Source organism: Microbacterium horticulturae (genome assembly GCF_029094505.1).
Lineage (GTDB): Bacteria > Actinomycetota > Actinomycetes > Actinomycetales > Microbacteriaceae > Microbacterium > Microbacterium horticulturae.
The window spans coordinates 57,672-113,896 of the sequence record NZ_CP119108.1 but is presented as its reverse complement, the minus strand read 5'-3'; the positions used below and the strand labels follow the sequence as shown (position 1 = coordinate 113,896).

The 56,225-nt window shown below is 68.8% G+C and carries 56 protein-coding genes (1 of these 56 only partly in view); 21 read left to right on the top strand and 35 right to left on the bottom strand.

Features of this window, described 5'->3' with window-relative positions; translation table 11 throughout:
* Nucleotides 1-293: 293 nt before the first annotated feature.
* Complete coding sequence (locus tag PU630_RS00555; RefSeq protein WP_275278409.1) at nt 294-1,139, top strand: siderophore-interacting protein; 846 nt, start codon at nt 294-296, stop codon at nt 1,137-1,139.
* Between the two features lie 406 nt (nt 1,140-1,545).
* Here the strand turns inward: PU630_RS00555 and PU630_RS00550 are convergent, their stop codons facing one another.
* From PU630_RS00550 to PU630_RS00540, 3 genes are all read right to left on the bottom strand, one after another.
* Nucleotides 1,546-2,862 (bottom strand): integrase core domain-containing protein, encoded by a 1,317-nt coding sequence (locus tag PU630_RS00550; RefSeq protein ID WP_428981970.1) that lies wholly within the window; start codon nt 2,860-2,862, stop codon nt 1,546-1,548.
* A 253-nt stretch (nt 2,863-3,115) separates the two neighbouring features.
* Nucleotides 3,116-4,555, bottom strand: coding sequence for a DHA2 family efflux MFS transporter permease subunit (locus PU630_RS00545; protein ID WP_275280142.1), 1,440 nt, complete (start codon nt 4,553-4,555; stop codon nt 3,116-3,118).
* Between the two features lie 83 nt (nt 4,556-4,638).
* Nucleotides 4,639-5,259, bottom strand: a complete 621-nt coding sequence (locus PU630_RS00540; protein WP_275278408.1) for a PadR family transcriptional regulator — start codon at nt 5,257-5,259, stop codon at nt 4,639-4,641.
* A gap of 59 nt (nt 5,260-5,318) precedes the next feature.
* On the opposite strand from PU630_RS00540, the gene PU630_RS00535 reads away from it, so the two are divergent.
* Nucleotides 5,319-6,215 (top strand): phosphoribosylaminoimidazolesuccinocarboxamide synthase, encoded by an 897-nt coding sequence (locus tag PU630_RS00535; protein WP_275278407.1) that lies wholly within the window; start codon nt 5,319-5,321, stop codon nt 6,213-6,215.
* An 18-nt stretch (nt 6,216-6,233) separates the two neighbouring features.
* Here the strand turns inward: PU630_RS00535 and PU630_RS00530 are convergent, their stop codons facing one another.
* Both PU630_RS00530 and PU630_RS00525 read right to left on the bottom strand, forming a co-directional pair.
* Nucleotides 6,234-7,829, bottom strand: a complete 1,596-nt coding sequence (locus tag PU630_RS00530) for an ABC transporter permease (RefSeq protein WP_275278406.1) — start codon at nt 7,827-7,829, stop codon at nt 6,234-6,236.
* Nucleotides 7,826-8,737: an ABC transporter ATP-binding protein gene (locus tag PU630_RS00525; RefSeq protein ID WP_275278405.1), complete on the bottom strand. Its 912-nt coding sequence runs from the start codon at nt 8,735-8,737 to the stop codon at nt 7,826-7,828. The genes PU630_RS00530 and PU630_RS00525 overlap by 4 nt, the downstream gene beginning before the upstream one ends.
* A 101-nt stretch (nt 8,738-8,838) precedes the next feature.
* Between PU630_RS00525 and PU630_RS00520 the strand changes: the two genes are divergently transcribed.
* The 3 genes from PU630_RS00520 to PU630_RS00510 all read left to right on the top strand — a co-directional run bounded on the left by PU630_RS00520 (nt 8,839) and on the right by PU630_RS00510 (nt 12,225).
* Nucleotides 8,839-9,456, top strand: a complete 618-nt coding sequence (locus PU630_RS00520; protein WP_275278404.1) for a TetR/AcrR family transcriptional regulator — start codon at nt 8,839-8,841, stop codon at nt 9,454-9,456.
* 196 nt (nt 9,457-9,652) lie between these two features.
* Nucleotides 9,653-11,473 carry a ribonucleoside triphosphate reductase gene (locus PU630_RS00515; RefSeq protein ID WP_275278403.1) on the top strand — a complete coding sequence of 607 codons (1,821 nt, stop codon included), beginning with the start codon at nt 9,653-9,655 and terminating at the stop codon, nt 11,471-11,473.
* Nucleotides 11,470-12,225 carry an anaerobic ribonucleoside-triphosphate reductase activating protein gene (locus tag PU630_RS00510; RefSeq protein WP_275278402.1) on the top strand — a complete coding sequence of 252 codons (756 nt, stop codon included), beginning with the start codon at nt 11,470-11,472 and terminating at the stop codon, nt 12,223-12,225. Before PU630_RS00515 ends, PU630_RS00510 begins: the two co-directional genes overlap by 4 nt.
* A 49-nt stretch (nt 12,226-12,274) precedes the next feature.
* On the opposite strand, the gene PU630_RS00505 is transcribed toward PU630_RS00510, so the two are convergent.
* Nucleotides 12,275-12,514, bottom strand: a complete 240-nt coding sequence (locus PU630_RS00505; protein WP_275278401.1) for a DUF2249 domain-containing protein — start codon at nt 12,512-12,514, stop codon at nt 12,275-12,277.
* Between the two features lie 201 nt (nt 12,515-12,715).
* Between PU630_RS00505 and PU630_RS00500 the strand changes: the two genes are divergently transcribed.
* Entirely contained in the window at nt 12,716-14,071 is a 1,356-nt protein-coding gene (locus PU630_RS00500) for a uracil-xanthine permease family protein (RefSeq protein ID WP_275278400.1), read from the top strand.
* 242 nt (nt 14,072-14,313) lie between these two features.
* On the opposite strand, the gene PU630_RS00495 is transcribed toward PU630_RS00500, so the two are convergent.
* Nucleotides 14,314-14,709 carry a DUF1801 domain-containing protein gene (locus tag PU630_RS00495; RefSeq protein WP_275278399.1) on the bottom strand — a complete coding sequence of 132 codons (396 nt, stop codon included), beginning with the start codon at nt 14,707-14,709 and terminating at the stop codon, nt 14,314-14,316.
* A 23-nt stretch (nt 14,710-14,732) separates the two neighbouring features.
* On the bottom strand, nt 14,733-14,921 hold the full coding sequence (locus tag PU630_RS00490; RefSeq protein WP_275278398.1) for a hypothetical protein: 189 nt from the start codon (nt 14,919-14,921) through the stop codon (nt 14,733-14,735).
* Between PU630_RS00490 and PU630_RS00485 the strand changes: the two genes are divergently transcribed.
* Nucleotides 14,906-15,358, top strand: a complete 453-nt coding sequence (locus tag PU630_RS00485) for a DUF1801 domain-containing protein (RefSeq protein ID WP_275278397.1) — start codon at nt 14,906-14,908, stop codon at nt 15,356-15,358. The genes PU630_RS00490 and PU630_RS00485 overlap by 16 nt on opposite strands.
* 167 nt (nt 15,359-15,525) lie before the next feature.
* Here PU630_RS00485 and PU630_RS00480 read toward each other — a convergent pair whose 3' ends face one another.
* The 5 genes from PU630_RS00480 to PU630_RS00460 all read right to left on the bottom strand — a co-directional run bounded on the left by PU630_RS00480 (nt 15,526) and on the right by PU630_RS00460 (nt 21,454).
* The gene (locus PU630_RS00480) at nt 15,526-16,527 is read right to left on the bottom strand and encodes a LacI family DNA-binding transcriptional regulator (protein ID WP_275280141.1); all 1,002 of its coding nucleotides are present in this window, start codon (nt 16,525-16,527) and stop codon (nt 15,526-15,528) included.
* Between the two features lie 22 nt (nt 16,528-16,549).
* Nucleotides 16,550-18,004 (bottom strand): GH1 family beta-glucosidase, encoded by a 1,455-nt coding sequence (locus PU630_RS00475; protein ID WP_275278396.1) that lies wholly within the window; start codon nt 18,002-18,004, stop codon nt 16,550-16,552.
* 48 nt (nt 18,005-18,052) lie between these two features.
* Entirely contained in the window at nt 18,053-18,958 is a 906-nt protein-coding gene (locus PU630_RS00470) for a carbohydrate ABC transporter permease (RefSeq protein WP_428981969.1), read from the bottom strand.
* Entirely contained in the window at nt 18,955-20,043 is a 1,089-nt protein-coding gene (locus PU630_RS00465; RefSeq protein ID WP_275278395.1) for a carbohydrate ABC transporter permease, read from the bottom strand. Before PU630_RS00465 ends, PU630_RS00470 begins: the two co-directional genes overlap by 4 nt.
* A 79-nt stretch (nt 20,044-20,122) precedes the next feature.
* Entirely contained in the window at nt 20,123-21,454 is a 1,332-nt protein-coding gene (locus tag PU630_RS00460; protein ID WP_275278394.1) for an ABC transporter substrate-binding protein, read from the bottom strand.
* A gap of 344 nt (nt 21,455-21,798) precedes the next feature.
* Here PU630_RS00460 and purS point away from each other — a divergent pair, with 344 nt between their 5' ends.
* The 4 genes from purS (at nt 21,799) to PU630_RS00440 (ending at nt 24,206) form a co-directional block, all read left to right on the top strand.
* The gene (gene purS / locus PU630_RS00455) at nt 21,799-22,047 is read left to right on the top strand and encodes a phosphoribosylformylglycinamidine synthase subunit PurS (RefSeq protein ID WP_275278393.1); all 249 of its coding nucleotides are present in this window, start codon (nt 21,799-21,801) and stop codon (nt 22,045-22,047) included.
* Nucleotides 22,044-22,751, top strand: coding sequence for a phosphoribosylformylglycinamidine synthase subunit PurQ (purQ, locus tag PU630_RS00450; protein ID WP_275278392.1), 708 nt, complete (start codon nt 22,044-22,046; stop codon nt 22,749-22,751). The genes purS and purQ overlap by 4 nt, the downstream gene beginning before the upstream one ends.
* 179 nt (nt 22,752-22,930) lie before the next feature.
* Nucleotides 22,931-23,266, top strand: coding sequence for a cupin domain-containing protein (locus PU630_RS00445; RefSeq protein WP_275278391.1), 336 nt, complete (start codon nt 22,931-22,933; stop codon nt 23,264-23,266).
* Between the two features lie 16 nt (nt 23,267-23,282).
* A complete protein-coding gene (locus PU630_RS00440; protein WP_275278390.1) occupies nt 23,283-24,206 on the top strand; it encodes a 2-hydroxyacid dehydrogenase in 924 nt (307 codons plus the stop codon).
* Between the two features lie 144 nt (nt 24,207-24,350).
* Here the strand turns inward: PU630_RS00440 and PU630_RS00435 are convergent, their stop codons facing one another.
* On the bottom strand, nt 24,351-24,869 hold the full coding sequence (locus tag PU630_RS00435) for an adenine phosphoribosyltransferase (protein ID WP_275278389.1): 519 nt from the start codon (nt 24,867-24,869) through the stop codon (nt 24,351-24,353).
* 81 nt (nt 24,870-24,950) lie between these two features.
* On the opposite strand from PU630_RS00435, the gene PU630_RS00430 reads away from it, so the two are divergent.
* Both PU630_RS00430 and PU630_RS00425 read left to right on the top strand, forming a co-directional pair.
* Nucleotides 24,951-26,630 carry a glycoside hydrolase family 13 protein gene (locus PU630_RS00430; RefSeq protein ID WP_275278388.1) on the top strand — a complete coding sequence of 560 codons (1,680 nt, stop codon included), beginning with the start codon at nt 24,951-24,953 and terminating at the stop codon, nt 26,628-26,630.
* Nucleotides 26,631-26,654: 24 nt separating this feature from the next.
* The gene (locus tag PU630_RS00425; RefSeq protein ID WP_275278387.1) at nt 26,655-27,665 is read left to right on the top strand and encodes a LacI family DNA-binding transcriptional regulator; all 1,011 of its coding nucleotides are present in this window, start codon (nt 26,655-26,657) and stop codon (nt 27,663-27,665) included.
* Between the two features lie 36 nt (nt 27,666-27,701).
* Here the strand turns inward: PU630_RS00425 and PU630_RS00420 are convergent, their stop codons facing one another.
* Nucleotides 27,702-28,616 (bottom strand): LysR family transcriptional regulator, encoded by a 915-nt coding sequence (locus PU630_RS00420; RefSeq protein WP_275278386.1) that lies wholly within the window; start codon nt 28,614-28,616, stop codon nt 27,702-27,704.
* Between the two features lie 55 nt (nt 28,617-28,671).
* Complete coding sequence (locus PU630_RS00415) at nt 28,672-29,958, bottom strand: MFS transporter (RefSeq protein ID WP_275278385.1); 1,287 nt, start codon at nt 29,956-29,958, stop codon at nt 28,672-28,674.
* Nucleotides 29,959-30,110: 152 nt separating this feature from the next.
* On the opposite strand from PU630_RS00415, the gene PU630_RS00410 reads away from it, so the two are divergent.
* Nucleotides 30,111-30,587 (top strand): DUF3237 domain-containing protein, encoded by a 477-nt coding sequence (locus PU630_RS00410; RefSeq protein WP_275278384.1) that lies wholly within the window; start codon nt 30,111-30,113, stop codon nt 30,585-30,587.
* Here PU630_RS00410 and PU630_RS00405 read toward each other — a convergent pair.
* On the bottom strand, nt 30,565-30,981 hold the full coding sequence (locus PU630_RS00405) for a winged helix-turn-helix transcriptional regulator (protein ID WP_275278383.1): 417 nt from the start codon (nt 30,979-30,981) through the stop codon (nt 30,565-30,567). The genes PU630_RS00410 and PU630_RS00405 overlap by 23 nt on opposite strands.
* Nucleotides 30,982-31,093: 112 nt before the next feature.
* Between PU630_RS00405 and PU630_RS00400 the strand changes: the two genes are divergently transcribed.
* Nucleotides 31,094-32,050, top strand: a complete 957-nt coding sequence (locus tag PU630_RS00400) for an NADP-dependent oxidoreductase (RefSeq protein WP_275278382.1) — start codon at nt 31,094-31,096, stop codon at nt 32,048-32,050.
* Nucleotides 32,051-32,172: 122 nt separating this feature from the next.
* Here PU630_RS00400 and PU630_RS00395 read toward each other — a convergent pair whose 3' ends face one another.
* The gene (locus tag PU630_RS00395; RefSeq protein ID WP_275278381.1) at nt 32,173-33,243 is read right to left on the bottom strand and encodes a VanZ family protein; all 1,071 of its coding nucleotides are present in this window, start codon (nt 33,241-33,243) and stop codon (nt 32,173-32,175) included.
* 68 nt (nt 33,244-33,311) lie between these two features.
* Between PU630_RS00395 and PU630_RS00390 the strand changes: the two genes are divergently transcribed.
* Entirely contained in the window at nt 33,312-34,511 is a 1,200-nt protein-coding gene (locus PU630_RS00390) for a mechanosensitive ion channel family protein (protein WP_275278380.1), read from the top strand.
* Nucleotides 34,512-34,516: 5 nt separating this feature from the next.
* On the opposite strand, the gene PU630_RS00385 is transcribed toward PU630_RS00390, so the two are convergent.
* The 11 genes from PU630_RS00385 to PU630_RS00335 form a co-directional block, all read right to left on the bottom strand.
* Nucleotides 34,517-36,346 (bottom strand): glycerophosphoryl diester phosphodiesterase membrane domain-containing protein, encoded by a 1,830-nt coding sequence (locus tag PU630_RS00385; RefSeq protein WP_275278379.1) that lies wholly within the window; start codon nt 36,344-36,346, stop codon nt 34,517-34,519.
* 178 nt (nt 36,347-36,524) lie between these two features.
* Nucleotides 36,525-37,397, bottom strand: coding sequence for an alpha/beta fold hydrolase (locus tag PU630_RS00380; RefSeq protein ID WP_275278378.1), 873 nt, complete (start codon nt 37,395-37,397; stop codon nt 36,525-36,527).
* Nucleotides 37,398-37,467: 70 nt separating this feature from the next.
* The gene (locus PU630_RS00375; RefSeq protein WP_275278377.1) at nt 37,468-38,022 is read right to left on the bottom strand and encodes a dihydrofolate reductase family protein; all 555 of its coding nucleotides are present in this window, start codon (nt 38,020-38,022) and stop codon (nt 37,468-37,470) included.
* 15 nt (nt 38,023-38,037) lie between these two features.
* Nucleotides 38,038-39,009, bottom strand: coding sequence for an SRPBCC family protein (locus PU630_RS00370; RefSeq protein ID WP_275278376.1), 972 nt, complete (start codon nt 39,007-39,009; stop codon nt 38,038-38,040).
* A gap of 13 nt (nt 39,010-39,022) precedes the next feature.
* A complete protein-coding gene (locus PU630_RS00365) occupies nt 39,023-39,370 on the bottom strand; it encodes an ArsR/SmtB family transcription factor (RefSeq protein ID WP_275278375.1) in 348 nt (115 codons plus the stop codon).
* A gap of 530 nt (nt 39,371-39,900) precedes the next feature.
* The gene (locus PU630_RS00360) at nt 39,901-41,412 is read right to left on the bottom strand and encodes an HNH endonuclease signature motif containing protein (protein WP_275278374.1); all 1,512 of its coding nucleotides are present in this window, start codon (nt 41,410-41,412) and stop codon (nt 39,901-39,903) included.
* Between the two features lie 335 nt (nt 41,413-41,747).
* Nucleotides 41,748-42,290, bottom strand: a complete 543-nt coding sequence (locus PU630_RS00355) for an RNA 2'-phosphotransferase (RefSeq protein ID WP_275278373.1) — start codon at nt 42,288-42,290, stop codon at nt 41,748-41,750.
* Entirely contained in the window at nt 42,283-42,717 is a 435-nt protein-coding gene (locus tag PU630_RS00350) for a hypothetical protein (protein ID WP_275278372.1), read from the bottom strand. The genes PU630_RS00355 and PU630_RS00350 overlap by 8 nt, the downstream gene beginning before the upstream one ends.
* Entirely contained in the window at nt 42,704-44,035 is a 1,332-nt protein-coding gene (locus PU630_RS00345; protein ID WP_275278371.1) for a hypothetical protein, read from the bottom strand. Before PU630_RS00345 ends, PU630_RS00350 begins: the two co-directional genes overlap by 14 nt.
* A complete protein-coding gene (locus PU630_RS00340; protein WP_275278370.1) occupies nt 44,032-44,346 on the bottom strand; it encodes a hypothetical protein in 315 nt (104 codons plus the stop codon). Before PU630_RS00340 ends, PU630_RS00345 begins: the two co-directional genes overlap by 4 nt.
* Nucleotides 44,343-44,705 carry a YbaB/EbfC family nucleoid-associated protein gene (locus PU630_RS00335; protein ID WP_275278369.1) on the bottom strand — a complete coding sequence of 121 codons (363 nt, stop codon included), beginning with the start codon at nt 44,703-44,705 and terminating at the stop codon, nt 44,343-44,345. Before PU630_RS00335 ends, PU630_RS00340 begins: the two co-directional genes overlap by 4 nt.
* 164 nt (nt 44,706-44,869) lie before the next feature.
* On the opposite strand from PU630_RS00335, the gene PU630_RS00330 reads away from it, so the two are divergent.
* Both PU630_RS00330 and sufU read left to right on the top strand, forming a co-directional pair.
* Nucleotides 44,870-46,138 carry a SufS family cysteine desulfurase gene (locus PU630_RS00330; protein ID WP_275278368.1) on the top strand — a complete coding sequence of 423 codons (1,269 nt, stop codon included), beginning with the start codon at nt 44,870-44,872 and terminating at the stop codon, nt 46,136-46,138.
* The gene (gene sufU, locus PU630_RS00325) at nt 46,135-46,581 is read left to right on the top strand and encodes a Fe-S cluster assembly sulfur transfer protein SufU (RefSeq protein ID WP_275278367.1); all 447 of its coding nucleotides are present in this window, start codon (nt 46,135-46,137) and stop codon (nt 46,579-46,581) included. Before PU630_RS00330 ends, sufU begins: the two co-directional genes overlap by 4 nt.
* Before the next feature lie 3 nt (nt 46,582-46,584).
* On the opposite strand, the gene PU630_RS00320 is transcribed toward sufU, so the two are convergent.
* Together PU630_RS00320 and PU630_RS00315 are read right to left on the bottom strand one after the other, a co-directional pair.
* A complete protein-coding gene (locus PU630_RS00320; protein ID WP_275278366.1) occupies nt 46,585-47,571 on the bottom strand; it encodes an alpha/beta hydrolase in 987 nt (328 codons plus the stop codon).
* 235 nt (nt 47,572-47,806) lie between these two features.
* On the bottom strand, nt 47,807-48,364 hold the full coding sequence (locus PU630_RS00315; RefSeq protein ID WP_275278365.1) for a hypothetical protein: 558 nt from the start codon (nt 48,362-48,364) through the stop codon (nt 47,807-47,809).
* 220 nt (nt 48,365-48,584) lie between these two features.
* Between PU630_RS00315 and purL the strand changes: the two genes are divergently transcribed.
* Genes purL through PU630_RS00300 form a run of 3 tightly spaced genes read left to right on the top strand, consistent with a single transcriptional unit; the run spans nt 48,585 to nt 51,835 of the window.
* Entirely contained in the window at nt 48,585-50,891 is a 2,307-nt protein-coding gene (gene purL, locus PU630_RS00310) for a phosphoribosylformylglycinamidine synthase subunit PurL (protein WP_275278364.1), read from the top strand.
* A 38-nt stretch (nt 50,892-50,929) separates the two neighbouring features.
* Nucleotides 50,930-51,064, top strand: coding sequence for a hypothetical protein (locus PU630_RS00305; protein WP_275278363.1), 135 nt, complete (start codon nt 50,930-50,932; stop codon nt 51,062-51,064).
* Between the two features lie 42 nt (nt 51,065-51,106).
* Nucleotides 51,107-51,835, top strand: coding sequence for a hypothetical protein (locus PU630_RS00300; RefSeq protein WP_275278362.1), 729 nt, complete (start codon nt 51,107-51,109; stop codon nt 51,833-51,835).
* Here the strand turns inward: PU630_RS00300 and PU630_RS00295 are convergent, their stop codons facing one another.
* The 4 genes from PU630_RS00295 to PU630_RS00280 all read right to left on the bottom strand — a co-directional run.
* Entirely contained in the window at nt 51,836-52,699 is an 864-nt protein-coding gene (locus PU630_RS00295; RefSeq protein ID WP_275278361.1) for a carbohydrate kinase family protein, read from the bottom strand.
* 169 nt (nt 52,700-52,868) lie between these two features.
* Entirely contained in the window at nt 52,869-54,587 is a 1,719-nt protein-coding gene (locus PU630_RS00290) for a CocE/NonD family hydrolase (RefSeq protein WP_275278360.1), read from the bottom strand.
* A complete protein-coding gene (locus tag PU630_RS00285; RefSeq protein WP_275278359.1) occupies nt 54,584-55,495 on the bottom strand; it encodes an MBL fold metallo-hydrolase in 912 nt (303 codons plus the stop codon). The genes PU630_RS00290 and PU630_RS00285 overlap by 4 nt, the downstream gene beginning before the upstream one ends.
* Nucleotides 55,492-56,225, bottom strand: partial view of an alpha/beta hydrolase gene (locus PU630_RS00280; RefSeq protein ID WP_275278358.1) — the 3' portion only. The gene runs 175 nt beyond the window's last position; the window shows 734 of its 909 coding nt (coding positions 176-909); its start codon lies off the right edge, out of view; its stop codon occupies nt 55,492-55,494. Before PU630_RS00280 ends, PU630_RS00285 begins: the two co-directional genes overlap by 4 nt.

Genomic DNA, 56,225 nt, shown 5'->3' with positions numbered 1-56,225 from the left:
CCCGGGCGGGCCGGGAGCCCGGGCGGGGCTGCGAGCCCGGGCGGGCGGGGGCCTGGGGTGGGGCTGCGAGCCCGGGCGGGGCGGCGTTGAGCGCGCGGGCCAGGGTTGATCCGCTTCCCTCCCCTCGCGAGATCACGTCTCTGCACGCCAAAAGGCGGTCCGGGCGTGCACAAGCGTGCGCTCGCGTAGGGCCGGCGCGGGGCCGGCAGCGCAGGAACCATGATTGGCTTGACGGGTTGCACGTCGTGCGCGCCCGCCGCGCACCCGACGCACTGCACGCCGAGGAGGATTCGATGACGGATGCCGCAACCACCACGCCCCCCGAGCAGGGGCTGTTCTTCCGCGCCGGGGGACGCAACCGCTTCACCGCCCGCGAGGCGACCGTCGTCGCCGTCTCGCGTCCGACCGACGAGTACGTGCGCGTGACACTCACCGGCCCCGACTTCGGCGACTTCCCCGATGCCGGTCCCAGCGACCACGTGCGGACGTTCTTCCCCGACCCGACGACGGGCGAGCTCGTCGCGCCGGTGGCCGCCGAGGGCGGCGACGGCATCGTGCGCCCCGACCGCGCCTCGTTCGGCCGCGACTTCACGCCGCTGAACGTGCGCGACGAAGACGGACGCCGCGTGGTCGACCTCGACATCCTGCGACATGACAGCCCCGGCCCCGCGGCGCAGTTCGGCGCGAAGGCCCAGGTGGGCGACACGCTCGTGCTCGTGGGCCCCCGCGGCTCGCGCCAGGCGACGCAGAACGCGCCACGCGTCGTGCTGATCGTCGACGGAACCTCGCTGCCCTCCGCGGGTCGCTGGGTCGCCGACGTCCCGGCGACGACCGCGGTCGAGGTCATCACCTCGACGTCACTGGACGCCGCCCGCGCCTACCTCTCCGGCTTCTCAAACCGACCGGTCGGTTTGCACGCCGCGGGAGACGACCTCGTGGCAGCGCTCACCACGGTGGGTGTGGATGCCGAAACCTACGTGTTCGCCGCGGGCGAGGCATCCGCCCTCGTCCCTCTGCGCCGCCATCTGCGCCACACACTCGAGCTGCCGCGCGAGCAGTTCTCGGTCAGTGGTTACTGGCGCCACGGCGTCGAGGCCTGGGACCATCACGCTCCCATCGACCCTTCCGACCCCGACTGAGCGAGACCGTCGGCGCGGTATGTCTCGGGCGGCGGCACCGCGGCACGCAGCGGGTCGGCGCCCGTCGTTCAGCAGTCCGCTTCTGCAGCCAAGACTCCTACGGGCCCGCAGAAGGCGACTGCTGAACAGGGCGGGCGCGGCCGCGCGGCCGCAAGTCGAGACCGGGGAGCGGGCATCAGACCGCCCTCGGCGTCCTGGGCGTCCTGGGCGGGACGTCCTCTCCTGCCACATCGAGTGTCACCGATGTCCTGAGATACACACCTCACCGCGTGAGCTCAGTCGTCACGGATTACCGTTCTCCCCACAAAAAACGGTCATCTGTGGCGACTGAAGAAGGCGCGCAGATTGTGATGTCTCAGGACATCGGTGACGGTTCTGTATCAGGAGATCGGTGACGCTTCATGTATCAGGACATCGGTGACGGTTCGTGTTGTGTGGGTTGGGTGAGGGGACGTCCGCGGCGGGCGCCGCTGCTCACGTAGCGGGTGCCGTGGGGTGGCCAGGGGTGCTCGGCGATGACTTCGCCGTGGCGGTCGGCGAAGACGACGCCGAGCGGGTCCCAGATGGCGTGGATCCTCTGTCCTGCCCTGCGGCTGCTGATGTTGAACAGGATCATCCGCACGCGCACGGCGCCGTTGGCGGGGACGATCACGTTGCTGTGACCGTGCTCCCCCGTCCGGATGACGCCGGCCCTGGGACGGTGTGGTGGGTGCCCGGCTAGGCCGTCAGGCTTGGCGCGGGCGACGGGCACGACCGGTTCGACGGGCGCGGGCTTGGGTCGGGGTGGCTCGGCGAGAGGGGTGGCATCCCATGCGTGCTGCGGGGTCACCCGTCCCGGCAGTCCTTGATGGGGGCGTTCGGTGTTGTAGATCACGTCGAACCGGTCGACCTGCTCCTGGAGCTGTTGAATCGACTCGACGATGGGCTGCTTGTCCAGCCAGCGGAACAGGGTCTGATGGAACCGTTCGTTCTTGCCTTGCGTGGTCGGCTTGTACGGCTTCCCGGTGATCGCTTCCACCCCGAGGGACGTGGCGAAGCTCACCAGCTGACCTTCCCAACCGCGTCGGGTCGGGTTCAGCGCTACCCCGTTGTCGGTGAGGAGCCGCTGCGGCACCCCGCGAGCGGCCACGCCCTTCTTGAACACGGCCAACGCGCCCTCGCTGGTCTCTCCGGGGGCGACGTGGGACGCGACCGCGACCCGGGAATGGTCGTCCTGAAGCTGGAAGATCACGCACGTACGGCCACCGGTGAGCACGTACTCGGTCGCATCCAGCTGCCAGCACGCGTTCGGTGCCGGATAAACAAACCGGCGGTACGCAGAACGGGGCTTCTTCTTCGGCTCGTGCCGGGCAGCACCCTTCTCCCGGAAGATCCGCGCCAGCGACGCCGTGGACGGTGCGTGCATGCCCAGCGCGGTCATCTTGTCGTGCACGCTGATCGGACCATGGTCCAGCCCCGATGCCTCCAGCGCGGCACGCACGCCCAGCGCCTGCTGCTTCACGTCCTCCCCAAACGCGGTCGGGGAGGACCGCGGCCGCCGCGACCGCGGCTCCAGCGCCGCGGCTTGTCCCTCCGCCCGGGCACGGGCACGGATCGCGTAGAACGTCTTCCGGGAAAGACCGTGCTCAGCACAGAACGAGGTCACCGACCCACGCGGGGCGTCCACTGGCCACTGGGCGATCGCGAGACGGACACGGGCATCGACAGGCTGATTGCTACTCACCCACCAATTCCAGGAGAAGTGTCACCACCAAACCCCCCGAAATGTCACCGATGTCCTGATACAGAACTGTCACCAATGTCCTGCGACATAACAGAAGGCGCGCAGATTTGGGTCGTCACGGATTACCGTTCTCCCCACAAAAAACGGTCATCTGTGACGACTGAAAACCGCGTCGACGCGCCCCGCCCATGCGAAAAGTGGATGCCGCGACCCAGAACCTCGAGCCACGGCATCCACTGCCCGCATCACGTGCCTAGTGGTGCTCCCACTCCGCGGCCTTGGATGCGCGGGCATCCTTCATGAAGAGCACGACGATCACGCCCGCCGCGACCACGATCGCCGGCATCAACATGGTCTGCGCCATCGCGTCGGCGAACGGGCCGGCGATGGCGTCGGGCAGCTGTCCGCCCGAGCCGAAGCCTCCGGTCGCATCCGACGCACCCGGCAGGTTGGCCTCGAGCCGTCCCTGCATGAACGCTGCAATCGCCGATGAGCCCAGCACCGAACCCATGGTGCGCGTCGTGTTGTAGATGCCCGAACCGGCGCCGGCCTGACGCGGCGGCAGATTGCGCGTCGCGGTCGTGGCCAGCGGCCCCCACACTCCCGCGCTGCCGATGCCCATCATGGCCGAGGGAAGCAGGAACATCCAGATCGGGGTGTCCATGTTCGTCAGCGCGACGTACCAGAACAGCGATCCGGCGAACAGCGCGAGACCCGGCACCAGCAGGAACCGCGAGTCGGTGCGGTCGAGCAGCTTGCCCGCGAACGGTGCGAGCACACCCGCGAGCACCGCCATCGGAATCTGCAGCAGCGCCGCCTCGGTCGGCGTCAGCCCGCGCGCGAGCTGAATGAAGAACATCATCGGCAGCGTCATGCTCGTCACGGTGAATCCGACGATCGCAATGCCGAGGTTCGAGACCGAGAAGTTGCGGTCGAGGAACAGCTTCAGCGGCACGAGCGCCTCACTGCGGGTCTTGGCCTGCTGCCAGATGAACACGCCCAGCAGCACCACACCCAGTGCGATCAGCTGCCACACGGTGATGGGCCCCCAGATCGCGCCCCAGTCGTACTTCTCGCCCTCCTGCAGGCCGAACACGATGAAGAACAGTGCGGCCGCCGACAAGAACACGCCGACCATGTCGAACTTGTGGTCGTGGGTGGGGAGCTTCGGCACGAGGATCCACGCCAGGACGAACGCCACGACGCCGACCGGCAGGTTGACGAAGAAGATCCACTCCCAGCCGAAGCCGTCGACCAGCAGGCCGCCGGCCAGCGGGCCGACGAGCATGGCGACGCCCGAGGTGGCGCCCCACAGACCCATGGCCGCACCGCGCTGGTTCGGCGGGAAGGTCCGCGTGATGACCGCCATCGTCTGTGGGGTCAGCATCGACGCGCCCACGCCCTGTATCGCGCGGAACACGATGAGTATCGTCAGACTCGACGACAGACCGCAGCCCAGCGAGGCGAGCGTGAAGATCGTCAGGCCGATCAGGTAGAGGTTCTTCGGGCCGAACCGGTCGCCGAGGCGGCCCGTGATCAGCAGCGGCACCGCATAGCCGAGCAGGTACGCGCTCGTGACCCACACGACGTTGTCGAGGTTGGCGGTGTCGGGGTCGAGCGCGGCCTTGATGGCGGGGTTCGCCACCGACACGATGGTCGTGTCGAGAAGGATCATGAAGAACCCGATGACCATGGCCCACAGGGCCGGCCACGGGCTGCGCGGCTGATGGCCGCGTGGAGTGGATGCCGCGGACTGCGCCGCGGAAGTCGTTTCGGTCACTGCTGAGCTGCCTTTCGCATGGCTTCGTGGACGGCGCGGTTCTCAGGAGTGAGAGCGCCGACACCCCAGGGGAAGTCCTCACTCGCCATTCGGGCGAGGAGGGAGTCGGTCCAATCCAGATCGGCGCGCAGCAGTGCAGCGTACCGATCGAGCTCGATGAGGTACTGCTCGGAGACGGGACGAGCCCGCGCGTTGTGCAACCCCGATGCCATGGCGGCGTATTCCGCGGCGAGCGCATCGCGATGCGCGGTGAGAAGCTCAATGGCCTCCGCGCGGTCGAGGTTGTGGGCCTCACTGAGCGCGACCCGGTATTTCTGCGTGTCGTCTCCGCGTCCCAGGTGCAGGCGCACCCAGTCTTCGAGCGCCACCGGCCCCGCCCCGGTCAGCGTGTAGGTCGTGCGCTCGGGCCGGTTGCCATCGCGATCGACGCCCACCTCGGCGATGAGCCCCTGCTGCTCGAGGCGCGACACCGTGTGGTAGAAGGTGCCGTTCGTGATCTTGACCATGCGGTCTTCACGTCGCTGGCGCAGCAGACGCATCATCTCGTACGGGTGCATGTCGCCCTCGCGCAGCAGCGCGAGCACGAGCACGCCGAGGGGCGTGAGCACAGCATCCATCATCACTCCATGTCGATTAGTCCACATGGACTATACACCCCTCGTGGGAAGATGAACACGTGAGCACCCCCCAAGAACTTCCCGGTTGGACGCACACCTACTCCGGAAAGGTGCGCGACCTGTACGTGCCCGAAAGCACCGCCGAGGGTGCCAAGCCGGAGAAGCTGCTGGTCGTCGCGAGCGACCGGGTGAGCTCGTTCGACTTCATGCTCGAGCCGCCGATCCCCGGCAAGGGCGAGCTGCTCACCACGCTCAGCCTCTGGTGGTTCAACCGGCTCGCAGGCGGTGACGGTGGCGCACCGATCCCGAACCATCTCATCGCGGACGCCGAGGCCCCGGCCGAGGTCGCGGGTCGTGCAATGGTCGTGCGGGCGCTCGACATGCTGCCCATCGAGTGCGTAGTACGCGGATATCTCACCGGGTCGGGCTGGAGCGAATACCAGGCAAGCCAGACCGTGTGCGGCATCCATCTTCCCGACGGATTGCAGAACGGCGACCGGCTGCCCGCCCCCATCTTCACCCCCGCGTACAAGGCGCCGCAGGGTGAGCACGACGAGAACATCTCCTTCGAGCGCGCCGTCGAGCTCGTCGGCACCGAGCATGCCGAAAGCGCGCGCACGCTCTCGCTCGACATCTACAACCGCGCGGCGGCCACCGCCGAGGAGCGCGGGTTGATCCTCGCGGACACCAAGTTCGAGTTCGGGGTGGATGCCGCAGGCACGATGACCCTCGCCGACGAGGTGCTCACCGCGGATTCGTCCCGGTACTGGGATGCCGAGGCCTGGCGCACCGGCACGACTCCGGCCGAGCGCATGGCGAGCTTCGACAAGCAGATAGTGCGCGACTGGCTTTCGGCGCACTGGGACAAGACCGGCGAGCCGCCGGTACTGCCCGACGAGATCGTCGAGCGCACCGCCGCGCGCTACCACGAGCTGATCGAGCGCCTGACGGCGTGACGATGTCAGGTCGCCGCGTCAGCTCACCGCGAGGTCGCGGCGTCGGAACCCGGCGAACCCGACCACGAGGAACAGCAGCGTCACCAGACTGGTCCAGACGAGTCCCATCCCGTCCATCGACTCATCGGTGACGTTCGGCACGTGCCAGAACGGGCTGATGGCGAGGATCCCGTCCCACAGCTTGAATGTCGGGCCCAGCAGCGTGAGCGCAAACGACGCCAGGACTCCGAGCCAGGCCGCCAGCAGCACCTGTGGCCGCGCACCGATCACGAACACCGAGAACGCCACGACCGTCCACACGGCGGGTATCGTGGCCGCGGCCTGCAGCACGACGTCACCGAAGTCCACGCCGATGTCGGCGGTGCTCGCGAGCGTCGCTATAAGGAGGCCCGCGAGCAGCAAAGACACGGCTGGCGCGAGAAGGGCGATCACGACGTTGCCGCCGTAGTACCGCGCGCGTGGAACGCTACCGGCCAGCAGGGGCTCGACGCGGTCGGCGAGCTCTTCGGCACGCACCTTGAGCATGATCTGGATACCCGGGATCGCCGCGAGGATGCCCACGAGCGAGAGCACGGTGACCACGAACGCCGAGATGAGCTCGCCCGGCGACGTCGCGCCGGCGGCCAGCACGTGCTGCACGGCCGGGTTGTCTTCGAGGATCCCCTTGATCGAGGTCGTGAAGTACCCGAACACGAAGCCCAGGCCCACGAACGCCAGAGCCCAGGTGATCAGCGGCGCGCGGTTCACGCGGAGCGCGAGCCGCAGCGTCGACCGCTCGCGACCGCGCGCAGGACCGGGGCGCGGGGCGACAGCGCCCCCGCCGAAGTCGCGCCGCGCCTGCAGCGCGAACGCGACGGCCAGCAGCACGGCGGTGAGCACCACCGCGAGCAGCAGCGGCCACCAGTCGTTCTCGACCGCGGGCTTGGTCTGCGTCATCCACCCCAGCGGGTTGATCCAGATGGTCCAGTCCACAGCATCCATCGCATATGCGACGCCGCGCAGCACGAACAGCGCCCCGAGCGTACCGACCGCGAGCGAGTTGGCGGTGCGGACGTCCGACCCCAACTGCGCGGTGATCGCGGCGACGCCCGTGAACATCCACCCGGTCGCGGCCATGGTCGCGCCCAGCAGCATCGAGGCGTTCCATCCGCCGCCGCACGACGCCGTCACGACGCCGACGACGACACCGAGCACGACCGAGAGAGCGAGGCACATCCACACCCCAGCCATGAGCCGGGCCGCGCGCCCCATCACACCGGAGGCCAGCAGCTCGGCCTGCCCCGAGTCCTCCTGCGCGCGCGTGGCGCGCGTGACCAAGAAGACCACCCCGAGCGCCGTGAGAAAGCCGCCGAGCGCCAGCGACCGCCACGCATTGAACCCGTCGGTGGTCGACAGGTCGAACGCCGGACCGAAGATCAGTCCCAAAGCGGGATTGGCGCCGATCGCAGTGGCAAGGGCCGTGCGGTCCTGTTCGGACGGGAAGATCCACGGATACACCAGCACCGATGACACCGACAGGGCGGTCGTGATGAGGATCCACGGCGCGAACAGCCGCCCGTCGTGCCGCAACGAGGCGCGCAGCAGTGGCGGCGTACCGGCGATGGCGGTGCTCATCGCGCGGCCTCGTCGGCACCCGCGGCGTCAGGCTCATACAGCCGCAGGAACAGCGACTCGAGCGAGGGCGGCTCGACGGTGAGCGCCGTGATCTCGTATCGCGCGAGCGCGCTCATCGCCTCGCCGATGCGCGACGACTCGACCGTGGCCGACAGCTTGTCGCCGTCGACGTGCACATCGTGCAGGCTCGCGAGCACCTCGGAAGGGAGTGGATGCCGCAACCCGGCGTGGATCGTCGTACGCGTGTGCCCGCGCAGGTCGGCCAAGGTGCCGGTCTCGACGATGCGCCCGTCGCGGATGATCGAGAGCCGGTCGGCGAGCGACTCGACCTCGGCGAGGATGTGGCTCGACAGCAGCACGCTCGCGCCGCGCGCCTTCGCCTCGCCGATGACCTCCTGGAACACGTTCTCCATGAGCGGGTCGAGCCCGCTCGTCGGCTCGTCGAGGATCAAGAGTTCGACGTCGGAGGCCAGTGCGGCCACGATCGCCACCTTCTGCCGATTGCCCTTCGAGTATTGCCGCCCCCGCTTGGTCGGGTCGAGCTCGAACCGCTCGATGAGGTCCTTGCGCCGGGCCTCGTCGAGTCCGCCGCGCAGCGAACCGAGAAGGTCGATGGCCTCACCGCCGGTCATGCCCGGCCACAGCGATACGTCGCCCGGCACATACGCCAGCCGGCGGTGCAGCGCGACCACGTCCTTCCACGGGTCGCCGCCGAGCACACGGGCCGTTCCTCCGTCGGCACGCAGCAGCCCGAGCAGCACGCGGATGGTCGTCGACTTGCCCGCCCCGTTCGGGCCGAGAAAGCCGTGGACCTCGCCCTTGGCCACGTTCAGGTCGAGTCCGCGCAGCGCGGGGAAGCGCCCGAACGACTTCGTGAGGCCAGAGACCTCGATCACCGCGTCGGCCATGGCGGCCCCTCCTCCTGCCGCGCGTGAAGCGGCTCGCGGTCAGCATATCGAGAACTCCCCGACCGAGGAAATCCCCCATCGTGGAGTTATAGACTGAGCGCATGGCCAGCGAGCAGCATCCCCCCGCTCGTCGTCGACCTTCGGGGCGCCGGACCGGCGACAGCGGCACCCGCGATGCGATCCTCGACGCGGCGCGCGATCTGTTTGCCGCGAAGGGGTATGACGGGGCGTCCATCCGGGCCATCGCCGCGCGAGCCGGCGTCGATCCGGCCCTCGTGCGGCACTTCTTCACCGACAAAGAGCGGTTGTTCGCGACGACGATGGCCGATCGCACGGCCATCCCGCAGCGTCTGGCCGCAGCGTTCTCAGGTTCGCCCGACGGTCGCGGCCGACGCCTGACCACGGCCTACTTCGAGATCTGGGAAGACCCCGAGATCCGCCCGGTTCTACTCGGACTCGTCCGCTCGGCGATGACGAGTGGTCACGGCGTGATGATGCTCATCGAGGCGCTCACCGCGCGCGCCCGCGAAGACGCCCCGGTCCCCCACATCGCCGACAGCCCAGCCGCACGTGGGTTCGCGCTGGCGGCATCCCACCTGTTCGGAACATCGGTCGCGCGGCATGTGCTGCAGGTGCCGATGCTGGCCGACCTGCCGCTCGACGAACTCGTCGACCTGGTGGCGCCCGCGGTCGAGCGCTACCTCGCCGAGAGCGCCTGACACCTACACCCATCCGCGCGAATCCGCGGGAGCCGCAGGCGTGTCTGCACAACTCGGCAATTGCACCGGAGTTCGTCGCGGCCCTTCTTGTCGACCACGACATATAGTGTCGGCATCCAGAATCACTCCCACATATAGTGGTCATCGCGTTCCGGTGGTCGAAAGGACGCAATGTCACACAACACGGGGAGCAACCATGCACGCACCGGACACCGTCACCGTCTCATCGACCGTCGAGGAGTACCTCGACCGCTCCGACTGGCGGGTGAACGCCAACGCCAACCAGGGGTACTCACTGGGCGGCCTCATCCTGAACGCCTCGGGCAAGCTGATCGCCAACTACTGGCTCAACGAGGTGTACGCACCCGAGGCGGGGCAGGCGCATCGGGCGGGCGACATCCATATCCACGACCTCGACGTGTTCGCCGGCTACTGCGCGGGCTGGTCGCTGCGGATGCTGCTCGAAGAGGGCTTCAACGGCGCGCCCGGCAAGATCGCCTCGGCCCCGCCGAAGCATCTGACGAGCGCCCTCGGGCAGATGGTGAACTTCCTCGGCACCCTCCAGAACGAGTGGGCCGGCGCCCAAGCCTTCAGCTCGTTCGACACCTACCTCGCTCCGTTCGTGCGGCTCGACGCCCTCGGGTACGACGTCGTGCTGCAGACCATGCAGGAGTTCGTCTTCAACCTCAACATCCCCTCGCGCTGGGGCACGCAGACCCCGTTCACCAACCTCACGTTCGACTGGACCGTGCCCGACGATCTCGCCGAGCAGCATCCCCTCATCGGCGGCGCCGTGCAGCCGTTCACCTACGGCGAGCTCACCGACGAGATGGCCATGATCAACCGCGCCTTCATCGAGGTGATGAGCGGAGGGGATGCCGCGGGCCGGGCCTTCACCTTCCCGATCCCGACGTACAACATCACCCGCGACTTCGACTGGGACGGGCCCAACGTCGAGGCGCTGTTCGCGATGACGGCGAAGTACGGGCTGCCCTACTTCCAGAACTTCGTGAACTCCGACCTCGATCCGCACATGATCCGTTCGATGTGCTGCCGCCTGCAACTGGATGTCACCGAGCTGCTCAAGCGCGGCAACGGCCTCTTCGGCTCGGCCGAGCAGACCGGATCGCTGGGCGTGGTCACCGTCAATTGCGCCCGACTCGGCTTCGTGCACGCGGGAGACGAGGATGCCGTCATCCGTCGCCTGGACGAACTCCTCGAGATCGCGCGCAACAGCCTCGAGATCAAGCGCGCCGTGATCGACGGGCACATCGCCGGCGGCCTGTTCCCGTACACCAAGCGGTACCTCGGCGGCCTGCACAACCACTTCTCGACGATCGGCGTGAACGGCCTCAACGAGTACGTGCGCAATTTCACGGGCGACACCGATGACATCACGACCGACCGCGGGCGCGCGCTCGCGCTGCGACTGCTCGACCACGTGCGCGCGCGGATGGTCGACTTCCAGACCTCGACCGGCAACATGTACAACCTCGAGGCGAGCCCCGCCGAGGGCGCGACCTACCGCTTCGCGAAGGAAGACATCGCGCGCTTCCCGGGGATCATCCACGCCGGCACCGAGGACAACCCGTATTACACGAACAGCTCGCAGCTGCCCGTGGGGTGGACCGACGACCCGTTCGAGGCGCTCGAGCAGCAGGAGGAACTGCAGGCCAAGTACACCGGCGGCACTGTGCTGCACCTCTACATGGGCGAGGCGCTGGTCTCGGCGGTCGCCTGCAAGAATCTCGTGCGCCGCTCGCTCGAGCGCTTCCGCCTGCCGTACATCACCGTGACGCCGACGTTCTCTATCTGCCCCGCGCACGGGTACGTCTCGGGCCACCACGAGCAGTGCCCCACCTGCGGCGCCTCGTGCGAGGTGTGGACGCGGGTGATGGGCTACTTCCGCCCCATCTCGTCGTTCAACATCGGCAAGAAGGGCGAGGCCGCCGAGCGGCTCTACTTCTCGCAGGAGGTCGCAGCCCCCGAGGCCGCGCTGGCGGGAGCCCCGGCGTGAGCGAGAACGTCGGGGCGGGGCCGGCCGCGCCCGCGGCGCCGAACCGGTTGCGCGTGGCGGGCATGACGCGCATCTCGTCGGTGGACTGGCCCGAGCACCTCGTGGCCACCGTCTTCCTGCAGGGCTGCCCGTGGGACTGCTTCTACTGCCACAACCCGGCGCTCATCGACCCGCGCGCGCCCGGGCAGCTCGCGTGGAACGAGGTCATCTCGTTCTTGGGGCGGCGGGCCGGGATGCTGGACGGCATCGTGTTCTCGGGCGGCGAGCCGACCCTGCACGCGGCGCTCGACCAGGCCGTCGACGAGGTCCGCGCCCTCGGCTTCGGCGTGGGGCTGCATACCTCGGGTGCATACCCGAGGCGGCTTGAACGGCTGCTGCCCCGCCTCGACTGGGTGGGTCTTGACATCAAGGCCACCGACGCCGGCTACGACCACGTCGTGGGCCGCGGCGGCGGGGCCGTCCGGGCGTGGCACGCCCTCGAGCTGGTCTTGCACGAGCATGCGCGACGCGCCGGTTCGCGGCATCCCCTCGACTACGAAGTGCGCACCACGGTGCACTCCGACGCGATCGACGAGGCCGGGCTCTGCACGCTCGCCGACCGGCTGGCCGGCATCGGCGTGGGCACGTGGGCCTTGCAGCGGTTCCGCACGACCGGCACGAGAGACGGGATGCCGCGGGTCGACGGCCCCGGACGCCCGGTCGACCTGGGCGTCGTGGACGCCGACCGGTTCGAGCGGCTGATCATCCGCTGACGCAGACCGCCCCCGCCGCGCGCGACCACCCGCGCGGCGGGGGTCTTCGTCAGTTGGACTCGGGGCGACCGATCTCGACGCGCCAGGTCGTCGGCCCCTCTTCGAGGTACTCCCAGGTGAACTGGCCCTCGTGCTCGGCTGCGAACTGGTAGTACAGCGGCTTCGGGTCGTGGTCGTTGACGAGAATGTAGGACTGCCCGGGCTCGAGGGCGTTGTACTTCTCGAAGATGATCACGTGCCGCTGGGCCGGGATCAGTTCGCGGACATCAAGGATTTCGGACTCGCTCATGGAGCTCCCTTCTGGATACAGAATCGACGCTAGCGCCGTCCGGAGGGGGTCGGCTCCGTTCCCGCCGGATCAATGCCGGAGGTGGATGCCGACGGTCACCGCCGTCTTGCACGCCTGGTCCCCCTCGGGTCTGTGGTTCACAGTCCCCTCCCAGGTAAAGTTCTGGAGGCGGCATCCCCGCCCCTCACCCCTGGAGACCGCATGCCCCTCTGGACCCTGCACGGCAACGGCCGCAATGTCGAGCCCGGAAAGGTGGTGCACCCGAGCGAACGGCTGAGCTGGGGCGCCACGATCGCGATCGGCGCGCAGCACGTCGTCGCGATGTTCGGCGCGACGTTCCTCGTACCGATCCTCACCGGATTCCCCGTCTCGACGACCCTCCTTTTCTCCGGCCTGGGAACGCTGCTGTTCCTGGTCATCACCCGAAACAAGATGCCCAGCTACCTCGGCTCGTCGTTCGCGTTCATCGCGCCGATCACCGCGCTGAACGCCGGCAAGGCGCTCGAGACACCGTTGCAGATCACGCAGGCGCTGCTCGGCATCGTCGCCGCGGGCGTGCTGCTGGCGATCGTCGGCTTCATCGTGCAGAAGGCCGGCGTGCGCTGGATCGACAAGCTCATGCCGCCGGTGGTCGCGGGCTCGATCGTGGCGCTCATCGGCTTCAACCTGGCACCCGCCGCCTGGAACAACTTCCAACAGCAGCCGGAGCTTGCGACCGTGACGCTGGTGGCCGTCATCCTGTTCAGCGTGCTGTTCCGCGGATTCCTCGGGCGCATCTCGATCTTCCTCGGCGTGGTCGTCGGCTACATCGTGGCGGCGCTGACGAACCAGGTCTCGTTCGACGCCGTGGCCAAGGCCGCCTGGATCGGTCTGCCGCAGTTCCACCTCGCCGGCTTCGGCGACGGCCTCGCGTGGGCGGCCGTGCCGATGTTTCTGCCGGTCGTCCTGGTGCTCATCGCTGAAAACGTCGGGCACGTGCGCGGCGTCGCGACGATGACCGAGGACCCCTCGATCAACAAGCACACCGGCCGGGCGCTCATCGCCGACGGCGTCTCGACCACGCTCGCCGGCGCATTCGGCGGATCGGGCACCACGACATACGGCGAGAACATCGGCGTCATGGCCGCAACCCGCGTCTACTCGACGGCCGCGTACTGGGTCGCGGGCATCGTGGCAATCTTGCTGGCCTTCTCGCCCAAGATCGGTGCGCTGTTCAACACGATCCCCCCGGGAATGCTCGGCGGCGTGACAACCGCGCTGTACGGCCTGATCGGCGTCATCGGCATCAAGATCTGGGTCGACAACCGCGTCGACTTCTCGCGCCCCGTCAACCAGTACACGGTCGCGGTGTCATTCGTGATCGCGATCGCGGGCTTCGCGATGGGTTGGGGAAACTTCCAGCTCGGCGCCATCGTGATCGGCACCGTCGCGGCACTGCTCATCTACCACCTCGGCAACTTCATCGCCCGCGTACGCAAGACCGGTGCCGACGACGGCGGCCCGATCCCGGCCGTGGGCCAGCTCGGCGGCGACCCGCACGACGTCGAGGCGAAGTAGCGGGCGGCGCAGGGCGCTCCGCGGTGCCGGGGCGACAGCATCCGCTCAACAGTCGGTTTTGACCGTTCAGCGACCCGCGCGCTTCTCCCCTCATTGCCCTCCGCGAGCACACGCTCGTGCACGCGCATCCGGCGGAGAGGCGTGCACAAGCGTGTTCTCGCGATGGATGAGAACGGGATGCCGCGGCTCGGGCCGTCCGAAGACAGCGGCCGCGGCATCCACCTCCGTGTCTTTCGCCGGCCTCACCCCGCCCGGTTCTCCGCGACCGCCTCGAGCACGAGCCGGCGCAGCGCGCCCTCATCGACCTGTGCGCCCTCGAAGACGTCGATCGCACGGACGGTGCTGCCGTCTAGCCGCGCGTTGAAGAGGCCCGTCGGGTCGTCCAGCCGCGCGCCCCGGGGAAACGTCAGGCGCACCGCCTTCTTCAGCACGTCCGCCATGCAGACGTTCCCCCGACAGGTCCATGTGGCGACCCCCTCGGGCTTCGACGGTTTGCGCCACTTGATCTCCTCGACGATCTCAGGGTCGGCGCTGATGATGACGGCGCGGATCGTCGCGAGCGCCTCCGCCCGCCACCCGCCGGCCCCGGCGATGATCGCGTCGACTTCTTCTCGGGCAGATGTCTCGTGTGTGCTCATGGTCGCATCATCCCCTTCTCCGCTCACCGCCGTGCGGTCTCGCTTTCGTCGAGGATCTCACGCTCGATGACCGTGAGATCCGCCGTCAGCGAGAGCGTGTCGCCGGCGAGCGGGAACTCGGCCAGATCGCCCTGTCCCTCGAACTCGAGCAGGATTCGAGAAGCGCGCGGGATGCCGCATCCGTATCGTGAACGACATGAGCACAGAGTCATCCACCAAGTCCGGTTTCAGCGCGGAAGAGCGCTCAGCGATGCGGCAGCGTGCCGCCGAGATGAAGGCGCAGCAGCGCAAGGGCAAGTCGCCCGAAGAGAAGGCCGCGCTCGACCGGCAAGAGTTGGTCGACGCCATCGCGGGTATGGACGACAGCGACCGGGTCATCGCGCAGGGCATCGATGACATCGTGACCGAGGTCGCGCCGCAGCTCGGTTCGAAGACCTGGTACGGCTTCCCCGCCTACACGCGCGGAGGCAAGGTCGTGCTGTTCTTCAAGCCCGCTGCCAAGTTCAAGGATCGTTACGCCACCCTCGGGTTCGAGACCAACGCCCTGCTCGACGACGGACAGATGTGGCCGACGTCGTACGCGATCCTGTCGCTGACCGCCGACGACGAGAAGCGCATTGCCGAGCTCGTGCGCCGCGCGGCGGGCTGAGTTCGCGGCGCGCGGCGGGCTGAGTTCGCGGCGCGCGGCGGGCTGAGTTCGCGGCGCGCGGCGGGCTGAGTTCGCGGCGCGCGCTGCGCCGGAGGGCGGGCGCCGAGCCACCGGACGCCGAGCACCGGACACCGCGCCGCGCCGCGCCCTGCCACGCCGCCCCGGCCCTACGCCGAGGCGCGCACCACGAGTTCGGCCGACAGGATCGTGCCGTGCGGCGGATTCTGCCCCGCGAGGATGTCAAGAAGCAGCCCTGCCATCGTCTGCCCCTGCTCGAACGACGGCTGGCGCATCGTGGTCAGGGCCGGCGCCCCCGAAACGGCGACCGGCGAGTCGTCGAACCCGACAACGGCCACGTCATCGGGCACGCGCAGGCCGGCGGACTGCAGCACCTCGATCGCCCCGCGGGCCATCAGGTCGCTCGCGACGAAGATCCCATCCGGCGGATCACCGGCGGCGAGGATCTGCCTCATCGCCTCAGCCCCGCCGTCCGACGAGAACTCGCCGTCGACGTTGATGCCCTCGGGCAGACCGGCGTCCGTCAGCGCCGAGTGATAGCCCTGCAGGCGGTCGACCGAGGCCGCCATCGTCAGCGGTCCGGTGATCGTCGCAAGACGGCGCCGCCCCTGGGAGATGAGGTACTCGGTGGCGTCCCGACTCGCGGCGATATTGTCGATGTCGACGTAGTGGTCGCCCTCACGGTGACGCACCGGGCGGCCGCCGTAGACGACCGGCATGGTTGCGGCGATGCGGTCGACGAACGTGTCGCTGGTGTGGTGCGACACGATGATCGCCCCGTCGACATTGCCGCCGCGCATGTAGCTCGTCATCTTGTGACCGGGGTCGTCGCTGGCGATGAACAGGTTCAGCACGTAGTCGCTGCGCACAAGCCGCTCGTTGATCCCCGACACGATCGACGCGAAGAACGGGTCGCCGAAGAACCGTGTGGTGTCTTCGGGCACGACCAGGCCGATGGCCAGCGTCTGCCGGCTCGCCAGCGACCGCGCCGCCCTGTTGGGCACGTACTTGAGATCGGCGATCGCCTTCTGCACTGATTCGAGCGCTGCCGGACTCACCGCCGTCGACCCGTTGACCACGCGCGACACGGTCGAGCGCGAGACGCCCGCCGCGGCGGCGACCTCCTCGATCGTCACGGCCGCATGGTTCATCGCTTGCTTCACATGCGGGATGCTACCGGGCACCCGCGGTCGAGACGTCATCGAGTGCGCGCTCGGCGATGATCCGGGCGTACTCCAGCGCGCTGTCTTTGGGCGTGCGTTCCTGCGTCTCGTAGTCGACGCGCACGATGCCGAAGCGCTTGTCGTAGCCCCAGGCCCACTCGAAGTTGTCGAGCAGCGACCAGTAGAAGTAGCCGCGCACGTCGACCCCGGCATCCACAGCGTCCAGCACCGCACCGAGGTGCGCGCGCACGTACGTGACGCGGTCCGGGTCGTGCACGGCGCCTTCGGTGACGACATCGTCGTACGCCGCACCGTTCTCGGTGACGAACAGGCGCACGCCCTTCTCGCCGGTGTACTCGTCGTGCACGCGCTGCAGCAGTCGGGTGAGCCCCTCGGGCTGCACCTCCCAGCCCTGAGCTGTGCGCGGCAGTCCTCGTTCGACGGGGTGGATGCCGGCATCCGACGGATACGGGCTGCGCCCGGCGCGTGTGGTGGCAGGTCCTCCGGAGACGGGCGCGTGCTCAGGGGCGGTGCCCGAGACGAGGTCGCCGTGGTAGTAGTTCACGCCCTGCGTGTCGATCGGCTGGGCGATCGTCGCCAAGTCGCCGTCGCGCACGGCCGCCTCGAAGGAGGCCACGGCCGCGGCATCCACCTTCCGGATGTCTTCCACGATGTCGGCCGGGTACGACGCCCGGTGGATCGGATCGAGGAACCACCGGTTGAACTGGCCGTCGACGCGGCGCGCGGCGTCGACGTCGGCGGGTTTCTGCGGGTCGGCCGGGTCGGCGACCGTGTGGTTGAGCGTGATGCCGAGGTCAAGCGACGCGTCGCGCGCACGCAGCTCGCGCACGGCCTGCCCGTGACCGAGCAGCAGGTGGTGCGAGGCGAGCAGCCCCTCCTCGATGCTGTGGTGCCCCGGCGCGTGCTCGCCGCCGGTGTAACTGAGGAACGAGGCGCACCACGGCTCGTTGAGCGTCGTCCAGACCGGCACCCGGTCGCCGAGCGCGTCGTGCATGTCGAGCGCATATTCGGTGAACAGATCGGCGGTGGAGCGCGCCGTCCAGCCGCCGCGCTCCTGCAGAGCCTGCGGGAGGTCCCAGTGGTACAGGGTCAGCCACGGCAGGATGTCTGCTTCGCGCAGCTCGTCGACCAGCCGCTTGTAGAAGTCGAGGCCCGCCGGGTTGAGAGCACCGCCGTCGGGGCGCACTCGAGACCACGACACCGAGAACCGGTACGTCTGCAGCCCAAGGCGCTTCATGAGCGCGACGTCGTCGCGATAACGGTGGTAGTGGTCGCATGCCACATCGCCGTTGTCGCCGCCGACGACCGCTCCCGGCACCCGGCAGAACACGTCCCAGATCGAGTCACGGCGACCGTCTTCGTGCGCGGCACCTTCGATCTGATAGGCGGCCGTCGCAGCACCGAACAGGAAGTCCTGCGGAAAAGAGCGACCGGTCGTGCTCATGCGGGCGGAGTCCTCTCGGAGAAGGGTGGAACGAGGTGTCGTCAAGGGTCAGCCTTTCACAGCACCGGCCATGATGCCGCTGACCAGCTGCTTTCCGGCCAGGACGAGCACCACGAGCAGCGGCAGGGTCGCCAGGATCGCCCCGGCGAGAACAATGGAATAGTCGACGTAGCGGGCGCTCTGCAGCTGGCTCAGCGCCACCTGCAGGGTCGGATTCTGCGGGACCACGAGCAATGGCCACAGATAGTCGGTCCACGCGGTCATGAACGTGAACAGCCCGAGGATGCCCATCGCGGGACGCGCGGCGGGCACGCCGACGTGCCAGAACGTGCGGAACATGCTCGCGCCGTCGATGCGCGCCGCCTCGATGAGCTCATCGGGGATCACATCGACGAGGTACTGTCGCATGAAGAAGACGCCGAAGGCCGTGACCAGCGTCGGGATGATGACGGCGCCGAGCGTGCCGGTCCAGCCGAACTGCTTCATCATCATGAACATCGGGATGATGCCCAGCTGCGTGGGGACCGCGAGCGTCGCGATGACGAACACCATGAGGCCTTCGCGGCCCCGGAAGCGCAGCTTGGCGAACGCGTAGCCGGCCAGGGTCGAGAAGAAGATCACCGACGCCGAGATGACGACCGACACGATGATCGAGTTGCCCAGGGCCAACCAGAAGTCGACGGTGTCGAACACCTCGCCGACGTTCTTCCAGAACTGCCCGCCCGGCAGCAGCGGCGGCCAGGTCTGGGTCAGCGCGGTGTTGTCGTGCGACCCCATGATGAACGACCAGTACAGGGGGTAGGCCCCTGCGATGAAGAACACCGCGACGAGCGTGTAGCTGAACCAGCCGGGCCGGCGCTCGATGCCCCAGCCGCCGCGCCTGTGGCGCTTCGGCATCGAAGCCGGCGACGTGGTGCGGGTCTTCGTCGGCGGAGTGAGGGTCTGCGCGGTCATTCGACTCCCCTTTCGGTGGCGGCGCCGACGGCGGCTGCGGCATCCATCTCCCGCTGCCGCACCCGCGCGAGCTTGCGCTGCTTGCGACGCGAGATCGCCTTCGCCTCGGCACCCGAGATGCTGCGCGTGATGGCGAAGTTGATCAGGCCGATCGCAAGGATCATGAGGAACAGGATCCACGCGACGGCGGCGGCCTTGCCGAACGACTGCCGGTTGAACGCGAGATCCCACAGGTACAGCACGGTCGTCTGGTATTGCCGCTGTGGACCGCCGGGTATGGCGCTGGCCGCGTTGAACAGCTTGGGCTCGGTGAAGATCTGCAACCCGCCGATCGTGGCGGTGATGACGACGAAGATGAACGTGGGCTTGATGCTCGGGATCGTGATCGAGAAGAAGCGGCGCACGGCACCGGCGCCGTCGATGGCGGCCGACTCGTGGATGTCGCGGGGCACCGCCTGCATCGCGGCGAGCAAGATGAGCGCGTTGTATCCCGTCCAACGCCAGTTGACCATGGTGGCGATGGCGAGGTGGCTGGGCAGCGTCTCGGTCTTCCACATGATTCCGGGGATGTGGAGCGACTCGAGGATGTTGTTGATCAGGCCGTACTTCTCGCCGAACATGTTGCTGAAGATCAGCGTGACGGCGACGGGCGTGACCACGTAGGGCAGGATCACCGAGATGCGCCAGAACGTCTTGGCTCGCAGATTCTGGTCGAGCACCGCGGCGATCACGGTCGCGGCGATCAGCTGCGGGATCGCCGAGAGGAAGAAGATGCTGAAGGTGTTGAAGACCGAGTTCCAGAACAGGTGATCGGTCAGCTCGCTGACGAAGTTGTCGAGGCCCACCCAGTCACCGGGGCCGGTGAGCAGGTTCCAGTCGTTCAGCGACACGACGAACGTGTACAGCAGCGGGAACAGACCCACCAGGCCGAACAGGATGAAGAACGGCGCCACATAGAAGTAGGGCGAGTAACGCACATCCCAGCGGTTGAGCCGTTGGCGGAGGGTGGGGCGGGGGGTGGATGCCGCGGGTCGCGGCGCGCTCGGGCGCTTCTGCCGCGGCGGCGAAGAGAGTGTGGAAGTCATGACGAATTGCACCTGTCAAGAAGGATGCCGGCGGCCCCGCGGGGGGCCCGGGGCCGCCGGCCGGTTGCGGAAGGACCCGCTACTTGTTGATCACGAGATCGTCGAGCAGCTTCATGGCGTTGTTCCACGCCTTGGTGCCGTCGGCCTTGCCCGAGTCGAGAAGCTGAATGCTCGGACCGAACACCTGCTCCTGGATGACAGCGTCATCGGGGCCCTTGTACTGCGCCTTGACGCCTTCGGCACGCTTGCCGAGGATCGTGCCGATCGGAGCGTCGTTGAAGAACTTCGTCAGATCGCTCTGCCCAGTCACGCCGGGGTCGGTCTGCGCCTCGATCACGCTCGGGAAGGTGCCCGCCGCCTGGAAGGCGGTGACCAGTGACGGCGCGCTGGTCAGGTACTCGGCCAGCGCCGCGGCCTCCTTCGGGTGCTTCGACGTGGTCGGCACGGTCAGGAAGGTGCCGCCCCAGTTGGCGGGGCCGCCGGGGAACACGTCGGCGAAGTCCCATCCGCTCGAGGCGTCGCCACCCGCGGCTTCGGTGCTGTTCTTGACGTTGCCGAGCATCCAGCCGGGGCACACGAATGTTGCGAACGAGCCGTCGACGAAGGCCTTGCCCCCGCCCCAGTCCCACTGGGTCTGGTTGCTCGACAGGCCATCGGCCGCGCCCTGTGAGAGCAGCGCCCAGCGCGCCTTGAGGTCGGCATTGTCCTTGACGTTCAGCGTGCCGTCGGTCTTGTAGTAGCCCTCGGGCAGCTGGTTGACCATGGCGTTCCACACGAAGCCGGACTGGTCGTACCAGGCCTTGCCGGTCTTCTCGTGGTACTGCTTGCCGATCTTGAAGTAGTCCTCCCAGGTCGCGTTGGCGCCGCCGAACAGCTCGGCCACCGCGTCACGGTCGGTGGGCAGACCCGCGGCTTCGAAGAGCTTGCGGTTGTAGCAGAGACCCTCGGGACCGATGTCGGTGCCGTAGCCGATGATGCGGCCATCCTTGTCGGTGGCCTCGTCGACCTTGTAGGGCACCCAGCGATCCTTGATCTTGTCGGCGCCGTAGTCGCGCAGATCAGTGAAGGTGTTGCTCACCAGCATGACCTGGCCGAGCCAGCCCTCTTCGACCGACTGCACGTCGGGCAGGCCCGCGCCGGCGGCCTGCTTGGTCTGCCAGTCGGTCAGCGCGTTGCCGCCGGTGTCGATGTTGGTGGCCTTGATGGTGATGTTCGGGTGCGCGTCCTCGTACTTCTTGTACAGCGAGTCGAGCCCCATGGTGCCGAACGTGGTCACGGTCAGCGTGATCTTCTCGTTCGAGTCACCGGAACCGGACCCATTGCTGCTGCCGGCGCAGCCGGCGAGAGCAAGGGCAGCGGTGGACACGGCGGCCGTCACGATGACGGTACGTCGCAGTGCACGTGATTTCACGATGTCACTCCTTTGTGGTGTGCGGTTTCTTCGGGTGGTGCGGAGGAGCGGGCGGAAGCGCGTCTGCCTGTGAGCGTCCTTGTGGGAGCGCTCCCACTCACGTGCGCTCCACGATATGGGAACGCTCCCACATGCGTCAAGGGAGCGCTCCCACGATTTCATCACGGTTCGGTAACGTCGCGCGCTCGACCGTGAGGGTGCAGCGGGGGGGTGTGGATGCCGCGGGCCAGGCGGCGCGCGGATCGACGCAGGCCGGCGCGAGACCGGCGGCCTCCCAGCGAAACGGCGGGGCACGGGCCCGTAGACTGGTCGAGCACCCTTTTCCGCGACATCCGGAGCCCTCAATGCCCACCATCGTCGTCGACGTCATGCCCAAGGCCGAACTGCTCGATCCGCAGGGAAAGGCCGTCGCCGGCGCCCTGAACCGCATCGGCGACAGCGCGTTCAGCGCGGTGCGCATCGGCAAGCGCTTCGAGCTCACTGTCGACGGCGACGTCACCGACGCAGTGCTCGCCGAAGCCAAGCGCGTCGCCGACGAAGTGCTCTCGAACGCCGTGATCGAAGACGTCGTGGGCATCGAGGTCGTGGAATGACCGTCCGCATCGGGGTCATCACCTTTCCGGGCTCGCTCGATGACGGCGATGCCCAGCGCGCTGTGCGCATCGCGGGCGCCGAGCCGGTCGCGCTCTGGCACGGCTCGCACGACCTCGAGGGCGTCGACGCGCTCGTGCTGCCCGGCGGCTTCAGCTACGGCGATTACCTGCGCTCCGGCGCTATCGCTGCGCTCTCGCCGATCATGGCGGAGGTGAAGGATGCCGCAGCCGCGGGCATGCCCGTGCTGGGCATCTGCAACGGCTTCCAGATGCTCGTCGAGGCGCACCTGCTGCCGGGCGGTCTGATCCGCAACGCGAACCAGCAGTTCATCCGCCGCGACCAGCGGCTGCGGGTCGAGAACGGCGACACCGCCTGGACCAGCGCGTTCGAGGCCGGCCAGGAGATCGTCATCCCGCTGAAGAACGGTGAGGGCGGGTACATCGCCGACGCCGAGACACTCAAGCGCATCGAGGGCGAAGGCCAGGTCGCGTTCCGCTACCTGGGCGTGAACCCGAACGGCTCCCTCAACGACATCGCCGGCGTGACCAACGAGCGCGGCAACGTCGTCGGCCTCATGCCGCACCCCGAGCACGCGACCGAGCCCGGCTTCGGCCCCGACACCGCCGCGGCGATGCGCTCGGGCGTGGACGGGCTGGGCTTCTTCACCTCCGCGATCGCGGCCGTGGCCGCCGTCGCGGCCTGAGCCGCGGCATCCACTCTCCCCTCCGCCCTCTCTCAGCCGTGAGAGTGCAGCGGGTGGATGACGGAGCGGTTGCTTCCCTGTCTCTCGTCGACGAGTTGCACTCTCACGGGTAGGGGGCGCGCGGCACCTGCCGGCGCGCGCCGAAGCGTGGTTGACTGGGCGCGGAAGCGGAGGTGACCGTGTCGCAGAAGATCTCCCTCGTCGCGCAGGCGCGACAGGAACTCAAACTCGCCGCCGACGCCCCCAGCGGGCGCAGCGCCAAGACCGTCTTCGGCGGTCACGAGAAGTCGCTGCGCCAGACCGTCATAGCTCTGCTGGCCGGGCGCGACCTCGAAGAGCACAACAACCCGGGTGAGGCGACCGTGCACGTGATCAGCGGGCATATCCGCCTGCGCGCGGGCGATGTCGTCTGGGAAGGGCTGCCCGGCGACCTGCTGATCGTGCCCGACGGGCGGCACGCCGTCGAGGCTGTCGACGACTCGGCGTTCGTGCTGACGGTGGTCAAGGACGTCTGACCGTAGCGTTGGGGGTATGGCTGGTCTCGTCGTCTCCGTTCCCACTCGGCAGCTCGCCGCCGATCTTCAGCCGCTGCCCGACGGCGTCGAGGTGATCGAGTGGGCGATGGATGCCGCGGCTCCGCGCGACGCGATCGACATCGTCGTGCCGCCGTACATGAACGGCAGCGTGGTGTACCCGCGGCTGGAAGGCGTGCGCACCCGGCTCGTGCAGGGGCAGTCGATCGGCTACGACGGCGTCGCCGACGTGCTGCCGCCCGGGCACGTGTTCGCCAATGCGGCGAGCGTGCACGAGACATCGACCGCCGAGCTGGCGCTCGCGCTGACACTGGCGGCGCAACGGCACCTGCCCGACTTCGTCCGCGCTCAGGAGCACGGGCAGTGGGCTCCTGTGTTCGCCGAGAGCCTGGCCGATCGCCGCGTGCTGCTGCTCGGATACGGCGGCGTGGGCAAGGCCGTCGCCGAGCGCCTGGCACCCTTCGAGGTCGACCTGACCGTGGTCGCGCATCGCGCACGGACCGAGGACGGCGTCTCGGTGCACGGCGCGGACGAGCTGCCGGACCTGCTGCCTGCGGCCGAGATCGTGATCCTCACTCTTCCGGGTGGCGATGCGACGCGGCACATCATCGACGATGCAGCGCTCTCGCTGCTGCCCGAAGGGGCGCTGGTCGTCAACGTCGGGCGCGGACCGCTCGTTGACACCGACGCCCTCGTCGACCATGTGCGGCGCGGGCGGGTGCGCGCGGCGCTGGACGTGACCGATCCCGAGCCGCTGCCGGCGGATCACCCGCTGTGGACGCTGCCCGGGGTGCTCATCGCACCGCACGTGGGCGGGGCGTCGACGGCGATGCGTCCGCGCATCGCGAAGCTCATCCGCACCCAGATCGAGCGGATGCTGGCCGGCGAGCCGCCGCTGAACGTGGTGCTCCCGGCATCCTGAGCCCTCCAGCGTGCGGCGAATTCATATGGATTTGTCTCGTGCACATCGAACCGTCGGCGGTTTGATGTCCATCGGACGGATTCATATGAATTTGCCGAAGAGGCTCGGGCGGGAGATGGCGCGGAGGATCCAGGCGCGGTGGACCTAGGCGCGGAAGATCGTGTGCACGTCGCCGACGACCGCACGCCCGCCGAGCGCTTCGAGCTCCATGAGCACCGACGTGCCCACGACCTCGCCGCCCAGCTCGCGCACGAGCGTGTGCGCTGCCTGCAGCGTGCCGCCGGTCGCGAGAACGTCGTCGACGAGCAGCAGGCGCATTCCCGGCCGGATGTCGTCATGCGCCTCGATCGTGGCCGTGCCGTACTCGAGGGCGTAGTCGACGGATGCCGCCGGCCGCGGCAGCTTGCCGGCCTTGCGGATCGGCACCAGCCCGACCCCCGCCGCGATCGCGACGGCACCCGCGAGCAGGAACCCGCGTGCCTCGATCCCCGCGACGACGTCGAACGTGCCGGCGAACGGTTCGATCATGGCGTCGATCGTCGCGCGCAGAGCGTCGGCGTCGGCCAGCAGCGGGGTGATGTCGCGAAAGAGCACGCCGGGTTCGGGATAGTCCGGGATGCTGCGGATCAAGCTCTCGGCACGGGTCAGTCTGTCGTCGGGCACCCGTCAACTTTACGCGCCGGCCAAAGGCGCGGACTGTACCCGCTCACAGAAAAATGTAAGCGCTTGCACTAGCATGGCGTCATGACTTCGACCGCGCTCGACGCCGCGCACGCTCTGCCCACGTCCCCCGGAGCAGAGTGGTGGCGCTCCGCCGTCATCTACCAGATCTATCCGCGTTCGTTCGCCGACAGCAACGGCGACGGCATGGGCGATCTGCCCGGCATCACGGCGCACCTCGCCGACCTCGCCGACCTCGGCATCGACGCGGTATGGCTGAGTCCGTTCATGACGAGCCCGCAGAAGGACGCCGGCTATGACGTCGCCGACTACTGCGACGTCGACCCGCTCTTCGGCACCCTGGCCGACTTCGACGCGATGCTGGCCGAAGCGCACGCCCGCGGCATCCGGCTCATCGTCGACCTGGTGCCCAACCACTCCTCCGACCAGCACGTCTGGTTCCAGCAGGCGCTGGCCGCTGCGCCCGGCAGCCCCGAACGCGCCCGGTACCTGTTCCGCGACGGACGCGGCGAGCACGGCGAGCTGCCCCCGAACAACTGGCAGTCGGTGTTCGGCGGCCCCGCGTGGACCCGCGTCACCGAACCCGATGGCACGCCGGGCCAGTGGTACCTGCACCTGTTCGACTCGTCGCAGCCGGACTTCGACTGGACCAACCCCGAGGTCCACGCCGAGTTCCGCCGCATCCTGCGCTTCTGGCTGGACCGGGGCGTCGACGGCTTCCGCGTCGACGTCGCGCACGGCCTCATGAAGAAGGAGGGGCTGCCCGACTTCATGCCCGCCGAGGACGCGGGCTCGATGGGCGGCGACTCGGTCGGCGTGCCGTACTGGGGCCAGCCCGAGGTGCACGATGTATACCGCGAATGGCATGGAGTGCTGGCGGAGTACGACGGCGACCGCGCGCTGTGCGCCGAGGCATGGATGCCGACCGTCGCCGAGATTGCGATGTGGGTGCGCTCCGACGAGATGCACCAGGCCTTCAACTTCGGGTACCTGATGACGGAGTGGGATGCCGCGAAGCTCCGCGACGTCATCGTCGAGTCCCTCCGCGAGTATCACGCCGTGGGCGCGCCGAGCACCTGGGTCCTCTCGAACCACGACGTCATCCGGCATGCGTCGCGTCTCGCACTGACCGCCGACAGCCCGCAGGGCGATGGCATCGGTCCGAACTCCCCCGGCAAGCCCGACCCGGTCATCGGCCTGCGTCGCGCGCGCGGCGCGACGACGCTCATGCTGGCGCTGCCCGGCTCGGCGTACGTCTACCAGGGCGAAGAGCTCGGGCTGCCCGAGGTCATCGAGATCCCCGACGAGGCGCGGCAGGACCCGACCTGGTTCCGCACCAACCACGAGCGTTACGGCCGCGACGGCTGCCGCGTGCCGCTGCCCTGGGTCGGCGACGCTCCGGCATACGGCTTCAACACCACCGGTGCCTCATGGCTGCCGCAGCCACCCGAGTGGGCGCGGCTCGCGCGCGACGTGGAGGCGGAGGATGCGGCATCCACCCTCTCGCTCTACACGACGCTGCTGACCGAACGTCGCGCCCGCGGCCTGGGAACCGGCACACTGAAGTGGGTCGAGGGATACGACGCCGAGGTCGTGGCATTCCGCAACGGGAATGTCACGGTCATCGCGAACCTGGGCTCTGAGCCGGTGGCGTTGCCGGCGGGATCCGTGATCGTGGCGAGCGGACCGCTCGCCGACGCCAGCCTGCCCACCGACACCACCGTGTGGGTGCAGACCGACTGACACGAACCGCCGAAGGGACGCGCAATGGTGAGCATCGACGAAGTCGCCCGGCTCGCGGGCGTCTCCACGGCGACCGTGTCGCGGGCGCTCAGCGGCCGCGGGCACGTGTCGGAGTCCGCCAAGACCCGCGTGCGGGCGGCGGCCGAAGAGCTCGGCTACGTCGTTTCGGCGTCGGCGTCGAGCCTCGCGTCGGGTCGGAATCGCAACATCGGTCTGCTCGTGCCGTTCCTCGAGCGCTGGTTCTTCAGCACCGTGCTGTCGGGCACCGCGACCGAGCTCATGCGGCAGGGGTTCGACACGACCCTGTACAGCCTCGCTGAGGACCGCGAACTGCGGCGCAATGTCTTTGACACGCTGCTTCGGCGCCGGCGCGTGGATGGCGTGATCGCGGTGTCGCTCGAGCTCGACGACGAGGAGATCGCCGGCCTGCTGGCGCTCGGCATCCCCGTGATCGCGATCGGCGGCCCGAACCCGCGGCTGAGCACCCTCACCGTCGACGATGAGGGCGTCGCCCGGCTGGCGACGCAGCATCTGCTGGCGCTCGGTCATCGCCGCATCGCTCATATCGGAGCGAGCCCCGAGTTCGACCTCGACTTCCATATTCCGACGCAACGGCGTCAGGGGTTCGAGCAGGCGCTCGACGAGGCCGGCATCGAGGTCAACCCGACGCTGTTCGAGCCGGCCGACTTCACGATCGAAGGCGGTTTCCGCGCTGCCAAGCAGCTACTGGGTCGGCCCGGCGAGCAGCCTACGGCGATCTTCGCTGCCTCCGACGAGATGGCGATCGGCGCGCTGTTGGCGTCGCGCGAGCTCGGTTATCGCGTGCCGCACGACCTGTCGATCGTCGGTGTCGACGGCCATGAGCTCGGCGAGTTCTTCCGGCTGACGACGGTGGATCAGTTTCCGCTGCGACAGGGTGCGCGAGCGGCCACTGCGATGCTCTCGGCGCTGCGGGGCGGTCTGGCGCCCGAGCCGGCGCCGCTGCCGTTCGAACTCATCGTGCGCGGCACGACCGCGCGGCCGGCGGTCGACTGACGGCGGGATGCCGCGGCACCGGCGACGGCCGAACGCTCAGATCCGCGGCGCAAGTTCGCTGCCGTGCTCGTGCAGCAGGTGCGCGACGTGGGCCGCCGACCGCGACAGACGTCGCGATCGAGGCCAGACGACCGACAGCCGTTCAAGGTTCGGCGCGGGATCGAGCGGCCGCTGCACGACCGACAGCCCCTCGTAGCTGTACTGCGTGCGCGGCGCCTGGATGCACAACGCGACCCCGAGCCGCCGTGCGACGAGACTGCGCATGAGTTCGAAATCGCCGGTGCGCACCCAGACCTGCGGAGCGAGTCCCTGGCGCACGAAGTAGCTGAGAGTGTCGTCGGGACCGGGCGGCAGCGCCATGAGGATCAGCCGCTCGTGCTCGAGCTCGGATGCGGGCACCACCTCCCGCGCGGCCAGCGGATGGTCTGCCGCCAGAATTACGTGCATCACGGTGTCGTAGACGAGCAGGCTCTCCAGATCGTGCTCGAGGTGCACGTTGTAGGCCACGGCGAGGTCGAGGTCACCGGCGCGCAGCGCTGCCATGAGCTCCGGCTGCGGACGTGCGCGCACATCGAGCCGCAGGTCGGGATGCTGCTCGGCCAGCAGTTCGAACACCAGCGGGAACGCCGTCGGCACCACCGAGGGGAACGACCCGACGACCACGGTGCCCGTCAACCGCGAGCCCGCGACCCGGCCGGGCAGATCGTCGGCCTCACGGAGCAGCGACAGCGCCAGCTCGAACACCGCTTCGCCTGCGGCCGTGAGCACGAAGCCCGCACCGCGGCTGCGGGTGGCCAGCGGCATCCCGAACAACGCCTCCAGCTCGTTGACCGCACCCGCGACCACCGACCGGGAGATGTGCTCGCTCTCGGCCGCCGCCGCGATACTGCCCGCACGGGCGGCCGCGACGAAGTACGCCAGTTGGCGGAGGGTGAACCGAGGGGTCGACATCCTGCCCAGTGTCGCGGGCGGCACCGCATCGCGCAATGGCTCGAGCCGTGCGAACTCAGCGCAGCGGATCGCGGGCGGTCTCCGGCATCCGCCACACCACCGCCACGCTGATCAGGCACAGCACGACGAGGTACGCGGTGTAGATCCAGTGCAGGTCGAGCGACTCGAGCCACGTGTTCAGGTAGGGGGCGGTGCCGCCGAAGATCGCTGCCGAGGTCGCGTAGCCGATGCCGATGACGGTGGCACGCTCCTTCGTCGGGACGAGTTCGGCGAAGGCGGCACCGAGCGGTCCGGTGTTGGCGCTGATGAGTACCGCCGCGACGCCCATCGCCAGCAGCAGCGTCCACGGGTTCGGGCCGAGGATGGCGTCGAGCCCGAACGCCGCGATCGCGAACCCAACACTGAAGATCTGCAGCACCGGTCGCCGCCCGATGCGGTCGGACAGACGACCGAACAGCGGTGAGGCGATCACGAGGATCAGCTGCGCCGCGACCCCGATGGTCAGTGCGGTCGAGGCGTCGATGCCGAACTCCCGTGTCGCGTACCCGGGGGCGAAGATGAGCCAGGTGTAGAACACCGTCACGCCGCCGATGGTCAGTCCGGTGATGCGACCGATCGTGCCGCGGTGTCGGCCGATGAGACGGAAGGTCTCGCGCAGTGTGGGGCTGGGCTCATCAGAGGTCTCGAACTTCTCGGACTCGGTGAGGCGGAATCGAATCCACAGCGAGTAGAGCCCGAGCACGGCGGCGAGCGCGAACGGGATGCGCCAGCCGAACGCGGTCATCTGCTCGGCGGACAGCAGCCCCGACAGCAGGGCGCCCAGCCCGGTCGCCGCGATCGAACCGATGCCGACGCCGATCCACGGGAAGCTCGCCCACAGGCCGCGCCGGTGGTCGGGCGCGATCTCGGCAAGATAGGTGAAGGCCGACCCCGTCTCTCCGCCGTGCGAGAGCCCCTGCAGCAGCCGGGCGAGCAGCAGGATCACCGCGGCCCACACGCCGACAACGGTGGCGGTGGGCGCGAGGGCGATCACGGCACTGCCCACCGCGGCGAGTCCGATCGCGAGAGTGAGGCTGAAGCGTCGCCCGCGGGCGTCGGCGATCTGGCCGAACAGCCATCCGCCCACCGGGCGCATGAGAAAGCCGACGGCGAAGATCGCGAGCGTCGACAGCAGCGCCGTGAGCGGGTCATCTCCCTGGAAGAACTGCGCCGCGAAGAACGGGGCGAAGATCGCGTAGGTGTTCCAGTCGAACCATTCGAGCGCGTTGCCGATGTTGACGGCGAACAGATCGCGCACGCGCCGGGTGCGCACCGGGGCCGAAGCCGAGTCGACAGTGATCACAGCACATCCTCCTCATCGAGAACGGGTGCCGGCGGGGGCCGGCTGCCCCCACTTTCACGGCGGCCGCGCCGTAGCGTCAAGAACACAGCTGCGCCATCGGATGGCGCAGATCACGCCATCGCCACCCGCGGCGTCCGCCGTAGCATGCCGATATGACTGACATCCTGGATCACGTCGCCGCGCCCGCGCTGCGGCCCGTCAGCAGCATCCGCGTCGATGTGGACGAGCCCGTCGATCTCGGCGAGGGCAGTGACGGGCGCCGACGCATCGTGCCGATCCTCGGTGGCACGGCGACCGGCGAGCTGAGCGGCCGTGTGCTCGGCGGGGGTGCCGATTTCCAAGTGCTGCGACCCGACCGGGTCACCGAGCTCGAGGCGCGCTACCCGATCGCGCTCGATGACGGCACACTCATCGAAGTGGTCAATCGCGGCATCCGCGCCGCAGCGCCCGACGACATCGATCGGCTCATGCGCGGCGAGATCGTCGATCCCGATCGCGTCTACTTCCGGTGCACGCCCACGCTGCGCGCTCCACGCGGACAGTGGGAGTGGCTGAACCGCACGCTCTTCGTCGGCACCGGGCGGCGGCATCCCGATTCCGTCGAGATCAGCGTCTTCGCGGTCGGCTGACCTCCCCGTCAATCAGCGCTGCATCCCGCGGACGGTCGGGGCCGATTACGTCGTCGAGGTGGTGTTCGACCCAGAGCCGCAGCCCGCGCAGCGGCTCGGCGACACTGCGACCGAGGTCGGTGAGCGCGTACTCGACGTGCGCGGGCACGGCCGGGTAGACGGTGCGCGAGACGAGGTCAGATGCTTCAAGGCGCCGCAGCGTCTGGGCGAGCATCTTCGGACTCACACCGCCGAGCGTCTGCTTGAGCGCGCCGAAGCGCACGGGTCCGTCTTCGAGCGCCCCGATGGCCAGCGCCGTCCACTTGTTCGCGAGCAGGTCGAGCAACGATCGGCAGGGGCAGCCGGCTTCGTAGACGTTGTGATGATCGTGCTGGCCGGTCGGGCAGGCTTCCACGGGCGCTCCTCGGGTCGGTATCTTTCAGATACTAGTAGCCCTTGCGGGTAACCACTATCGGACGCATACGGTCGAACCCGCGGGCGCAGACGCCGCCCGGAGGGAGAACAGGATGAACACGATGCGGGCGATCCACCAGACGGCCTTCGGCGACTCTTCGGTGCTCGAGTTGGTCGAGGCGCCGGTGCCCGAACCGCTGCCCACCGAGGTGCGCGTGCGGGTGCATGCGGCGGGTGTGAACCCGGTCGACGGCAAGACGCGCGAGGGGAAGGGCATGGCCGCGGTGCTCGGCACTCCTCCGTTCGGTGTGGGGTGGGATGTCTCCGGCGTCGTGGACGCGGTCGGCTTCGGCGTGACGACGCTGGCGCCCGGCGACGAGGTGTACGGCATGCCGTGGTTCCCGCGCGAGGCCGGCGCGTACGCCGACTACGTCACGGCGCCATCGCGCCAGTTCGCGCGGAAGCCGCGGTCGATCGGCCACGTCGCGGCGGCGGCGCTTCCGCTGGCGGCGCTGACGGCATGGCAGGCGCTGGTCGACACCGCGCGCGTCGAGGCCGGTCAGCGGGTGCTCATTCATGCCGCCGCGGGCGGTGTCGGCCATCTCGCGGTGCAGATCGCCACGGCGCGCGGCGCGCACGTCATCGGCACCGGCAGCTCCGCGCGCGAGGCCTTCGTCCGATCCCTGGGTGCCGCCGAGTTCGTCGACTACCGCTCCGCGCGTTTCGAGGAGCAGCTCGAGCCCGTCGACATCGTCATCGACCTCATCGGTGACGCGGAGCAGACCGGCCTGCGCTCGGTCTCGCTCGTGAGGCCGGGCGGCCTCTATGTGGGCGTACCCTCGGGCATCAGCGACGAGGTCGGCACCGCAGCCGCAGCCCGCGGCGTGCGTGCCACAGGCATCCTCGTCGAGCCCGACGGCGCCGCGCTCGCGCAGATCGCCGAACTCGTCGACGCCGGCCGACTCCGCGTTGAAGTCGAGCGCACGTTCCCGCTCGCGCAAGCCGCGGCCGCACAGAACGCCGTCGCTACCGGCCGCACCCAGGGAAAGATCGTGCTCGAGGTGGTGTGAGAAGTGGATGCCGCAGGCCCCGGCCTGCGGCATCCACGTGTCTTCGACATGCTCAACTGCGGCCGTCACCCCTCGCAGCGGCCGTCTGAGCCCGTTCGGCATGTCGACGGCACACTCTTCCTTCATGCGGGGTGGACAGCCTCCGCACGCAGCGAGCGCGCGTCGACGAGGCGCTGCCCGCTGATCACGCCCGGCAGTCCTCGACCGCGCGCGGTCGCGAAGAACAGAACGACGCCGGCCAGTCCGAACAGCCAGGCGAGCCAGCTCCCTCCGGGGATCATGCCGAGCAGCGCGTACCCGCCGATGCCGCCCACGAACCGGAGTAGCCGTGCGAGCGGGCGCGGCAGGCGGCCGCCGACGTAGCGCAGCTGCACGCTCAGGTCGCCGATCGTGCCGCCGGTAGTCATCACGGCGATGAACCAGATCGCCAGGGCCGTGATGCTGCCGGTCAGTGACGCGGCAGTGCCGTCGTGCACGATCTCGTCGAAGCCGAGCACGTGCAGGCCGAGCTGGGTGGTCAGAGCCACCGCCCCTTCCGCGCACGTGATCGCGAGGAGGTCGCACAGCATCGAGAGCGCGCGGCGCGCGCGGGTGACCGGGCGCGGGTCGTCCGCGGTGTCGAGCTGCGGCATCCCCCGGTGACGACGCGGAACGAGCAGGGCGATGAGCGATCCGGCGAGCGCGCCGAGCGTGTTGGTCAGCAGGTCGTCGACATCGAAGACGCGGTACGCACACGGGTAGAGACCCCACACGCCGGTCAGCTGCGTGAATTCGATGACCAGCGAGATGCCGAGACCGACGAGTCCGGCGACGAGGATGCCGCGGCCGACGAGCACGCGGAGGAAGAACCCGAGCGGCACGAACAGCACGACGTTGAGTCCGAGCTGCAGAATGCCGCTGTTCAGCAGCGGGTTGCCGGGGCCGGTGAACGCCTCGCGGATGTCGTCGACGAATTGCAGCAGGTTGAGGTTGACGCCCGCGCAGCGGATGGTGTCAGGATCGGGCAGCGGCAGCAGCGTGTATGTCCAGATCGCCCAGAAGTAGACGAGCGAGCCGGTCCAGAGCACGAGGCGACCGGCGCTCAGTCGCCCGCGGCGCCGATAGCTCAGCGCGACGAACGGGACGAACAGGATGAGGCCGACGAACGCCCCGATCCCGACGGCGATCACCCCGAGCAGGACCTGATCCGACACGGGTCGAGCCTATCCGGGGCATGTGGTCAGGTTGAGTGCGTCGGTGCGCGCGCCTAGTGTGGTGCGACATGGTGTCGTTCTGGAATCTGCCCCCGCTCGTCAACGCCGCCATCGCCCTCGTCATCGCGGCGGCGATCGTGATCGCCGTGACGTTCGCCTTCACCCGGCTCTTCGCCTTTCTCGGTCGGGATCGCCCGTGGCTCGTGCTGCTCAAGCGCCGCACGCGCGTGCCGTTCGTGGTGGTCACATCGGTCGTGCTCGCCTGGATAGCGCTGCGCATGACGATTCCGTACCGTGACAATGCCGCCGACGTGTTCCGGCATGTGTTCGTCGTGCTGCTGGTGCTGTCGATCACATGGGCGGTGGGTTCGGCGCTGACATTCGCCGCCGACCTGGGGCTGTCGCACTATGCGACCGATGGGTCGGACGGCTGGCAGGCGCGGCGGGCACGCACCCAGGTGCTCGTGGTGCGACGGCTCATCGCTGCGGGAACCGTCATCATCGGCGTGGGTGCCGCACTGCTGACGATCCCCGGCATCGCGGCGGTGGGAACGACGCTGCTCGCGTCAGCCGGGTTCTTGTCGGTGGTCGCCGGTCTCGCGGCGCAGTCCACGTTGAGCAACGTGTTCGCCGGCATGCAGCTGGCCTTCAGCGGGGCCGTCCGGCTCGAAGACATCGTGGTGGTGAACGGCGAGTGGGGATACATCGAGGAGATCACCCTCACCTACGTGGTGGTGCGGGTGTGGGATGAGCGGCGGCTCGTTCTGCCGTCGACGTACTTCACGCAGCAGCCGTATGAGAACTGGACCCGTGAGTCGACGGCGGTGCTGGGCACGGTGTTCTTCGATCTCGACTGGGGTGTCGACATTCCGCGCATGCGTGCGCGCCTGGATCGCATCCTCGACGAGAGCGGGCTGTGGGACGGCGAGGCGTCGTCGCTGCGCATCACCGACACCGTCGGCGGATACGTGCAGGTGCGCGCGCTCATCAGCGCCGACGATGCGTTCAAGATGTTCGATCTGTCGCGCACCGTGCGCGAGGAGATGCTGCTCTGGCTGCAGAAGGAGAATCCGGAGGGTCTGCCGCGCACGCGCATCCAGACCGTGCAGCGCGACGGGGAGGTGTTCCCGAAGCCGGCGCGCAAGCCCCAGCATCCCGCTGAGAGCGCCGACGATGCGGAACGATCGCGCGGTGACGAGACAAAGCCGCTGCGCCTGGCCGACATCGAGGCGGCCCGGGCTGCGGCACCCGGCGTCGACGAGAAGTGACCCGCCTACGGAACGAGCCGTCCTAGCGTGTCTTCGACCGTGAACGCGACGGCGTCGGTTCCCGACAGCTCCGAGCGGAACTCGAGCGCCCGGTCGGGATGGTCGGTGACGATGCCGTCGACGCGTGATGCGAGAAAGCGGCGCAGGCCGTCATCGTCGTTGACCGTCCAGACGTAGACGGCCTTGCCCCGCCGATGCGCCTCCTGCAGGAACTCGGTCGTGTACGACGCCTGCTCGATGACGTAGAAGTCGCACGGGCTGTCGGGCACCCCGCCGCGGCTCACGGCGATGGTGAGCCCGACGCGCAGGTGCGGGCGCAGTGTCTTCAACGTCTCGACGACCTCGGGGTCGAGCGAGTGATACGTCTCATCGGCGGTGACGCCCAGGCCGTCGAGCACGGTGAGGAAGTCCTCGACGAAGCCGGGATGCTCATGCCCTGTCACTTTGAGTTCGATCAGCAGCGGCATCCCGAGCTTCACCGCGTGGCGCACGTACTGCTCCATCGTCGGAATGGTGTCGTGGAATCCGCCCTCGCGCACGACCGTCGATGTGACCTCGTCGGCAGTCATCTCGTAGATGTTCTCGTTGCGCCCGGCGACCATCAGCAGATTGGTGTCGTGCGAGGCGACGAAGACGCCGTCCTTCGTCTGCTGCACATCCATCTCGACGGCGTCGGCGTGCGCGGCCGCCGCCGCGTCCAGCGCACTGAGCGTGTTCTCGACGCCGCCGCCGGAGAACCCGCGATGCGCGATCACGATCGTGTCGCTGGGTTCGGCAGGGCTGGCGAGCGCGGTGGACACGGAAGTGGATGTCGCGACCGTGAACACGGCGGCGGCAACGGCCAGCGCCGCCCATCGGCGGCCCGCACGAGACCGGTGCACGGCCGCGGGCGCGAGGGCGGGTGCCGACGCGAGCCTGTGGGTCGGTACCGTTCGCGATGAAGCGAGAGTGTCGGCGACGCACAGGTTGATGGCGGTGACCGTCGCCCACGCGATGAGGACCAGACCGACGCATTTCACGACACCGGTCGCGACGCTCACCAGCACGATCTCGGCGACGTGGCCGAGGCGCGCCACTCCGACGACGAGCTCGACCAGCCCCGACGACATCAGCCATGCGAGGCCCGCCGGCAGTCCGACCATGATCACGACGCGCAGCACTCGCCAGCGGGCGGTCATCCGCACGCTCTCTCGCATCGCCGCGAGCGGCGGCGTCCGGCGCAGGAACATGATCGGGACGGTGTAGATCAGCCGTGCGTTCACGAAGACGACCGCCGCCGACGCGGCGACGTAGATGGCCGTGCCCAGCCCCGACTTCAGATACTCGCGCGTCACGAACGGCGGGATGGCGATGCCGTGGGTGACCGCAGAGAACAGCCCCAGCCCGGTGACCGGCGCCAGGACGAGCAGGTACACGAACAGGACGGCCGCCTGAGGATGAAGAACGACTCGCAGGTTGCGGACTGTGTCGTGGATCATTCCGCGTACGGTCAGCGCGCGGCCGCGCTGCTGCCGCGCCGAGATCGCGAACAGCGCCGCCAGCTGCAGCAGTACGGCAGCGAGCATGACGACGAGCACGGCCACCAGCATCAGGTCGGCGACAGGATCGGTCAGCAGCATGCCGAGGTTGTGGTCGGTGACGTTGGTGAGACCGGCGTGCGCGAGCGCGCGCTCGAACAGGAAGCCGATCGCCGGCACCGCGACACCGGCGCTGAGCGCCTGGATGAGCACGATGCTCCAGATACTCTCGGCGAGCCCGCCGCGAGCCGCCTGCCACACGTGCGAGAAGTGCGCTCGGACGCCGAGCCGCGGGGCTCGCGCCTCGTGTCTCAACATGCGCTCACGGGTGGCAAGGATATCGGGTCACGACGCGGCGATCCTGAGTATGGTGCGCCCGTCGGCTGTCCGTGCGCGATCCCAGGCGGGCGCCCTGGCGGACGTCCCACCCGATCACCCTTCGCGCGGCTACCTCATCACTTCGCGCAGCGCGCTACGCGATTGATCCGCGGACGCCCTATCCGATCACTTCGCGCAGCCGGGCCGCAACGCCGGCCGGGTCGCCCGGCATCCCGGGCTGATCGCTGAAGCCGCCGTGGTGGCTGGGGAATTCGACGGGATGGATGCCGACGGCCGCGGCGATCGCGCGGGCCGCACGCGCTGCCATCGCGTCGCCCGATTCCACACCGAAGCCGATCGCAAGGCGGTCGCCGAGGGCGCGGAGCGCGTCGATGTCGGGGGCGTAGGAGGTGACCGAGGGCATGTTCCGCAGCAGTGGATTCGTGCGGACGCCGTCGTCGACCGCCGGCATCCCGAACATCGCCGGATCGGGCGCCGGCTGGTCGAGATAGTCGGCGGGGAGTTCGCCCTGCAGCATCACGAGCTGCACGAACTTTGCCATCGCCGCTCCCTCGCCCTGCTCGGCGTAGGTGCGCTTCATATCGTCGATCACTGCGCCGATGCGATCCGCGTCGGGCAGCACGGCGCCCGTCGCGGGCTCGTGTGCGACCACGCGGCGCAGGTCTTCGGGATGAGCAGTGGCCAGCGCGAGCAGCGTCACTCCGCCGCCACTGTTGCCGAAGGCATCCACCGGCCCAGTCTCGAGCGCCGAGATGACCCGATGCAGGTCGTCCACGTGCTGCTGCACGGTGATGTCGGTCGTGCCCAGCGGGTTGCGGTCGGCGCCGCGCGGGTCGTAGGTGATCACGGGTCGGTCGGTGAAGAATCCGGCGAGGGCCGCGAACCCGCTCGCGCCCATCGGTGCTCCGAAGAGGAAGAGGGGTGGTCGCTCAGTAGTAGCGGTGGCGAGATCGCCGCGGATGTCATAGGTGATGACATCGTCGCCGGTGCCGACGGTGCGGGTCAGGAGGGTGGTGGCGTCAGTGCTCATGGGGTGTCCTTACGTTGGTCCTTCTTCGTTGTCCGCCGTCGGCGAAGTGTGCATGCTGCCGGTTGCCCGGTCAACGCACGACCCGATAGCGCAGATGGGTGGCGTAACGGCTCGCGCGGGCACGCAGCGGCTCGAGCTGCACGGGTGTGCGTGTGAGTCCGTCGAACAATCGGATGCCCGAACCGAGGATGACCGGCACGAGTTGGAGCTCGACCTCGTCGACGACTCCGGCGTCCAGTGCCTGACGACAGATGTCAGCGCCGCCGCCGATGCCGACGTTCTTGTCTCCGGCAACGTCACGGGCTCGCGCGACCGCCGTCGGCGCCCCTTCGCCGACGAAGGTGAAGGGAGAACCGGCGCCGTTCCATTCCGCGGGCGCGTGGTGGGTGACCACGAAGCACGGCAGTCCACCGGGCGGAGCGCCGTCCCAGGCGTTCGAGACGTCGAACATCCGCCGGCCGACGACGATGGCGCCGGTTTCGTCGAACATCGCATGTTCGTCGGCGTCCTGCATCCAGTGATGCAGGATCTCGCCGCCGTCGCCGAGCCCCCGCGCGGGCGAGTCGTTGTCGCCCGCGATGATGCCGTCCAGCGACATCGAGATGGAGACGATGACCTTGCCCATGACGGTTCCCGCCGGTCAGCTCACGATGAGTACGCGTTCGAGACGCGCGTAGCTGTCTTCCATGCCGTCGATCATGCCGGTGGCGAGGATCGCGTCGCGCGTGGCGGCGTCGGGGTACTCGATGAGCATCGTGAGCAGTGTGGCGCCGTCTTCTTCGTACAGCTGCAGATCGTTCATCGTTTCGGGGCCGTCGGTGCCCGCCATGCGTTCGGTCATGACGGTGCGGCGTTGCGGTTCGCTGTACAGGATGTCGCCTTCGAAGCCGAAGGGTTCGCCCTCCGTGCCCGATTCCGGCGCCCAGGCGTTGCGGTAATGACGGTCGCTGATCTCGCAGTCGGTCATGCGCCAGCCGTCGGGTCCCAGCATCCACTGTCGGATCAGGTCTGGTTCGTGATGTGCGCGCCAGACGAGATCGCGGGGGCCGTCGATGACGCGAGTGATGCGAACGTGCCGGTCGTCGAGGACCTCCAGCTGAGTGCCCTTGCCGGCGGCGTAGTCGCGGAGGTCTTGCAGCACGGTGTCGAGCTGACCCATGGCGAGACGGGTGCCTTCGACCATGCCCATCTGCACCATCTGCTCGAGCGAGTCAGCGGAGGTGAAGTAGGTCTGGCCGTTCAGGCGTGTGCCGGTCGGCGTCTCTTCGAAGGCGAAGACCATGCGCATCGGTTCGAATTCACCGGTGAGGTCGCCGTCTTCGTCGGCGAACCCGTCAAGGACCTCAAACGAGCGCGGTTCGTCGATGCTGAGGAACTCCCATCGACCGCGCGAGACCTCTCCGTTTGGGCTGGTCATGTGGTACTGGGCGAGCCCGCCGGGGGCGAAGTCGAAGCCAGTGAAAGTGGCGGGCCATCCGGGAGGTCCCCAGAACCGTTCGAGCTGGCGCGGATCGGTGAACACCTTCCAGACGCGTTCGCGCGGGGCTGCGAAGTCTGCGGTGATGTTCACCGTGAGCGTGTCGGCGTCGGCGGAAATGTCGGTGACAGGCATGTCGGTTCCTTTGTCAGGTGTCTTCGGTGTGTTCAGCCAGCAGCGCGTCGATGCGATCGATGCGGCCGCGCCACAGGTCTTGGAAGCGCTCGAGCAGGTGCTGTGCGCGGGCGATGACGGCGGGGTCGGCTCGCACGAGTCGTTCTCGCCCTTCGGCACGTTTGACGATCAGGTGTGCCGCTTCAAGGACGGCGACGTGCTTCTGCACTGCGGCGAACGACATGTCGTAGTCGGCGGCGAGGGTCGAGACCGATCGTTCATCGGTGACGGTTCGTCGCAGGATGTCGCGTCGCGTGGCATCGGCGAGGGCCCGAAAGATGCGGTCCACGTCGTCGTCACTGAGTTCGTCTTGTACAACCATTTGGTTGTAGATTAGGTGTCGCCGGTGACGCTGTCAAGGGGTGTGGATGCCGCGGCTTGAGTTTGTGCCGGTCGCCGAAGTCGTCTGGCGTTGAAGCGGGGCAGGCGTCGAGATAGGGCAGGCGCCGAGGTGGGGTTGGCGTCGAAGCTGCGGCGCATGCCGCGGTCGCCGAGGGCCCCCACCGAAGCGCGGGGTTGCAGCGCATCGCATATACGTATTGAACTTCCTGCTCACACAATCGGTCTGGATCAGCGGGGCCGCTCCGTCTCCCCTGTCTTGTAGCGCTCCCTGTGCGAACAGGTTGCTCCCCTGCGTGAAGAGCGCGCTCCACTGCGTGAAGAGCGCGCTCCGGTAAGTGAGCAGGAAGTTCAATGCGGTGACGGCATCATGTCGGCCGGCAGCCTCGGCCCCCGTGGCGAGGCTGCGGCGGACGCCGAGGAGAGGAAACGGCGCGCTCAGCCCAACTCTGCCGTTGCGGCAGCCACGCCGCGCGGCGAGGCGAACTCCGGGGAAGGGGCCCATGACGTAACTCATGCCGCGTACTCGTGCCGTGCGCGCCCGCCGAGTCTTGGCGTGCGGGTCGGGTCGATGCGCGCGGGTGGAATGAACCAGACGTGGGCGCCGGGACCGGTGGTCGCGTTGCGGCGAGCGCCGGGTGCTGGGTCGATGCGGATGTCCCATCCATTGTCGTGGATGCGATGGTGGCAGGTTTCGCACAGCAGGATCCCGTTGGCAAGGTCTGTTCTGCCTTTATCGCGGGCCCACCAGTAGATGTGGTGGGCGCGGGTGTGTCCGGGTGGTGCTCCGCAGAACGCGCACCCGCCGTCACGCTCGTAGAGGACGAGTTTCTGCGCTGGGGTGAACAGACGCTGGGATCTGCCCAGGTCCAACACTTCCTTGTTCGGCCCGAGATACATGGGGATGACGGGTCCGGTACCCCCGATTCTTCGGATCGTGTCGATAGAGATGGGCTGGTCGAGCCCGTCGATGGTGCCGGTACCGGTGCCTTCTTGCAGGTCGTCCATATTGACCCGCACGATCACGGTCGCACCCCCGGTGGGCTCGCCGGTGTGAGCGCAATCAAGGTAGTGCCGGCACAGGATCATCAGCGCATCCAACCGCCGCTGCGCGACGGTGCGCTCATCGAGCATCGCCGCAGCCACCGCCGCGTCGGCAGTGTCGCCTGCCGCCCCGGTGCCATCAGCACCGGTGCTGTCAGTTCTGGTGCCGTCGCCGGGGTCCCCGTCGTGGTCTGCGTCGACGCTGCTACCGACGTTGCCGGTATCGGCGGTGTCGGCGGCACTCCCGCTGGTATCGGTGCTGGTGCGGAAGCTGGTGGTGACCAGGGCGTCCAGGACGGTGACGAGGGGTGCGGCGGTGGCCGCGTCGGCGGCACCTTCGAAGTGCACGGCCTGGTCTTTCTCCCAGATGCGCAGGTACCGCCTCGCGTGTACTTCCGCTTCCCGCCTGGCGAGGCCTTCCGGGTCGAGGGCCGCGTGGGCTTCGACAAGGATCCTGTGCCACCGATCTGACGGTAGCCCCGACAGCTTGGCCACCAGACGCTCCTCGGCCTGAGTCTTGCGGTCGGCAGGGATCGAGGCGGGCAGCCGGTCCAACAGGCGGATTATTTGCTCCGCCGCAGCGACCGGCAGCCTGTCGGCGGCCACTGCCACGCCCACTGCCGGGTGCGCGGGCGGGGCTGGCGTATCACCGAACGTGGGGCGTGGGGCTGTGGCTTGCCCGACCTTCACCAGCCTCATCGCTTCCCCTGTGGTGGCCCCGGTAGTAGTGGAGATCAGATCCACCACCGAGGTGTGCCCGGTCTTCCGAGCCAGCGACTCCGGCCCTGATCCGGGACGAGAGCGTGCCGCCAGCTGCGCGGCGATCTGCGCTTGCGCGGCTTCAGTGCGCCGGCGCAGCACCCCCAGCGCCGTGTTCGTCGCGAGCAGCTGCTCGTCGGTGAACTCACCCGGGTCCGACACACGCCACGCGCCCTGGACCGCGGCTGCCGCCGCGACCAGTCCCGCCATGGGTGTGTTCATACCTCCATGCTACCCATCCGAACGTATAGTGTCAAACGTTTATTCGGTTTTCCCTCGAAGATCCCGGCGTCCTCAGAGCATCCTCAACCCGCATGACCAACCTCGGGCAGAATGTATAGAACGCATGTTCCTCCGCAGGTCGCGTGTTTGAGTCCCGGTACCGCGGCGGGCAGGCCGGTCCCGTTTCGGCTCGGCCCGTTCTGGCAGAGTCTGGGGTTCGAGTCGGCGAATCAGGACGAGCTCGCCGAGGCGCGCGCGGACGCGCATCCGGTACACCTCTTCCGGCCGATCGGACAGCTGGGCAGCGAAGTCGCCCTGGTCACGCCCGCTGCCTGCTACTCCTCAACCGTGAGGTATTCCGGCGGCACGCTGTCGGCGAGATAGATGTACGGACCGGCCGCAAACAGCTCGTGCCCGTCGGAACGGAAGCGCGCGACATCCACCGACAGCAACGCCGGGTGCGCGTCTTTGCGACGTCCGACACGCACGGCGACCTCGGGCTCGACTGCCAGGTGCACATATTGTCTGGCCATGGCGCGCAGGCCCTCGGAGCGGATGGCCGTCAGCACGCTCGGCGCCGTGGCATGGAAGAGCCGATCCGGAGGATTGGAGACGAGTGGATGCTGGATCCGCCCCTCGATGGAGTGCCCATAGACAGCGCGGATCGAGACGCCGTCGGTCTCGAAGCGTCGCTTCGGCGACTCGGCGACGACACGCTCAATGTCGTCGAGGGTGACGGGTGCGCGCAGCGCCTTCGAAACCGCGGCGCGCACCTCTTCGAGGTCCGTCCAGCCTGCGGCGTCCAACGTCAGTCCGTACTCTTCGGGCGCATGGCGCAGCGCGTGCGACATGGTCTTGCTGATCGTGACGTCATTCATCGGGACTCTCTTCTGCCGCCTCTTCTCGTAGCCATTCCGCGTGTTCCTCCTCGGCGGCTTCCATGAAGACGTCGAAGTTGTCCCAGTAGCCGCGGTTCTCATAACCGGGATCTGTGAAGGTGTGAACGATATACACGCGGGGGTTCCCCGAAGTGTCAGTCCCGTCGAAGCAGAACACATCATCGGTGAACCCATGCTTTGCGAACGGGACCAGGGCAGACCGCGACGGAAATTGTGCCTTGATGGTCTCCGACCAGAACTGCGACAGGTCGTGGAAGAGAAACACCCACCACCACGGATCGATGTCGGGAGGCTCCTCCTGTCGGATGATCTCATCAAAGCGCGGAGGCGTCACGAACCCCGCCGGTCGGATCCCTTCGAATCCAGCGAGTCGCTGCTCAATCGTTGATCGCTCACGACGTTCCATTCGGTCTCCCTGTTACTCGTGGCAGCACAAACGTGCCATTGGGGTTCTCTCGAGCCCATGCCCCCCGTTGCTTTGCCACGCGGATGAGCGCTGCTTCTTCCCAAGTGCGCGGCTTCCCTAACGGCTCCCAGAAGAATCGCTCACTCTCTTGCGTCGTCAAAGGCTCACTCGGCTCGTGTACGCGCGCATCGACCGGTGTACCTGTCTCCACGGCAGCACGCAATCGTGTGTTGTCCATGCTTGTGAGTTCGCCATCTGACATTCGCACGACGTCGATCGGGTCGAAGATCCAGCCTCGCTCGACCATGACCGTCACAATATCGTCGTACGTATACTCGAAGCCGTCCCGGAACTTTCGGAACGAAACCGTCTTCTGCGAGAACCGCGCCGTGTCGGGAAACAGAGCTCGCACGGCAGCCTTGCTCGCCGCTGAAGGCCACGCGTCGCCACCAGTCCCCGGAGCCGGACTCGCCGCATGCGCTTCCCGCGCCCACACACGGTGTGCCGCTTCCCCAACGCCGATTCCGGGCACGCCACCGGCCTCCCCCGCCAGCGCCACCCTCGCCTCGTCGCCCCGCAGCATCCGGTCGAGCATCTTGCCACCGCGTGCGAACAGCTCCCGCAGCTCGCCGATGAGCCGCACCAGCTCGCGGAATCCGCGCTGCAGTCGCACGATGGCGCGCCCGACAGTGTCGGCGACCGACGCGACCCGCGCGGTGACCTGGCCGATCGCGAACGGGGCCGCGATCCCGAGTGTCAGCGCCGTCTCGGCCGCGACGGCGAGCGCCGTGCCGACCACCTGGGCGACGGCATCCCGCACCACATCGTGCACGACCTGCACGAGCTGCGACGCCACACGCATGCCGGTGGCGATCGCGGCCGCCCAGTCACCCGCCGCCGCCAGATGTCGCGACGCGCCGGCAGCGTAATCGAGGTAGGCGTCGATGGCCGCGCCCGACAACTCGGCGACGTCGTCGGTGCGCCGCAGCAGCGCCTCGCCCGTCTCGCGGAGCCGGGCGGCGACGTTGTCCCACGTCTGCGCGAACCCGGCGACCTCACCCGGATTGCCCGTGAAGTCGTTCAGCCACCCCTTCAACGGCTCGAGGTGGTCGAGCACCCACCCGAGTCCGTTCGCGATCAACGTGCCGATCGGATCGATCACCGCCGCCGCGGTGTCGATGAGCGCCGAGAACGCCGCGACGCCACCCTCGAGCCAGTCGCCCGACCGCACGGCATCCACCAGACACTGCCCGTCTTCGATGAGGAAAGCCCCCGAGAACGGGCTCTCCGTCTCGACCGGCGCCGCGACCAGCGTCACTCCAGCCCTCCGCCCAGCGCCTTCAGCGCGTCGACGACGCCGAGTTCGAACTCCTCGCCGTCGTGCGCCAGCCCACGCAGCTGCATGCTGGTCCGCTGCAGCAGCGCCTCGGAATCGCCGATCATCCCGGCGGCCACCGACGTGATCATCACCGCCGGCGCCACGAGAAACGAGCACAGCAGCCCGAAGGCGCCGTCGCCCATCCCCTGCGAGCGCACCGCCGATGCCGCCTCACCCACGTCATCCCCCAGCTGCTCGACCCGGTGCGCGTGCTCGCGCAGCACATCGAAATCCCACGCGACGTGCCTCACCGATCCGCCCTCTCAAGCTGGGCGCGCAGTCCGTCGAGCGCCGGATCGTCCTCGCCGAGAATGGTGGATGCCGCAGCAAGCAGCTTCTGCTCGAGATCCCGCCGGGCGAGCCGCGCCGTGTCGAGGATGAGCCGCGCAACCCCGGCCGGCCCGCGCCGCATCGCCGCGTCGGTCAGCCGGAGTTCGGTGAGCCACCCGGAGTGGTCGACCTGCACGGCGAGCTCACGACCGCTCGAGATCGCCGTGCCGCGCGCCGCCGACGTCGCTTGCTGCAGCTCGCCCATCCGCTCGGCCCGCTGCTGGGCGCGCCGCACGTCGTCCTGCACCTTCGCGATCGCCGCGTCTGCGTCGTCGAACATGCGCGCCTCCGGTTGATCGTCGAGTGGACCCGCCTGACTCTGTCGGCGGTGTTCCCCATGTTTCCCGAAACCGCCGACACGCCGCGAAAGTTATCCACAGGCGGGCGCGCGACAACGGCGGAGCGCCGACCCCGCGGCCACCGGCGACGCGTAGCCTTGAAAGCGTGACAACCCTTGCCGGCGCCCTCGATGTGACCGCCGTCCGAGCCGACTTCCCCATCCTGACCGAGTCCGTGAACGGCGAACCGCTCGTGTACCTGGACTCGGCCGCGACCAGCCAGAAACCGCGGGTCGTGCTCGACGCCGAACGTGCCTTCCTCGAGCACGAGAACGCGGCCGTGCACCGCGGTGCGCACACCCTTGCAGCGGAGGCGACGGAGTCGTTCGAAGACGCGCGCGCTGCGGTGGCGCGCTTCGTCGGAGCCGGCCCCGAAAGCATCGTCTGGACCTCCGGTGCGACATCCGCCCTCAACCTCGTCGCGTACGCGATCGGCAACGCGTCGATCGCGGGCGGCCCCCTCGCCCTGACCCGCGGCGACGAGATCGTCGTCACCGAAGCCGAGCATCACGCGAACCTCATCCCCTGGCAGCAGTTGGCCGCACGCACCGGTGCGACGCTGCGCCACATCCCCGTGCACGACGACGGCACCCTCGACCTGGTCACTGCCGCCGACCTCATCGGCGAGCGCACCCGCATCGTGGCGTTCCCGCACGTCTCCAACGTGCTGGGCATCGTCAACCCGGTCGCAGACCTGGTCGCCCTCGCCCGCAGCGCCGGCGCACTCACGGTGCTCGACGCCTGCCAGTCTGCCCCGCACCTGCCCCTGGATCTGCCTGCGCTCGGCGTCGACCTGGCCGCCTTCTCCGGTCACAAGATGCTCGGCCCTTACGGCATCGGCGCCCTCTACGGGCGTGGCGAGGTGCTCGACGCGCTTCCTCCTGTGCTCACCGGCGGCTCGATGGTCACCACCGTCACGCTCGATGCCGCCGAGTTCCTGCCCGCGCCGCAGAAGTTCGAGGCGGGCACACAGCCGGTGTCGCAGGCCATCGGCCTGGCCGCCGCCGTCCGCTACCTCGATCACCTGGGCATGCAGAACGTGCATGAGCGCGAGCGGGTGCTCGAGAAGCGCCTGCGCGACGGGGTGCGTTCGATTCCCGGCATCCGCCTGCTCGGCGACACCGACGTCGCCGACCGCGTTGCACTGTGCGCGTTCGACGTCGATGGCGTCCACGCGCACGATGTCGGCCAGGTGCTCGACGCTCGCGGTATCGCCGTGCGCGTCGGACATCACTGCGCCCAGCCGCTGCACCGCCGTTTCGACATGACGGCGACCGTGCGTGCGAGCGCCTCGGTGTTCACGACCGAGGCCGAGATCGACACCTTCCTCGACGCGCTCTCAGGCGTGCGCGCGTTCTTCGGAGTGCGTCGATGAGCGGGCTCGAGTCGCTCTACCAGGACCTGATCCTCGACCACTCGAGGCACCCGCACGGCTCCGGGCTCGCCCCCGAAGAGGGGGTGGTCGGCACGGCACACGAACGCAACCCGGTGTGCGGCGACGAGATCACGCTGCGCGTGCGCCTGGAAGGCGACCGCATCCGCGACGTCACCTGGGAAGGCTCCGGCTGCTCGATCTCGCAGGCATCGGCATCGATGCTCGCGTCGCTGATCGAAGAAGAGGGCGGGATGCCGCGGGCCGCGGCATCCACTCTCATCGCGTCGTTCCGCGAGGCGATGCGCTCCCGCGGCCAGATTCCCCTCGACGAGGAGACCTTCGGTGACGCCGCTGCCCTCTCGGGTGCCTCGAAGTTCACTGCGCGCGTGAAGTGCGCGATGCTCGCCTGGGTCACGCTCGAGAACGCACTGGCGCAGGTGTGATCGTCAGCCGGCGAGCGCGTCGACGAAGTCGCGGGCCGCGGCCGAGATCTGCGCGCGTGCCTCGTCGTCGCTGATCGTCGGCGTTCCGTCGCCGGCTTGCGCCCCGTACGAGCCGAACTGCGCGTGCGAGGCGCCGGCGATCTGCACGAACTGCGCGTCGGCCGGCAGATCCGCGTGCGAGGCGTCGATCTTCGCGGGCGTCGACAGCCCGTCGTTCGAGCCCGAGATCGACAGCACGGCGGTCGTGAGCGACCCGCTGAGGTCGCTCGCCGGGTATGAGGCGAAGAACATCAGCCCGACCGCGGGGGCGGTGGATGCCGCATCCGCCCCGTCCGCCTCGATCGCCGCGACGGTGCCGCCCAATGAATGACCGGCCACGACCCAGCCCGTCGCCTCGGGCAGACGAGACCGCGCCTCGTCGAACGCGCCGAGCGCGAGGAACGCGATTCCCAGCGGCTGCTTGGCGATGATGACCGGATGCCCCGCCTCGGCGAGCGGCCGCAGCACAGCGGCGTACGCGCGGGCGTCGACGAACGCGCCGGGCTGGAAGAAGACCGCGGTCGTGTCGGCGTCGGCCGGTGTCATCACGATCTCGGTGGCCGACTCGGCCACGGTCACGCGGGCATCGGATGCCATCGCCGCCAGCGCCGGTTCGACGGCGGTGTGCGGGCGCATCCACGCGGTGGCCGCGAGCCAGCCCGCTCCGAGCACGATCGCGATGATCGTGACCGTGGCGCGCCATGCGCCCCGCCGGCGTCCGCGCACTCCCGCAACGACGGTGAGCACGGATGCCACCGCGGTCACGCCCAGGAGCACGGCGTAGGCGGGATGGCCGTGCACGACGCCGCCCCACGCGGTGAGGCAGACCCAGGCCACTACGATGACGCCCGCGACGCCCAGCAGCACGAGCAGCCAGCTGAGCACCCCGCGACGGCGCGGTGTGGGCGCTTCGCCAGACGCGGGCTCGACGGTCGCCGGAATCTCGGTCATCGTGGGACCATTCTTCCAGACGGGCGTCGGCGAACTCTCGTGCCGCTCGCGGGACGGACGAGGTCTCGATTCCCTCGTCGGTTCCTTCCTGGATTCCCTCCTGGGGATAAGGACACTTGGGTGCCGCTGCAGCAGACGTCCCTATCCCCAGGAGTGCCGCGAACAGCTCCGCTCGCGTCGCCGGCCCGGAGCCGACCACGAAGACAGGCGGCGCACTGCCCCCGCCGACGCCCCGTCATGCGGAGGCGAACGCCGCCCGGCCGGCGACGTAGCACCACGCCCCGATCGCGAGGAACACCGGCGCTCCGAGCACACCGCACCAGAAGCTGCGCGCGGCGATCTCGTGCGGTACGAAGGCCGCGACGATCGCGATCGCGGTGATGAGCGCACCCGCCAGATGCAGCACCGGCTGGTGGAAGACGAGGGCGAGCGCGAAGAAGTGGATGCCGACGATCAGCATGATCAGCGGGGCGATGAGATCTGACCGACCCACCCGCGTCGCGATGATCGCCAGCACGACGGCGACGGCGACTTCGACCCAGAACACGATGACGTAGACCACGAAGCCGGTCGTGTGAGGGTTGATCGCCGACGGTGTGCCCCAGTTCTTGATCGCGAGCGGAATGCTCAGCGCCATCAGCGCCAGTCCCAGAACCGACAGCACCGCAAGGACGACGCGCCAGACGGCGCCGGCGGGCGGCTGCTCCTGCGCCCACCCCGCCCACACGAATGCCGCCATCCCGAAGACGGCGCCGATCATCACGAGATCACGCGGATAATCGAGCTCAAGCACGGCGCCTCGTTTCGTCGGTGTGCGACTCACTGTAGGGCGTGCCGGGGTCACCGCGCGAGGGCGACTGCGGCGTCGATGAGACGCAGCGCGGCTGGTCTGACCCTCGGCGTGACACCGGGCCGCGGCATCCACTCCTCCCTCGAAACCCCGCACAGTGCTCACAGCGACCCCAACTAGAATCGATGGTGTCCGGCGCCCGCGATCCCTGGAGCTCAGCCGCATGACCACCCCTTCCATCGACACCGTCGACAACGCCGCCGCGACACCCGAGAAGGAGCAGCCGTACGCCGCTCTCGGGCTCAAGCCCGACGAGTACGAGCAGATCAAGCAGATCCTCGGCCGTCGTCCCACCGGCGGCGAGCTGGCGATGTACTCGGTCATGTGGAGCGAGCACTGCTCATACAAGAGCTCCAAGATCTATCTCAAGAGGTTCGGCCAGAAGGTCACCGACGAGATGAAGAAGCGGCTCATGGTCGGCATGGGCCAGAATGCCGGCGTCGTCGACATCGGCGAGGGCTGGGCGGTCACCTTCAAGGTCGAGAGCCACAACCACCCCAGCTACGTCGAGCCGTTCCAGGGTGCGGCCACCGGCGTGGGCGGCATCGTGCGCGACATCATCTCGATGGGCGCGCGCCCGGTCGCGGTCATGGACCAGCTGCGCTTCGGCGCCATCGACAATCCCGACACCGCGCGCGTGGTGCACGGCGTGACCAGCGGCATCTCGTTCTACGGCAACTGCCTGGGCCTGCCCAACATCGGCGGCGAGACGGTGTTCGACGCGGTGTACCAGGGCAACCCGCTCGTCAACGCGCTGGCGGTGGGCGTGCTGCGCCACGAAGACCTGAAGCTCGCCAACGCGTCGGGCACCGGCAACAAGGTCGTGCTGTTCGGAGCCCGCACCGGCGGTGACGGCATCGGCGGGGCATCCATTCTCGCGTCCGACACGTTCGCCGACGGCGGCCCGACCAAGCGCCCCGCGGTGCAGGTCGGCGACCCGTTCGCCGAGAAGGTGCTCATCGAGTGCTGCCTCGAGCTGTACAAGGGCGAACTCGTCGAGGCCATTCAAGACCTCGGCGCCGCCGGCATCTCGTGCGCGACCAGCGAGCTGGCCGCCAACGGCGGATCCGGCATGCGCGTCGACCTCGAGAATGTGCTGCTGCGCGACCCCTCGCTCACGCCCGAAGAGATCCTCATGAGCGAGAGCCAGGAGCGCATGATGGCGATCGTCTCGCCGGACAAGCTCGACGCCTTCCTCGAGGTGACGACGAAGTGGGATGTCGAGACCAGCGTGCTCGGCGAGGTCACCGGCGACGGGCGCCTGAAGATCTACTGGCACGGCGAGCAGATCGTCGACGTCGACCCGTCCACCGTCGCGGTCGACGGCCCCGTGTACGAGCGCCCCGTCGCCTACCCGACCTGGATCGACGCCCTGCAGCAGGAGCCCGCGGCAGCCCTGCCCCGCTCGAACGACGCTGACACGCTGCGCACGCAGTTCCTGCAGCTGATCGCGAGCCCTAACCAGGCCGACACCAGCTGGATCACGAACCAGTACGACTATTACGTCTTAGGCGATACGGCCCTCGCGTTCCCCGACGACGCCGGCATGATCCGCGTCGACGAGTCAAGCGGCCTCGGCTTCGCTATCGCGACCGACGCGAACGGCCGCTACTGCCAGCTCGACCCGTACCAGGGCGCCCAGCTCGCCCTCGCCGAGGCGTACCGCAACGTCGCCGTGACCGGTGCTGTGCCCGCCGCGGTCACCGACTGCCTCAACTTCGGCAGTCCGGAGAACCCCGAGGTCATGTGGCAGTTCTCGCAGGCCGTCGACGGACTCGCAGACGGGTGCCTCGAGCTCGGCATCCCCGTCACCGGCGGCAACGTCAGCTTCTACAACCAGACCGGTGACACCCCGATCCACCCGACGCCGGTCGTGGGCGTCATGGGCATCATCGACGACGTCGCGCACCGGGTGCCCAGCGGTTGGCAGGACGAGGGCGAGAACATCTACCTGCTCGGAGTGACGGCGACCGAGCTGAGCGGTTCGGCATGGGCCGCCACCGTGCACCAGCACCTCGGCGGACGCCCGCCGGCCGTCGACCTCGCCGCCGAGCAGCGCCTCGCCGGCCTCATCCGCGCTGCGAACGACGAGAACCTCATCTCCAGCGCGCACGACTTGAGCGAGGGCGGCCTCGCCCAGAGCCTCGCCGACGGCGTGCTGCGGTTCGGTGTCGGCGCGCGGGTATGGCTCGACGAGATCATCGACCGGGACGGGGTGGATGCCGCATCCGCCCTCTTCTCCGAGTCCACCGGCCGCGTCATCGTGACCGTGCCGCGCGAGGAGGACGTCAAGTTCCGCGGCCTGTGCGAGGGACGCAACTACCCCGTGCTGCGCATCGGCGTGACCGACCAGGCGGGGTCTGACGCTGCGCTCGAAGTGCAGGGGCTGTTCACGCTCGCTGTGCCTGAGCTGCGTGCGACGTCGGCCGCGACCCTGCCGGCCGCGTTCGGCCCGACGGTCACCGAGTAGTCGCGGACGCGCTCCGCACGCGATCTAGGATTGAGACCATGGCCGACGACGAGGACCTCAGCACGCTCAGCGAGCGACGCCAGCGGCGCGTCAAGATCACCGCGTGGGTGGTCATCGTCGCGCTCATCCTCACCGCCGGCGGCGCGACGGTGTTCGCGCTGCTGTTCGGCTGACAGTCTCGTCACGGCCCGACGCCCCTGGCCTACGATGACAGGGTGGATGGCTTCTGGAACTTCGCCGGTCAGTACTGGTGGCTGGTCTTCCCCCTGATGGGGGTGGCCGGCGGCCTGGCGCGGTCGTGGGAGCGCAGCGCGAAGTCGCGGCACCAGCGCAAGCTCGAGACGCTGCACGCGAAGGCAGAACTCAAAGCCGCGCAGGCTGAGGCGCGCAACACCGGGCGGCAGAGGGTCGTGGCGGCAGCATCCACCCCTCCCGAAGACTCGCACGAGCAGCAGCTCGAGAAGCTGTTCGCCGCGCACGACGCCGTCACGAAGCGCTGGCTCGACTATGAGCTGGATGTTGCGAAGCTCATCGCATTTCCCGCGATGAGCGACGGGCGCCAGCCGCTGACGGCGGCGTTCCTGCGCGCCAAGAAGGTCGCCGACCGGTTGCGCCCGGCCTCGCCGAAGGTGAAGCTCAGCAAGGAGCAGCTCGACGAGTACCGCAACGCGGTCACCGACTTCGAGGTGGCGTTCGACGTCGCCGAGCGCGACGCACGCCGACTGCGCGACTCGACGTTCACCGAGGCCGAGCGCAAGCGCCTCGACACCGCGAAGCAGCTGCTGACCGTGGCCATCGACCAGGCCGCAACGCCCGCCGAGCGCCAGGTCGCCTACAAGCGCGTGCGCGAAGAACTCGACGGGCTCATCTCGATCTCCGACGAGGCCGTCGAAGAACTCGAGAAGAAGGTCGCTCTCGAACTGCCCGCGAAGCCCGGGAGCTGATCAGCCCAGCACATCGTCGAGCACCGGGTGCAGGTGGCGCGTGGTGAGAACGGATGCCGCATGCCGCGCACCCGCGGCGAGAGCCTCAGGCACGTCCGCCCCGGCGAGGGTGGCATCGAGCGAGCCGGCCATGAACGCGTCGCCGGCGCCGTTCGTGTCGACGACCTCCGTGGGCACCGCCGCGACGCGGTGTTCCCGGCCCGCGGCATCCACCCCTATAGCGCCCTCGGCGCCCAGAGTGCAGACCGCGAGCGACGCGCCCCGCTCGACGGTCGCGTGCAGGAACGGCAGCGGGTCGCCGATGCCGTCGGCGTTCATGAACACCGCATCAGCGGCCTCGATGAACGGCCGATGGAATGCGGCGGTGCCGTCGTAGTCGTGCACGTCGGTCCAGATCGGCCGACCTGTCTCGCGCGCCCGCGGGATGAGCCGGCGCGACTCGGCACCCAGGTCGAGGACGATGACGTCGGCGGTATCCATGGCGGCGGTGAGGGATGCCGCGGTCGCGTCCCGCGACGGCTCGTCGGTCTCGCCGGGGGCCGAGAGATAGATCGAGACCCGCTCGCCGGTCGGCGTCATGAGGTTGAGGTGGCGCTCGGTGGCCTCGGTTGCGCCCGCGATGAGCGCGACTCCGGCGGCGCTCAGCGCGTCGGCGACCCGCGTGCCGTCGGGGTCGTCGCCCAGCAGCGTGTACAGCAGGGTCTTGCGGCCGAGTGCGGCGAGGCCCAGCGCCTTGCCGGCCGATGTGCCGCCCACGGTCTCGTGCTCAGCGAGCGCGAACTGCATGTGCGGCACCGGCTCGGGCAGGCGGTCGACGAGGACGATCCGGTTCCACGACGCGGGCCCGGCGATGAAGACGCTCACCGGTCCATCCTGACGCAGGAGCCGCTGTTCAGCAGTCGGTTTCCGCGAGTGTCACACCGGTGGGTCCGCAGAAGCTGACTGCCGAACACGAAGGCGCAGGCCTCACACCCCGGCCGGCACGCCGCGGCTCCCTTACGCTGCGGCATCCACTCCGCCCATGCTCGCGCCGCTACGCCGTGAACGGCAGTACGAGACGCGACGGGTGCAGCGCGTCGCGGTAGATCGTGTGCGTGACGGGGCGCCCCACCGGCAGATGGAAGGCGTCCGGCGGCAGCAGCGAATTGTGCTCGTCGGTCAGCGGCTCGTCGCAACTCAGCTCGGCGACCACCCTGTGTCCGGGCAGGATCGTCGCGGCGAACGGGTACACGCGCAACACGTATTCCTCGATCACGCCGGGGGTCACCGGCACCTTCCGCGTGTGCGGGTGGACGGGGCTTCCGTACTCCGACAACGACGGATCGAGCTCGCGCTGCGAGGCCTTCAGGTACGCGGTCGTCAGCAGCTGGCGGGCACCGCCGGGCGCAGCATCCCACAGCCGGAGGATGAAGTTCGTGTCGTCCTGGTCGATTACGGCGAAAAGGTGGAACGCGCCCGTGCCGATCATCTCGGCCGGCTCGGTGAACGGCTCGGTCGACCACGAGAGGATCTCGACCTTGTCGGTCACCGTCAGCGGCGCCTGGAAGAAGCCGTCGGGCGCTGCGGCCGCAGGCCCGAAGATCTCCGGCTCGAACGACAGTCTGCGCCGCGGGCGCAGGTACAGCTCCCGGTGCTTGACGGGCTTGGGCGGCCACTGCGCGGCGGTCACGACCCTGCGCGACCCCTCGACGAACACCTCGACGGCCGGCTCGCGGTCCACACCGTTGTCGATGCCTTTGAGCCATTTGTCGTACCAGCGGAACATCTTGTCGTGCTCCTCGACCCACGGGCGCGATTGCATCGGCGGGTACGAGCCGATCGACAGGCGCTTGTTCTGCGAGCGCAGCGTCTGGAACAGCTCGATCGTGCCGTCCATGGTCCAGCCGCGGCCCTGGTCGATCTGCAGCCACACCGGGATGTCGATGTTCGGCGCGAGCGTGATCGGGTTGCGTTCCTCGTACCAGTCGCCGTCGAGGTCGTTCGTGATGATGTCGAACCAGGCCTCGTGATGCTTCGGATAGTGCAGCGTATGCACGAGGTTCGGCCAGGCCGCGACGTCCGGGTCGGCCAGCCGCTCGGCCACCCGCGCCTTGACCTCGGCCTCGTCGACGCACGTCAGCATGCGCGAGGTGATCCGGTCGGTGAACGCCCACCCGGAGTCGCCGCCACGCCCCTCACGCGCCGCGCGCGGCATGAACCACATCACGCCGCCGTGGTACGTCGTCTCGTAGAAGTCGTAGTGCCCGCCCGACACGAAGATCGCCTTGAGGTGCGGCGGGCGCTCGGCGGCGGCGAGCACCTGCATCGACCCGTAGTACGAGATGCCGATCATGCCGACGTTGCCGTCGCACCAGGGCTGTGCCGCGACCCACTCGATGACGTCGTAGGCGTCCTGCCCGAGCGACACTCCCCCGGCGTTGTAGTTGCCGACGTGCTCACCCTCCGATCCGCCCGAGCCCCGCAGGTCGCCGATCACGTGCACGTAGCCCTCGTCGACGACGCGGGCGATGTCGCCGGCCTCGATGCAGCCGTCCCACATGGGCGACGGACGCCGCTGCGGCGGCATGGTCAGCGCGAGCGCCTGCAGCTCTTTGCCATATGGCGAGAGGGCGATCAGCGCGGGGCGCGGCTTGTCGTCGGGCGCGTGATAGGCGTCGGCGACGAGCGTCACGCCGTCGCGCATGGGGATGTCGAGGTCCCTGCGCACGGTGATCTCGCGGTCCCCGGCGGTCACGGTGGTGGTGTGGGTCATGATGCTCCTGTGTGCACCGCGGCGTAGCCGCGCATCGTGGTGAAGAAGGGCGACGGCTCAAGCGTCGGATCGCCCGTGTAGTCGAGGGATGCCGCGACCGCGGCATACGGCGAGTACACCGAGTCGGATGCCCCAGCAGGGTGCAGTCGCGCGGCGCCGCGGATCTGCGCCTCGCGCGCGAGGCTGCCGTCGAGTGCCTCTGCAGTGTCGGCGGCGTCGAGCGCGACGGGGAACGCCGAGCCGTCGGCCCGGTGGTAGGGATGCCCGAGATAGAGGTGCTCCGGTGCCAGGGCGCTCAGCCGCTCGAGGCTGGACCGGTATGCGTCGGGATCCTCATAGCCGGGGAACCCGCTTGCAGCCCCGAAGCACTGCACCGCGTCGCCGGCGAACACGTGTCCGTCGACGGCGTACGCGACGGCTCCCGCCGTGTGCCCCGGCACGGCGTGCACCTCGACAGTCACGCCGCCCAGGTTGAGGGTGTCGCCGCCGCGCACCAGGCGCGTGGGCTCGAACTCGCCCGAGATGGCTTCTGCCGCCTCGGCGGTCTTGGCGGCCTCCAGCGCCTCGCGGCCGACGAGGTCACCGCGCAGGGCGAGCGCTTCGTCGACGTGGGCCCGCCGCGAACGCACGAAGTCCGCATCGTCGGCGCCGATGACGACCTGGGCTCTGCGGCCGGTGGCCTCCCACAGCGCGTACGCCCCGCCGACGTGGTCGATGTGCCCGTGCGTGAGCAGGATCCACCGTACGTCCTCGATGCGCCGACCGAGGCGCTCGAGTTCGGCCGGCACGCCCGCCGCCGACGCGGTGACCCCGGTGTCGACGAGCGCGAGCTCGGGCGCGTCGATCAGGAAGCTGTAGAGGTGGAACCGCCCCCAGGGCGCGGCAATCGGGTGGACGGCGACGGTCATCCCGCCTCCCCGACGAAGCGGGCCACCTGCGCGATGGCCTCGCGGCTCTCGTCCAGGTGCGGGAAGTTCTGCACGAACCCATGATTGGCCCGCGGCATCCGCACCACTTCCGCGTCGACGCCCGCATCGCGAAGCCGCTGCCCGTAGGCCTCGCCCTCGTCACGCAACGGGTCGAACTGTGCCGTCACGATGAGCGCCGCCGGCAGACCCGTGAGGTCCGCCCGCTTCGTCGGCGAGACGAGCGGGTCGGCGGGGTCGGCGCCCGACCCGAGATAGAACGCGTTGAAAGGCGCAAGGCCCGCGAACTCGAGCCCGTACCCGGTCGCGTTCTCGACGAGCGACGGGTACCGGCTCTGATCGAAGTCGAGGTCGAGCGACGGATACAGCAGCACCTGGTGTGTGATGCGGTCGAAGCCCTCGTCATGCAAGCGCGCGGCGACCGCCGCGGCGAACGTGCCGCCCGAGCTGTCGCCGGCCACGGCCAGCACGGGGCCGCCGTCGAGCTCGTCGGCCCAGCGCACGACGCCGCACGCGTCGTCGAGCCCCGCGGGGAACGCGTTCTCAGGAGCGAGCCGGTAGCCCACGGCGACAACGTCGAGGCCGGTCGCGACGGCGAGCGCCCGCGCGACATGGTCGTGCGTCTCGATACTGCCGAGGAAGAACGCGCCGCCGTGAAGATAGACCAGGATGCCGCGGCCCGCGGCCCCGTCACGGTACACCCTTACCGGCA

Coding starts and splice junctions, on each gene's coding strand:
- PU630_RS00470 (WP_428981969.1), bottom strand. CDS start 18,958: ATGACCGCGCAGACCCTCACTCCGCCGACGAAGACCCGCACCACGTCG.
- PU630_RS00495 (WP_275278399.1), bottom strand. CDS start 14,709: ATGAGCACACACGAGACATCTGCCCGAGAAGAAGTCGACGCGATCATC.
- PU630_RS00385 (WP_275278379.1), bottom strand. CDS start 36,346: ATGTTGAGACACGAGGCGCGAGCCCCGCGGCTCGGCGTCCGAGCGCAC.
- PU630_RS00490 (WP_275278398.1), bottom strand. CDS start 14,921: ATGACTCTGTGCTCATGTCGTTCACGATACGGATGCGGCATCCCGCGC.
- PU630_RS00390 (WP_275278380.1), top strand. CDS start 33,312: ATGGTGTCGTTCTGGAATCTGCCCCCGCTCGTCAACGCCGCCATCGCC.
- PU630_RS00430 (WP_275278388.1), top strand. CDS start 24,951: ATGACTTCGACCGCGCTCGACGCCGCGCACGCTCTGCCCACGTCCCCC.
- purQ (WP_275278392.1), top strand. CDS start 22,044: ATGACCGTCCGCATCGGGGTCATCACCTTTCCGGGCTCGCTCGATGAC.
- PU630_RS00465 (WP_275278395.1), bottom strand. CDS start 20,043: ATGACTTCCACACTCTCTTCGCCGCCGCGGCAGAAGCGCCCGAGCGCG.
- PU630_RS00360 (WP_275278374.1), bottom strand. CDS start 41,412: ATGAACACACCCATGGCGGGACTGGTCGCGGCGGCAGCCGCGGTCCAG.
- PU630_RS00515 (WP_275278403.1), top strand. CDS start 9,653: ATGCACGCACCGGACACCGTCACCGTCTCATCGACCGTCGAGGAGTAC.
- purL (WP_275278364.1), top strand. CDS start 48,585: ATGACCACCCCTTCCATCGACACCGTCGACAACGCCGCCGCGACACCC.
- PU630_RS00555 (WP_275278409.1), top strand. CDS start 294: ATGACGGATGCCGCAACCACCACGCCCCCCGAGCAGGGGCTGTTCTTC.
- PU630_RS00350 (WP_275278372.1), bottom strand. CDS start 42,717: ATGGAACGTCGTGAGCGATCAACGATTGAGCAGCGACTCGCTGGATTC.
- PU630_RS00355 (WP_275278373.1), bottom strand. CDS start 42,290: ATGAATGACGTCACGATCAGCAAGACCATGTCGCACGCGCTGCGCCAT.
- PU630_RS00400 (WP_275278382.1), top strand. CDS start 31,094: ATGAACACGATGCGGGCGATCCACCAGACGGCCTTCGGCGACTCTTCG.
- PU630_RS00320 (WP_275278366.1), bottom strand. CDS start 47,571: ATGACCGAGATTCCGGCGACCGTCGAGCCCGCGTCTGGCGAAGCGCCC.
- PU630_RS00545 (WP_275280142.1), bottom strand. CDS start 4,555: ATGGTCATCGGGTTCTTCATGATCCTTCTCGACACGACCATCGTGTCG.
- sufU (WP_275278367.1), top strand. CDS start 46,135: ATGAGCGGGCTCGAGTCGCTCTACCAGGACCTGATCCTCGACCACTCG.
- PU630_RS00420 (WP_275278386.1), bottom strand. CDS start 28,616: ATGTCGACCCCTCGGTTCACCCTCCGCCAACTGGCGTACTTCGTCGCG.
- PU630_RS00440 (WP_275278390.1), top strand. CDS start 23,283: ATGGCTGGTCTCGTCGTCTCCGTTCCCACTCGGCAGCTCGCCGCCGAT.
- PU630_RS00425 (WP_275278387.1), top strand. CDS start 26,655: ATGGTGAGCATCGACGAAGTCGCCCGGCTCGCGGGCGTCTCCACGGCG.
- PU630_RS00540 (WP_275278408.1), bottom strand. CDS start 5,259: ATGGATGCTGTGCTCACGCCCCTCGGCGTGCTCGTGCTCGCGCTGCTG.
- purS (WP_275278393.1), top strand. CDS start 21,799: ATGCCCACCATCGTCGTCGACGTCATGCCCAAGGCCGAACTGCTCGAT.
- PU630_RS00530 (WP_275278406.1), bottom strand. CDS start 7,829: ATGAGCACCGCCATCGCCGGTACGCCGCCACTGCTGCGCGCCTCGTTG.
- PU630_RS00480 (WP_275280141.1), bottom strand. CDS start 16,527: ATGAACCATGCGGCCGTGACGATCGAGGAGGTCGCCGCCGCGGCGGGC.
- PU630_RS00305 (WP_275278363.1), top strand. CDS start 50,930: ATGGCCGACGACGAGGACCTCAGCACGCTCAGCGAGCGACGCCAGCGG.
- PU630_RS00410 (WP_275278384.1), top strand. CDS start 30,111: ATGACTGACATCCTGGATCACGTCGCCGCGCCCGCGCTGCGGCCCGTC.
- PU630_RS00365 (WP_275278375.1), bottom strand. CDS start 39,370: ATGGTTGTACAAGACGAACTCAGTGACGACGACGTGGACCGCATCTTT.
- PU630_RS00285 (WP_275278359.1), bottom strand. CDS start 55,495: ATGACCGTCGCCGTCCACCCGATTGCCGCGCCCTGGGGGCGGTTCCAC.
- PU630_RS00370 (WP_275278376.1), bottom strand. CDS start 39,009: ATGCCTGTCACCGACATTTCCGCCGACGCCGACACGCTCACGGTGAAC.
- PU630_RS00525 (WP_275278405.1), bottom strand. CDS start 8,737: ATGGCCGACGCGGTGATCGAGGTCTCTGGCCTCACGAAGTCGTTCGGG.
- PU630_RS00335 (WP_275278369.1), bottom strand. CDS start 44,705: ATGTTCGACGACGCAGACGCGGCGATCGCGAAGGTGCAGGACGACGTG.
- PU630_RS00505 (WP_275278401.1), bottom strand. CDS start 12,514: ATGAGCGAGTCCGAAATCCTTGATGTCCGCGAACTGATCCCGGCCCAG.
- PU630_RS00380 (WP_275278378.1), bottom strand. CDS start 37,397: ATGAGCACTGACGCCACCACCCTCCTGACCCGCACCGTCGGCACCGGC.
- PU630_RS00500 (WP_275278400.1), top strand. CDS start 12,716: ATGCCCCTCTGGACCCTGCACGGCAACGGCCGCAATGTCGAGCCCGGA.
- PU630_RS00520 (WP_275278404.1), top strand. CDS start 8,839: ATGGCCAGCGAGCAGCATCCCCCCGCTCGTCGTCGACCTTCGGGGCGC.
- PU630_RS00375 (WP_275278377.1), bottom strand. CDS start 38,022: ATGGGCAAGGTCATCGTCTCCATCTCGATGTCGCTGGACGGCATCATC.
- PU630_RS00475 (WP_275278396.1), bottom strand. CDS start 18,004: ATGAGCACGACCGGTCGCTCTTTTCCGCAGGACTTCCTGTTCGGTGCT.
- PU630_RS00290 (WP_275278360.1), bottom strand. CDS start 54,587: ATGACCCACACCACCACCGTGACCGCCGGGGACCGCGAGATCACCGTG.
- PU630_RS00485 (WP_275278397.1), top strand. CDS start 14,906: ATGAGCACAGAGTCATCCACCAAGTCCGGTTTCAGCGCGGAAGAGCGC.